The organism is Nostoc mirabile CHAB5784 (assembly GCF_020829645.1).
Classification (GTDB): Bacteria; Cyanobacteriota; Cyanobacteriia; order Cyanobacteriales; family Nostocaceae; genus Nostoc; species Nostoc mirabile.
The window spans coordinates 1-48468 of record NZ_JAIVFS010000062.1; the positions used below are offsets into that span (position 1 = coordinate 1).

Genomic DNA, 48468 nt, shown 5'->3' on the forward strand with positions numbered 1-48468 from the left:
TGTGACTTTAGACACTATTAAAATGTACATTCAAAATCAGAACGAAACTTGAAAGGCGAATAAATTCGCCTGCGGCTTACCCCCATAAATAAATTTAGGGGCTTGCACGCCCCGACTTATTTGGTCACGACCTTCATTTAACCCCTCTAATGCATCGGCAAGCCCAAAACGTATTGCGTAACTACGTGCTGCCATTATGTAATACTTGACTCCAAAATACATCATCAAACGGCTGAAGTTTATCGTTTCTAAACCTATCTTCTCTAATAAGTTTTGGTCACCAAGAGACACAAACACGAAATAGTTAAGCAAATGTTCACAATGAAATAATCCTCTGGTCAAACGGGAAAACTATGATTACCCCATTAGGGGGGACTTCTATGTAATTACCGAATAGGAAAATGCTGAAAAAATCTTTGCTTAACTGTTTGATTTTGCCTTTTTCCCTTGCACCCTGGCTGTGCGTGGGAACGCTTTTTGATTCTCAAGCCAATGCTTTACCAGGGCAAAGTACAGAGGAAGTAGGCACTTGGATTAAAGCACATCCCACACTCCGCCCTAGGATTGGGGAGCAATTATTTGTGCAAAAGACTGATACTGCTGCTCAAAGATTCACTTTTCAAGCGTCGGTATTGCCTCCCGGTAGGGTAGAGTTTTCCAAAGACCGTGGAAGAATCCGCAGTGAGCGCATTTCTATGTATGATGCCATTAACGGCATGACATTTACCCGTCTCCAGGAATCTTTGCGGGTGATTTATGGCTTGGAGATTTATCAAGACTACGATCGCGCCCAAGTCGTGTATCAGTATCCTAACGAAAAGGTAGTTAACTCGGCGCGTCTTGCCAAAACTCCAATTCGGGAAGCTTTAAAGGGAGAATTACGAGTAGGCGATCGCTATGTATACTGGGTGGAAATTGCCCAACCCAAGACTGGCAAAGCTTTTACTGGTCAAATGACGATTTTGCTCAAAACTGACCTAGACAAGTTAGAAAGGGAACTGCAAATTCGATAATGGGCATTAGTCATTAGTCATTAGTCATTAGTCATTAGTCATTAGTCATTAGTCATTAGTCATTAGTCATTAATTATTCTTCCCCTGCCTCCCCTGCCTCCCCTGCTCCCCCTGCTCCCCCTGGTCGTTTAAAGATTACTGAATTGGTGTTCTACAACTTTCCCAACCCTATAGGAGCGAGGGTTTGCCATGTACCCGAAAAGATACTTTCAGATGCTAAGGAAATTCGTAGCAAATCTTCTTTGAGTAGTGGCGGCCAATCAACCCCGGCTTTACGCCCTGCGGCAAATAGCTGCTGCGCCTTAATGCTTAACTGATAAAGGGTCAAAGCCAGCTCTCGGTCTAGGCTCTTTGCATCTTTGAGGGCTTCAAACACCACTTTCAATGCCAACAAAATTGAGGTGATCTGACCGGGTACCGGTGGTTTCCCTTGTTTCATACGCGTCAACAGCGCATCTGGGTTTTCCTCGGTTGTGATTGTCTGATCTATGAGGAGTTTCCGAGCTGTTTCGTAATTCATGTAGTCAGTTTAGCGTACATTTTGTTTCAGCAGTAATACCTAATTAAAAAGTCATCAAACTGGCTTTTAGTTATTTATAGCAATCTCTTATGATTTGTGAAAAGATAAACTTGGGGAAAATGAGGGGGGATTTGCGATGCTCTAGGTTAACCAGATAGACTGAATACAATATCTTTGAAAAATACGTCCCGCTTGGAATCAGAAGCAAAATGATATCACCAAATTTACTAGAAATTGAGCGCTCCGTCCGTGCCTTGTCTGTGGAAGAACAACTTTGGCTGCTAGAAACTATTGCTCGGCAAATCCGAGAAAATGAGTATACAAAAGATAAATTGCCTGATGCCAAAAATTCGGAAGAACAACTGGAAGTGATGGTTAATGAGGTAAGGATTCCAACAGAAATTGCTGCTATAACTGATGAGTTTGCGATTTCTGAAATCCTCTGATATGGAAAAGTAAAAATTATGAGTTTGCCAGATTTAAAAAGCCAAATATACAGCTTTTATATATCTCTCTTTCCCCTGCTCTGACTGGAACGCTTGATGGGGGCTGCCGCCTCTTAACTTGCGGTAGAAGCCAGAGGCTGTAAACGAGCTTTTAAAGGAATTTTAGCTGAAGTTGACACCAATAAGCATTGCTGTGTTCCATGCAATTGAAAATAGCTATATTAGCATTTTCGGTACTGTACTTCGTGTTTAAATTCATCTTGGTTAGACTCAACATTTTGAAAAAAAGTCGAGCGTACAAATCCCAGATTATGCAATAAAGCTATAGAACGATGATTTTGGAGATCAACGTAAGCACAAAAATCCAGATTTTGGTATGTCTCAACTAAATAATTAATCATACGCGTCACGGCTTCGCGTGCATAACCTTTTCCCCATGAATTAGGAAAAAACACATACGCAATGATTGCACTCTTATTTACAGTAATTGTTGCTTGAACATATCCAACGTAGCATTTCTCTACAAAAGACCAGACAGCCCAATTCAACCAAATCTCCGTTCCATCTGGTGATTGACAACGCGCCAACACTATGTAGCGATCGCAAAGCGATTCAACGCTTTGTGGCGGCACATCTTCGATAAAGTCGTATATACTGGCATTCTGTAATCCATCAAAAAGCAGTTCGGCATGAGCCGGTTCTAGTGGCTCTAAACAGAGTCGTTGAGAGTAGATTTTCATTTTGTGATCTAACCCGGCACCAACAAGCCACACTAAACACCTTCGACTAACTGATCTTCAACATGAACCTGTGGAGCCGAAAGCTCTATTTATTTCACTATATCAATGTCAAGGCATTATTTGAGTTATCGATTTATTGTCAAATTTTTGACTTTAAAAAACTCCATAAATATAATATTTTTTCACAACTAATTTAGGATTGCTATAGTTGCCAATCAATAGATACCATAGATAATTTCTGTATCTAGTACGCCACGGCTAAAATAGAGCAACCATTTAAAATCCCTAAAGAGCTTATTCCATAATACTTTTGAATGCGTTATTTTTGACTTTTTACTTCCGCCTTGCGGTGCTAGCCTTTTAGATTGACTTTTGTTTCATTTATCTTTACGATTCAACCCCATTATGGTATATCAGTGGGGTAAATACGCTTTTATGATGTTGCTGATTAATAAGTCAATGGGACGATCGCGCAAAACCACTTATCAAGGGTGCTCATTACATTGTTTGAAGTTATGTAGCCTTTTGATTACGGCCTATCAATCACTGCGGTAAACTATGCGTTGATTATGATTCTTTCGCAGAGAAGAACACTCGAAAGGAGCGGTTTTTTCAATGTCTCATTCCGTAAAAATCTACGATACCTGCATTGGCTGCACCCAATGCGTCCGTGCTTGCCCTACTGATGTACTGGAGATGGTTCCTTGGGATGGCTGTAAAGCTGCTCAAATTGCCTCTTCACCCCGTACAGAAGACTGCGTGGGCTGTAAGCGCTGCGAAACCGCTTGTCCCACCGACTTTTTGAGCATCCGGGTTTACCTGGGCGCTGAAACAACTCGCAGTATGGGTCTGGCTTACTAAAAAGCTCAGTGCTAAGTCACCGAACTTCTGATCGTAATGCGGGTCTACTGCCCAACCGTTCTTCCAGAACTGTTGCCTTGTCTTCTTTGGACACAAGGGAGAGGCGCAAGCCTTTGCTTTGCTCAGAGTTCTCGCTGAGTTCTGGGTCTTGAGTCTTGAGGCAAAAGAAGTAAATCAAAAAAACAATTTCTTGATTCTTCACTCAGCACTCAGAACTCAGACCTCAGTGTTCAAAACTTTTAAAGTTTTTTAATAGAAAGCACCTTTAAAAATACCTAGTGGTAGAGGGAGTAATTTACTCCCTTTTTTCTTTGCAAAACGTCGAGTTTGTGGTAAGAACTATACTGGATTTAATCATCCTGAAAAAAAGTGGTGTGAACAATGTGCGGAATCGTTGGATATATAGGCACTCAAGCGGCGACAGACATTTTACTGGCTGGGCTGGAAAAACTAGAGTACAGGGGCTACGATTCGGCTGGAATCGCCACTGTTTGGGAAGGTGAGGTTAATTGTGTGCGGGCAAAGGGCAAACTGCATAACCTGCGTTCTAAACTGGAACAAATAGAAACCCCTGCCCAGATTGGTATTGGTCACACACGCTGGGCAACTCATGGTAAACCAGAAGAGTACAACGCCCATCCTCACATGGATACGGCAAAGCGAGTGGCGGTGGTGCAAAATGGCATTATCGAAAATTACCGCGAGTTACGCGAGGAACTCAAAGGAAAAGGACATCAGTTTGTTTCTGAAACCGATACAGAAGTAATTCCCCATCTTATAGCCGAATTTTTAAAGAATCTTCCCCCTTCATCTTCCTCATCCCCCTTGCTAGAAGCAATTCGCCAAGCAGTTAACCGCTTGCACGGGGCATTTGCACTTGCAGTTATTTCTGCTGACTACCCCGATGAATTGATTGTTGTTCGCCAGCAAGCGCCTTTGGTAATTGGTTTTGGGCAAGGGGAGTTATTTTGTGCATCTGATACGCCTGCGATCGTTTCCTACACCCGGGCAGTGCTACCTTTGGAAAATGGCGAAATTGCCCGCCTCACACCTTTGGGCGTTGAGATTTACAATTTTGCTGGCGACAGGCTGAAAAAACAACCCCGTCTGCTCAACTTTAATCCTGCAATGGTAGAAAAGCAGGGATTCAAACACTTCATGCTCAAAGAAATCCATGAGCAACCAGGGGTAGTAAGAGCTAGTTTAGAAGCTTATTTTAATCCAGCCGAATCTACCGAATCACCAATCAATCTTGGTTTACCTGCGGATTTATACACTGATTTAGAACAAATTCAGATTGTCGCCTGTGGTACAAGTTGGCACGCAGCATTAATTGGAAAATATTTACTCGAACAACTAGCAGGAATTTCAACTCAGGTACATTATGCTTCTGAGTATCGCTATGCAGCATCACCCGTAACGGCTAACACGTTGATCATCGGTGTTACTCAATCAGGTGAAACTGCCGATACCCTAGCAGCTTTGGCGATGGAAAAAGAACGTCGCCAAGGGAAAGAACCTAAATATCAAGCGCGGCTACTAGGCATTACCAATCGCCCCGAAAGTAGCCTTGGTCATCTAGTACCGCATATCATCAGTACCTTAGCGGGAATTGAAATTGGGGTAGCGGCGACGAAAACTTTTACCGCCCAACTGATGGCATTTTATGCTTTGGCACTGGATTTAGCAGCTCGTCGTCAGACAGTTTCAAAAGATATTTTAGAGAAAATTATTAATGGGTTGCGGCAAATTCCTAAAGAAATTGAGGCAACTTTGGAAAGTCAGGAACGTTTAACCGAACAGCTAGCCCACGAATTCGCCGAAACTAAAGATTTCATTTTTGTGGGAAGGGGAATTAACTTTCCTATTGCTTTAGAAGGGGCGTTGAAATTAAAAGAAATCAGCTACATTCACGCCGAAGGGTATCCGGCTGGAGAGATGAAACATGGCCCGATCGCACTTTTAGATGCGAAAGTACCAGTAGTTGCGATCGCAATACCTGGTAGTGTGTATGAAAAAGTTATTTCTAATGCCCAAGAAGCCAAAGCCAGAGACTCTCGGTTAATTGGCGTGACTCCCGTCAAAGATGGCGAAGCTGGGGAAATCTTTAACGATCTTCTTCCCGTCTCTGATGTAGAAGAGTTACTTTCTCCCATCCTCACAGTAGTTCCTTTGCAATTATTGGCTTATCATATTGCCGCCCGTCGCGGTTTGGATGTCGATCAGCCAAGAAATTTGGCCAAGTCTGTAACGGTGGAATAGTCTATTTATAGAGGTAGTAGCGTCTGTGCGCTACTACAAGCCAATGTGTTCATGATTTTTTGAGAACTACCTCAAAAAAACCCTTTATTTAAATGTTGCGCGATGACACAGACAACTACAGAGCATTTATACTCTTTTGAAGAATATCTCGCTTATAAAGTTGTAAGCCAAGCTGCATATTTTCAATATCTTTGGTAATTTGTGGTAAATATTTTTTATTGGCTAGGTCACTAAATTTTTCTAAAAAATCTAACTGATTATTTTGACCTGCTTTTTCTTTAATCAAATCCAAGTTTTTAAGTCTTGAAGCGCCAAGAGAAAAGCGATAATAGTATTGTCAGCCTTTGTATTCATAGGTTTTTATACCAAACTCACTACGACTAGTATAAACATAATTTAAGTGAGATGAGTACAGCAAATATTTGATGTTCAGTTTTGATTTTTTATATCGAGAAAGAATAATTAACTAAATAAAATGTTTTTTTTATACCTTTTATTGCGGAAATTAATATAGTTTATTGCACGTTATTATAGTAATGATTTTCCGTACAAACTAAAGAATGCTGTAGACAGATTTTGCTTACAGTTCAACAAAAAGTTCTAATGGTTAGTCAGGTAATAAAAATGGCCTCGGAATGGGCGGCTCAAGTTATTGGAATTAATTATTACCCAGAGTACACCACTCTAAAGCCGCTAACAGCAGCAGCAGAGGATGCAGAGAAAATTGCCGAACAATTAGAACAATACGGTTATAGACCTTTTCGCGCTCAGTGTTTACCTAGAAGTTTAAACCAAAAGGGAGAAAGTAAAATTGATCGCCAAGGGGCGGTAAGAGTGCAAGAATTGAGAGAAGCGATCGCTAATCTTTTCAATCCTCCTCCTCCAAACCCCACCCCAGAAACAGCGTTATTCTTCTTTTCAGGACATGGGTGGTGCAAAACTGTGGCGGGCAAAGAAGAAGTATTTCTAGCTACCAGTGATGCCCTACCTGAAGAGGAAGTCTATGGTATACCCTTAAGTTGGTTGGGAGAGCAGCTGCAAAGAAGTCAGGCTAAACGAGTTGTTGTTTGGCTAGAGGTTTTTTATGGGCGGAGTGCGCTAACTCAGCAGTTGATTAAACAGGTAAGAGATAAGCATCGCCTAATTGCTGTGTTAGGAGCTTCCGGTAGTGGAAAATCATCTATGTTACGGGCTGGGTGGGTTACTCTACCAGCTGAAGCTAGGACAAGAGATTCCAGGAAGCGATCGCTGGACTTATATTACTCCGTTTACGCCTAAAGAATCTCCTGTTAATAGTTTACAGGAGGCTTTTGCACTCTCCTTGCCAAGCTACGGTGTACACACAAGTCAAATTACCCCCCTTAATCCCCCCTTGGAAAGGGGGGAAACTGGACAATCTAACTCCCTCCCCTTGGCAAGCTATGGTGTAGACACAAGTCAAATTACCCCCCTTAATCCCCCCTTGGAAAGGGGGGAAACTGGAAAATCTAACTCCCTCCCCTTTACAAGGGGAGGGTTGGGGAGGGGTGATTTTGTAAATGTCATCGGCGAGAGGTTAAAAGCATTAAACACACCAGTCATCTTGATTATCGACCAGTTTGAAGAATGCTTTACTATGTGCAATGACAGCCAGCGCCAAGAATTTTTTGACTGTTTGCGGGAATTAATTGACTGTACAGATAACCTCTATATTTTCATTGGGATGCGATCGGATTTTCGGGGGAGATGGCGAGAATATCCCAGACTTGCGGGTAGAATCAATAAACCTTACATCAATGTCGAACACTTAAGCCGTGAGGAAATTGAAGAAGCGATTACTAAACCGGCTGATTGGGTAGGATTAGGTATAGAGGGAAGGTTAAAACAGCAACTAATTAATGATGTTGAAGATTACCCCGGAAGTTTGCCCTTGCTGCAATATACGTTGACAGAATTGTGGCGTGAGTCGAGAAATCAAGGCGATGAGCTTCTCAGCCTCAAAACTTATGAGGATTTAGGCGGGGTTGAGGGAACGCTACAAAAACGCGCCGATGCAGTTTATGAAAGTCTTTCACCAACAGAAAAAACTGTGGCGCGGCGGATTTTTCTGGAATTGACGCAAATGGGAGAAACCACAGATGTCAGGCGGCGCGTGCGTTTACGCGAGTTGGTTAATTCCCATCATTCCTTGGAACTTTTACAACAGGTGAGTGAGAAGTTAGCCGATAAAGATGCACGATTAATTACGAAGAGAGATGAGCAGGATTCCCAGGATGTAATTTTAGATGTTGTCCACGAAGCCTTAATCCGCCACTGGCAAATGTTGCGGGAGTGGAAAGAGGAATATAAGTTGGGAATAGCCATTGAGCGCCAGATTGAAGGGGAAGCCCAAGAATGGGAGAGGAATGAGAAAAAGCCAGGGTTTCTCAGAAAAGATGACAGATTAGCAGTAGCAGAGGGATATTTAGCTAGATTTGGCGATTGGCAAATGCTCAATGGGTTAGCCCAGGTGTACATTCAGGAGAGTCAAGAACTGCGAAATCATCTAGTTCGAGAAGAGAAAGAACGCCAACAAGAAAAGTTGGCAGCAGCACGGCGGCAAAATCGAGTTGTCACCTTGTTTAGTATGGGGTTAGCTGGAGTAGCTATCTTTGCGGTTTATCAATGGTATGATGCCCAAAACAAAGCCAAGGAAGCAGCACAACAAAGTGCGATCGCTCTGGCTCAAATCTCTGAAACTTCCCTAGTTTCTAACAGGCACATTGAGGCTGTGGTTGCAGCTATACAGTCAGGTAGACAAATTTCAAGTAGAGCAATTAAAAATGCCAATTTAGAACAAACGGCTAACCAGCAAGCTGTAGTGGCACTCAAGCGAGCAATTTACAATTTGCAGGAGTGGAACAGCTTGGAAGGGCATAGCGATGCGGTTTGGGGCGTAGCATTTAGCCCCGATGGCAAGACGATCGCTTCTGCTAGTATTGACAAGACCATCAAACTCTGGGCGTACCCAAATAATAACCTAAATGATTTGATCGTCTACAGTTGCGCTAGACTACGTGGTTATTTACAATCAAATCCCAATGTGAGCGATCGCACCCTCTGCGATGGCATTGGTACTAAGAGCAATTAGCTTTGCAGCCAGAAATCAATTACTGCTACTGCGATCGCATAGATCACCAACCATAATTACTAATTTGGCTTTGACTGGGGAGCGATACCTTCGGTAGGCTTTGCCAACGCAATTGATCTTAGAACAAATAGTGCCACTGCAATTAATGGTTTTGCTATGATTATTACCCCCCTTAATCCCCCCTTTGCAAAGGGGGAAACTAGCAATACAGTTCCCTCCCCTTAACAAGGAGAGGGCTCAATACGGTTCGGTTAAGGTGCATAAACCTTAAAGATCCCCCTTAGTCCCCCTTAAAAAGGGGGAAATAGAGCCATTTTTAGCCCCCCTTAAAAAGGGGGAAATAGAGCCATTTTTAGCCCCCCTTAAAAAGGGGGAAATAGAGCCATTTTTAGCCCCCCTTAAAAAGGGGGGTTGGGGGGATCGAGTCTTATCCGAACCGTATTGGGAGAGGGCTAGGGTGGGGTATTTTTAATGCTCTGTTAAATAACCACATATTACTGAGCAAAAATCAAAATATTCTTCCCTGTAGGAACTTCCGCCAAGACGTTTCCGTGTTTCGCGCAGCCTGTAGCAGCTTCCGCCTTCCCTGTAGGAACTTCCGCCAAGACGTTTCCGTGTTTCGCGCAGTCTGTAGCAGCTTCTGCCTTAAGAGTAGCAGCTTCCGCCAAGACGTTTCCGTGTTACGCGCAGTCTGTAGCAGCTTCCGCCAAGACATTTCCGTGTTTCGCGCAGTCTGTAGCAGCTTCCGCCAAGACGTTTGATGTCTTACTAACCCAGATCGTTGAAAATGAACAAGATTTGGCAGACTATTCTGAGAAAATTTTGCGTGGTATTGCTTATAAATATGGCAACAATAGCCATGAGTATCAAATGGCTGGAGGTATTCGTAAAAGCGATGTCTACAACGGGCTACGCCTACGCAAGCGTAGTGTGCGTCAAAGCATGGTTTTGTCGAAGTAATACGATTTTAGATTGAGAATTGCTGTCTGCGTTTAGGTTTGTCAATCCATCTGGGCTTTGTCTGGGGAGCGATGTCTACGACGGGCTGCGCCTACGCATTCTAAATGCAAAGCTGAATCAACAGCTTGAGTTTGCCAGGGATGCGATCGCCATTGAATCTTGTAGTAAATAGTTCCAAACCCTTACAAGGCTAGCTTTTGAGGAATTATACAACTTTTTTATTTATCAATATGACGAATTTTGGGAAAATTGTACAACTTGATTTTTATAAGTTGCGTGAATGCCAACGGTAATATAGGGGTTATAAACTGCAAAATTGTACAACTTTTTTATACTTCTACACCTTGCTTCGTTGTTATCCCGCCTCGGAATAAATTCCAAGGCTAATAGCTAAAGTCCTCTAAAGCGGACTGAGCATATAATTTTAGTCCACTTAAGTGGACTTCGGCTATCAGCCTTGCACTTCAGTGCAAGGCGGGATGTCGGTTAGCACGATACTTTGACTATTACAAAAGTGTAAGTAATCCTACTGAGTTAGGAACGCCGTACATTCAAGCAACACCATTCTTTTCGTTTCCACAGGGTAGCAACGACCCAACCATTTTCTTCTAAAGCGTCAGCAACACCTTTAGATTGTTCTAGTAAAATACCACTGAAGATCGCCCAAGTCTCAGGTTTAGCGATCGCACTCATTTCTGGAACCAATTCAATAATTACATGAGCCAAAATATTGCAAACGATACCATCCACTGGATTTTCAAGCAGTTTTGTCAAAACGTCTACACTTCCCAGTGCAGGTAGTAAACGTTCTGGACTAATATCGTTCAGGGCAGCATTACTGATAGTTGATTGCACCGCTAAAGGGTCATTATCTACTGCATAGACTTTCTCTGCTCCCAGTAGCAGCGCCCCAATGGAAAGGATACCAGAACCACAGCCAATATCCGCAATTACCAGATGTTCATGTTTGCCACTACTACCCACAAACGACTGAGGAACTCCACTTAGACGCATTTCCAGGGATTCCAAACATAGTTGAGTGGTGGCATGGTTGCCCGTACCAAATGCTACACCAGGGTCAAGACGAATCACTAACCGTTCCGTTGTTTCTGGTAATGGTAGCCACGCGGGATTGATTAGGAAGCGATCGCCTATTTCCTGCGGATGCCAATATTGTTTCCAGCTAGTTGCCCAATCTTCCTCATCAATTAACTGCCATTGCAGTGAGGGAGATGAAACTCCTACACAGAGAGCATCTTGACGCAGCCACAGCGATAGCGCTGCCAAATCTAGCAGCTGCGTTTGAATTGTCGATAAGTAAGCCCTGACTAAAGATGAATTTCCTTTGTTTTCACTAGCTGTTCCCCGACAGCCAAAATCTTCCAGTCGCCAAAAGATCGAATCTTCTAGGTCTGGCTCACATAAAATCTGTAGTTCCCACCAGGTGTTTGCCATCTTTTAGTGCTGTTAGCGCTAGCGGGGCGTTGAGCCAGTGCTGAGTTTGAGAGAGTTAGGAGTTAGGGGTTAGGAGTTAAGAGTTTTTTTTGTTTAACTTCTAACTCCCAACTCTTGTACAGACGCGATTAATCGCGTCTCTACTCCTAACTTTTTTCACTCTGCACTCATAGTGTTACTGTATACGCGTCCCGAATACCAGGGACTTTTATAATCTCATTCAAAATGCCCTCTGGTAAAGGGTCATCTATACTCAGAGCCATTACGGCATCACCACGGACGATTTTACGACCTACTTGCATACTGGCAATATTTACATTAAAACTGCCGAGTAGGGAACCGAGTTTGCCGATAATCCCTGGCATATCGCGGTGCAGGGTAAACAGCATATATTTGCTCGGTGGGACGTTAATCGGGAAACCGTCAACATCAGTTAAATGGATTTCCCGCTCACCCAACAAAGCGCCGGTGACAGAATGAGTACCTAAAGTACCGGTGGCTTCTAGATGAAGCGTTCCGGCATAGTCTCGAATGGAAGCATCGCGGGTTTCAATTACCCGAATTCCGCGTTCTTTGGCTTCTATGCTGGCATTTACATAATTTACCCGTTCTCGCAAAGCTTGGAAAAGTAAACCTTTGAGGGCAGCTACTACCAAAGGCTGACTTTTGTTGGTCGCGAGTTCCCCTTGGAGTCGAATATTGAGTACTTCCACCCGTCCGCCAGCTAGCTGTCCTACCAGATTACCTAGAGTTTCTGCTAGTTGCATGTAGGGTTTGAGTTCTTCCAACACATCGGGGCCGAGTCCAGGAATGTTGACGGCTGAACGCGCTGGTAGTCCTAAAAGTACATCCCGAATTTGTTCGGCAACATCAATAGCCACATTCACTTGAGCTTCTGCGGTAGAGGCTCCCAAGTGGGGGGTGAGGATGATTTCTTTACCTAGCGATCGCAATTCCGATTCACCCAGTGGTTCTGACTCGAACACATCCAAGGCTGCACCGCCTATTTTACCCCCTTTCAGAGCTGCTGCTAAAGCTACTTCATCAATGATCCCACCACGAGCGCAGTTGATAATCCGGGCTGTGGGTTTCATCTTTGCCAAGGTTGTGGCATTGATTAAGTGAGTGGTTTCTGGGGTTTTCGGGATGTGTAGGGTGATATAGTCTGCTTGCTGGAAGAGTAAATCTAGCTCAACTAACTGACAACCAAGTTGTTCGGCTCGGTCTGTAGAAATAAAAGGGTCATAAGCTAGGAGTTTCATCCCCATTGTCTTAGCTACAGCCGCAACATGGGAGCCAATTTTACCCAAACCGACAACGCCGAGAGTTTTTTTGTAGACTTCCGCGCCGACAAAGCTATTGCGATCCCACGCACCGCGTTTCACCGAAGCGTTAGCATCGGGGATGTGGCGAGACAAAGCCAAAATCATCGCTAGCGCATGTTCAGCAGCGGCAATTGTGTTTCCCTCTGGAGAATTGACTACTACAATTCCCCGGCGGGTGGCAGCCGGAACATCCACATTATCCACACCCACACCAGCACGACCGATGATTTTTAGCTGAGTGCCAGCTTCAATGATTTCTTGGGTGACGCGCGTACTAGAGCGAATCATCAGCGCGTCATACTCACCAATAATTTCGATCAGTTCTGCTGGTTTTAGACCTAGTTTGACATCAACGGTAGCAACTTGCGAAAGAATGTCAATTCCAGCTTGGTCAATAGAATCTGAGACAAGAACCTTAGACATGATTATTTCATTTAAAGCTACAGGTTTTGCTGCACAAGACTTTTTAGTTTAGTCTTTATCTGTCGCAATTTAGCAAAAATTATTCGTTTTAATATCAACTTAACCTTTACTTACGCTGCGTGCTGATGGTATCGGAGCGTGAGTTGCTCCCGGTAGGTACTGCCTCCTAAGTATTTGAAGATGAGTAGCTGTTTGCACCACCCTGTCGCTAAATATAAAGCATGAATAGCACTTAGTACCTATATATTTATTAATAGTTAAGAGTTACCAAAATTTTATCAGCTTAAGCAACTTCCTTGGTGGGGTAGAAACGCCTGTATTCTTGACTGGGCTGCAACTTTAGCTGAGGGAATGCTCTGCACAACCAACAAACAAGCTAGTAACTTTTATATCTGTCGAATCTTGGCTGTTTCTCAATACCACAAGTGGTATCCCTTAGTCAAAGCAAAACATTGCATCATCAAGATAATCGGATTGTGACAGTTAGAATCTAGGCATCAAATAAATTTTCTTGCTGATGATTCCGGCAGATTTAAGATTGTCTGGTAGTTAAAAGCTGCTAATTAGTGTCAGTAGAGGGCTTAATATACAGTAGTAAACTCGTAATTTGTCAAGCTAATTTTGAGAGTTTGTAGTAAGCACAAAGCGTGCTTAAAAAACCAGGACTAAAGTCCTGACTACAAACTTGTTCACGCCTCGTAACCAATGAGACAGACTACTAGTGACATCGCTAGGGAAGAAATCGCTATAATTCTGGTGAGCCAAATAGAGTGAAATATCCTTTGAGTTTTGGGGAAACCAGCCATGTTAGAGTACAACTTGCCCAGGTACTTGCCCTCAGCCGAAGAACTACCAGACTCTGATGAAACGCCTGTGGATAATGAACTGCAAGAATTGATACCAGGCTTGTTGAAGGCGATCCTGCTGATACTTTGGTCAGAACGCATGGACTGGCTCTTTGCCATAGATATGGGTATTTATTATCACCCCGATAAACCGGCCATTGTGCCAGATGGGTTTTTGAGCTTAGGGGTAGAGCGGTTTTATGATGAGGAACTGCGTCCCAGTTATGTGCTGTGGGATGAAAATGTTGTACCGATTTTCGTCCTAGAAGTAGTTTCCCAAAATTATCGCAAGGAATACACTACTAAATTGGATGAATATGAGGCTTTAGGTGTACTTTATTACGTGATTTATTCCTCTCGTCGTCGCCGCAAACCGCATTTAGAAGTACATAAGTTAGTTAATGGTAGGTATGAATTGCAAGAGGGAAACCCCGTTTGGCTACCAGAAATTGGCTTAGGAATTGGTTGCGAAAGGGGAAATTATAGCGGCGTAACGCGGGAATGGATGTATTGGTATGATGAGCAAGGACAACGCTATCTCACGCCCGCAGAACAAATAAAACAAGAAACACAACGCGCTTTACAAGAAACACAACGCGCTCAACAAGAAACACAACGCGCTCAACAAGAAGCACAACGCGCTCAACAAGAAACACAACGCGCTCAACAAGAAGCACAACGCGCTCAACAAGAAGCACAACGCGCTCAACAAGAAGCACAACGCGCTCAACAAGCAGAACTACGGGTGCAACAATTGACAGAACAATTAAGAGCGCTGGGAATAAATCCAGATAATCTGGATAATCTGGGTTAACTGAAATATTTTTTAATATTTTCAACAAGACTGAAGAATCTAATTTTTCAAATTTATGTATTTGCTATAGGACTCATATTTGATTTTTGAAAAAACTCGCCCTGAACTCAAAAAGGCTAATTCCTTACTCCCCACTCCCCACCTACGCAAATAAATTCAAAAATCAAATCGGATTGCTATATAAATCCGGGTTTGCTACTGGAAGCTGTCAGTAAAAAAACTATTGCTTTTTAGGAATAACGTTCCTGATTCCACTTTTAGAACCAACACTATCACCTTTGTAACGAGGGATGATATGAATACTGGCGTGCATAATATTTTGACCTGCGGCTCGATTGATATTCATTCCTATATTAAAGCCATCAGGTTCAAATTCTGCTTTGAGAACCTCTTGTACTTTGTTCACCATAAACCAACAAGCAGATTGCTCTTTAAATGGTAGTTCAAAATAACTGCTGACATGACGTTTGGGAATAACCAAGACATGTCCTTTGCTTATAGGATAACCATCAAAAATAGCATAAGCAGTCGCCGATTCAGTTAATAGGCTTAGATTTTTTTGAGGATTACAGAATATACAATAATTAGATGAATTTCTCTGATGGTTATAGTGAACATACTCATATAATTCCCGATACTCATCTAAACAAACTGAAGTAAAGGGAAGTTTGACAATACACTGATAGGTAGGCTTTTTGTGGACATAATGTTCTCGAAAACCTTCTTTTTTAATATCCCTTCTTACAGCATAATAAGCTTTGCCTCCTGGTTTTAATAAGTGTGATATTTCCATGAGAACATTAGTTTGTTGTTCAGTAAATAAAACATTTAAAACATAAAAGCAAATTATTGTATCAAATTTATTAGCAGGATATTCTGGAAAATAATAAGGGTCATAGGCTGTAATATCAAAACCTTTTTGGCGCAATATTTTAACATCATTACCAAAGCCACAACCAAAGTCTAGTATTTTCCCTTGGAGAAGGTTTTGATTTAATAAAAACTGTGCCGGAAATGATAGATAACTTCTTTCGATCGCAGTAAGATGGCTAAACTGATTTTTTTGCTGTTTCATAGAATTTTGGTGCTGATGTCCCAAAATTATTATTCCCAGCATCTCTTTAGATTATGCGATGTCTACGATGGTCACTGACTTGTACTGAGCGCAGTCGAAGTAGCTTGTCGTACCACTTCGTGGATCTTGCTACGCGCAGCGTCTCCAAGAGTTGTGCGGGCTACGCCTACGTATCAGGGTCAACACCTAGCTCACGTAACTTAGCTGCTAATATATCAGCACGTTGGCGTTCTTGTTCAGCACGTTGGCTTTCCTGTTCAGCACGTTGACGTTCCTGTTCAGCGCGTTGGCGTTCTTGTTCAGCACGCTGGCGTTCCTGTTCAGCGCGTTGGCGTTCTTGTTGGGCTTGTTCGCTGCTCCACAACAGCAAATTTCCTTCTCTATCCCACCACCGCAGCCAATTCATGGTTTGACATAATCTTTCACCTTGCCAAATTCCGAGAAATAACTCTAACTCAGGAATCCAGTAACGTCCATTAGCGTCTGCTTGCTGCAAAGTATATTGTCCATTTTGCAAGCATCGTAGTTCTATGCTTGGTTCGTAAGGGTCGTAGGTTACGTAAGCTGGAACTTGGAGAATCTTTTCGTAATAATAGAGTTTACCGTAGGGTGGAGTTGAGCGGACTGATAGTTCTCCACCTTCAGTATCTGAGAGAAATTCCATTACTACAGCCACAGCAGCGCCTTCTAAATTTGGGGTATAGCTGCGACGAACTACATTTGTTCCCACAGACTGCACTTGAGGAACGTAAAACCAGTCTGGGGCTTTAACGACAATTTTTTTGTTGACTGTGGCTACAAGTCCAAAATTAGAGCCAATCAGCATCTGGGGTTGGATGCGTCCTGCGGTTCCCAAAGCATCGGTAAGCGCAGCAGCGATCGCAGGTTGTTGAATATTTTCCACTGGATCGTCTGGTAAAATGAAGTCGGCTGGAAGTGCTTCCCAAGTAACAGTTGGTTCTTTTTGGATGGGGTTAACTTGTAGAACCATAAAACTACTCCTAATATCAATGCGTAGTATATTAGTTATTTTTAACAAATCTTCAGTCAGCATAGCTCTTAAGCTAAAAACTCAGAAATCTGGAATTTCAAAGAAGACCCGGACACCCACTCGATTCTGAAAGACCGCGCCACTGCTGATAATCATGAGGACGTGCGAAGTGCAGCCATCGAAGTATTAGCCTGGAATTTCAAAGAAGACCCGGACACCCACTCGATTCTGAAAGACCGCGCCACTGCTGATAATCATGAGGACGTGCGAAGTGCAGCCATCCGAGTATTAGCCAGTAATTTCAAAGAAGACCCGGATACCCACTCGATTCTGAAAGACCGCGCCACTGCTGATGATGATCAGTATGTGCGAGGTACAGCCATCCAAGTATTAGCCAAAAATTTTAAAGAAGACCCAGACATCTGCTCGTTTCTCAAAGACCGCGCCACTGCTGATAATGATTGGTATGTCCGAAGTGCAGCCATCCGAGCATTAGCCAAAAATTTCAAAGAAGACCCGGACACCCGCTTAATTCTCAAAGACTACGCCACTGCTGATAATCATGAGTTTGTGCGAAGTGCAGCCATCGTGGCTCTAAAAATTCTAGTTGTAGGATTTCTCCAGGGTAGATATTTGGCAGACGGTTGTTTTTCATGATTATTTCCAGGCGTCAGTGGTAATCTACTATTTCAACTTTCGAAGCATTGTTCTCATCCGTCCACAGAAAGCAGATTCGCCATTGCTCGTTAATACGAATACTGTACAGTCAAAGTGTCGCGTTGACAGATATCCCGCCCAGAACTTAAGTTCTGGGCTAATAGCTCAAGTCCACTCAAGTGGACTGAAATCTTCCCATTGACAGAGTTTAGCCATCGACATCGCTTAAAATCCAATACGCTTGGGTTTGTGAAAAATTGCTTTGTTGGGTTAAGCAAAGCGCAACCCAACAAAGCCCCGGAAATGTTGGGTTTCGTTCCTCAACCCAACCTACACAGTTTAAGGTTTTTAGCGTTAACTGAACTGTATTGGCTTAAAATCTTACAGCGCTTTGCAAGTAAATTAAGTACACCCCTCCCCAACCCTCCCCTTGCCAAGGGGAGGGTGCGCGACAGCGCGGGTGGGGTATTTTTGTACCTCACAAACTTGAAATCTGGTGTATATTTAGTCCTCTTGAGAGGACTTTAGCTATTAGCCTCGGAATTTATTCCCAGGCGGGTTAGCAACGAAGCGTCAGATTTATTTGATGTTGGTAATGACAAGCTGTTCTAGACTGAGGGCATTTTGGCGTTCGCGTAGCGTGTCCTTTAGGACAAGGTATTGTGTGTGCCGCAGCTACGCCCGTCGTTGACATCGTATTTACTTTGGGAATCATATACTTAGCAAATCTTGCTACTGACTCTCTACTGTCCCCAGGTAATTATACGATGGCCGATCGCAATATTACAGGCACTCTTTCGCCAGAAGATATCCAAGAAATTAAAGCAGCGTTACAAATAATTGAACAAAAGATGCCCTTTCTCATTGCTTTAACTGCACAAGAACGCCGCAAGTTATTCAAAATGGGCGATAAAAGCCTAGCTTTTGTTACCAATAGCGTCAACGCTGCTCAATCTAACCGTGAAATTCTCCCAGCCAGCTTTGATATTGAGCAATTTATCCAAGATTATCAACTAGCCACCACACTCAGCGAACTTTTAATCTCAATCCGGCAACTCACCGAACAAGTAGATGATACTCTGTTGGCAGTCGGTAGCGAAGCGATGCTGGGGAGTTTGACAGTTTATGATTACGTCAAGAGAGCAGCAAAAAAGACTCCGGGTTTAAAAACTGTAGCAGAACTGTTGAGCGATCGCTTTAAGGCTATTAGTAAAGGCAGAGCTGCAAAAACTTCCGGCTCTTGATAAATTAATACTTGTTAATGAGTATTGGAACTGGATTCATCCACCTTTTATACTCATTAATGAGTCTTTGAGCTAGATTCATCCACCTTTGATACTCATTAATGAGTCTTTGAGCTAGATTCATCCACCTTTGATACTCATTAACGAGTCTTTGAGCTAGATTCATCCACCTTTGATACTCATTAACGAGTCTTTTAACTCCATTCATCTACTTTAGTAAGGTGGAATGTCACTTACTTAACCTGGATTTATACCATTTCACTTTGAATAATGATACAAATACGCTGGTAAGGGCACAGCATTGCTCATTGGTGTCAACTTAAGCTAGAAATAGCTTAACTGTTGGCTTCCTCACCCGCCTCGAACTAAAGTTCAAGGCTAAAAGCTAAAGTCTACTGAAGTAGACTAAAGATTTTTGGCTATATTTAGTCATCAAAAGAAGACTTTCGCTATTAGCAAGGAACTTCAGTTCCTTGCGGGACATGACTTTTACGTTAAGTTGACACCAATGAGCATTGCTGTGCCCCTACGATAGATGTGGTTGAAATCAAGGAAAACTGCTCTAAGAGGTTGTTTGAAAAGTCCTATTGTGGGTATAAAAAGTTTTAGATCCCTCTAAATCCCCCGATAAATTGGGGGACTTTGACTCCGGTTCCCCCCTTTTTAAGGGGAGCCAGCGCGGTCTTGGGGTCTCCCCAAGTGGAGCGACTGGCGTGGGTTAGGGGGGATCTAAAAGTGCCTAAAATCACAGCAAAACACTTTTAAAACAACCTCTAAAGTTTTGATTACTCCTGGGCGGGCTAGATGCCCACCCTTAATTGTTATTGCAATGCCTCAGCAGTCTTCTTCTTATCCAACTTGAGAATTAACACACCCAAAGGTGGCAAACACAAATCCAGCGAATAAGGACGACTGTGCAAAGACCAATCATCCGTCCACTTACCGCCTAAGTTGCCCATATTGCTGCCGCCATACTGACGCGCATCGCTATTGAACAACTCAGTATAAAATCCCTTTTGCGGTACACCGATGCGATAGTGAGAATGGGGTTGCGGTGTAAAATTGCAAACCACGATCGCAAAATCATCAGAATCCTTGTCACGACGCATGAATGAAACTACACTATGGCGATTATCGCTACAGTCAATCCACTCAAACCCAGGTTCAGCAAAATCCTGAGTGTACAAAACTGGTTCAGAACGATACAGATGGTTCAATTCCTGGAAAAACGTTTTTAACTTTTGGTGGGCTTCATGCTGCAATAAATGCCACTCCAAATCTGCCCAAGCATTCCACTCACTCCACTGCCCAAACTCCATGCTCATAAACATGGTTTTCTTGCCTGGGTGAGCAAACATATAGGTAAATAAACAACGCACATTAGCTAACTTCTGCCATGTATCTCCTGGCATTTTGCCGATGATATTGCTCTTGCCATGCACCACTTCATCGTGGGACAGAGCCAGCATGAAGTTCTCACTGTGGTTGTACCACATACTAAAGGTGATATTGTTTTGGTGGAACTGGCGGAACCAAGGGTCCATGCTGAAATAATCCAGCATATCGTGCATCCAGCCCATATCCCACTTCAAGTTAAAGCCAAGTCCGCCTGTGTAGGTGGGCCAAGATACCATTGGCCAGGAAGTAGATTCTTCAGCAATTGAGAGAATACCGGGGAAATAGCTAAAGATGGTGTGATTTACCTGACGCAGAAAATCTGCTGCTTCTAAGTTTTCTCTGCCGCCGTACTGGTTGGGCAGCCATTCTCCTGGTTTGCGGCAATAGTCGTTATAGAGCATTGAGGCAACAGCATCAACACGAATCCCGTCAATGTGGTATTTGTCAAACCAGAAGAGGGCATTTGCTGCTAGAAAATTACTAACTTCATGGCGACCGTAGTTGAACACCAAAGTACCCCATTCTTTGTGTTCGCCTTTGCGGGGGTCAGCGTGTTCGTATAGGTGGCTACCATCAAAGAAAGCTAAACCATGTCCATCTTTGGGGAAGTGACCAGGAACCCAATCCACAATTACCCCTATATCATTGTGGTGACATTTGTCAACAAAATACATGAAATCTTCGGGGCTGCCAAAACGGGAGGTGGGGGCATAGTACCCAGTGACTTGATAACCCCAAGAGCCATCAAAGGGATGCTCTGCAATGGGCAGCAATTCTAGATGGGTGTATCCTAATTCTTTGACGTATGGAATGAGTCGGTCAGCTAGTTCCCGGTAGGTAAGGAAGCGTGCGCCGGGCTTCAGTTCGGAAACGACAACTACAGGTTCAGTTTCACCATTGGGGAGTTTAGCAGGTTCCGCACTCGAAGCGTGTAACCAAGAGCCTAAATGCACTTCGTAGACTGAGACAGGCTCTTTGAGGGGGTCAGTGTGACGCCGCTTTTCCATCCAGCCTTCGTCATCCCAACTGTAAGCATCTAAATCAGTGACAATGGATGCGGTTTTCGGGCGGGGTTCTTGCTGGAAACCGTAGGGATCAGATTTTTCGTAAATGTGTCCTTCAAAATTTTTGATTTCATATTTGTAATGCTCTCCCACACCGATTTCAGGAATAAACAATTCCCAAATTCCAGTGCGGCCTTTACGCATCTGGTGTTTGCGCCCATCCCAGAGGTTGAAGTCTCCCAACAATGAAACGTTGCGAGCGTTAGGTGCCCAAACTGCAAAATAAACGCCTTTAACGCCGCCTATTTCCGTGGGGTGCGCTCCCAGTTTTTCGTATATCCGGTGATGATTGCCTTCACTAAACAAATGCAAGTCAAAGTCTGTCAAGTTGGGAGAACGGAAGGCGTAAGGGTCATAAGTGACTCGCTCATGTTCCCCTTCTTTAATCCGTAACTGGTAGTTTGCCAGTTCTGGAGTGTCAATCGTGCATTCAAAAAAGTGGGGATGATGCACTGTTTGCATTGAGTATTCCTTGCGTTGTTCAGGAAGAACCACCCATGCTGCACTTGCATTTGGTAGGTAGGCCCGCACAGCCCAGACAGTTTTGCCGTCTTGTTCTATGGGATGAGAACCTAATATTTCAAAGGGATCGTTATGCTGATTCCAAACGATGCTGTTAACCTGTTCAGGGGCGATCGTGGTCATGGACATGAAGCTACCTAGTGATATAACGTGATTGACTAAATCTACTTTTTTAATATCTATATATATTCTTTACATTTATTTGCAATTTTGTCGCCACCGTTATCCTACATCAGAATGGGGAATCGGGAATCGGGAATCGGGAATCGGGAATCGGGAATCGGGAATCGGGCATTAGGCAGAGGATGAATGACTAATGACTAATGACTAATGACTAATGACTAATGACTAATGACTAATGACTAATGACTAATGACTAATGACTAATGACTAATGACTAATGACTAATGACGAATTTATCAAAAATTTAAAAATGGGAAAAACTGGAGTAACGTTTTACGTATACGAAGTAAGAAAATCTGTTCCCGAATTTTGGGGTCTAGTTTTGGGGGCGGGGCAAGTTGGAGCTGCGCTTGTAATTGAATATATTCGGCAGCTGTTAGGGATTTTCCATCAATAGGCGATCGCGCTTCTATGATAATCTTAGTGCGTAATATTTCTTCTGGTGTATCCTCTGGTGGTGGTAATGCTATTACTGCTGAACGCCAAGAGCTACTCAACACAAAAAAGGTTCCACTAATCAAAATTAAGCTCAATAATTTTATTGTCTTTATTGCTTTAACTCTCCCCATCTCCTGAACTGCGTTCACAACGCAGGATGAAAATCTGTTTTTTCCATTCTCCATTCCCCATTCCCTAGTCCCCAGTCCCCAGTCCCCATTCCCCATTCCCAAAGTTAAAAATTTTCCCAATAAAAATCTGGCAATATCAAGGGGCATCACCAGGTCTCTTCTGATACGGAATAGACTACAGGGAATGCCCAAGAGCAATTGCCAGTGATCGCGATGAATTGTTTTGCCCTCTGAAAACTCAGGAGTCTAAGCCATTGCAAACACCAAACCAGGGAAGTACTTTGCCCACAAGATGGCTTAGATTTACAGAACTCAACTCCCTTGGACTTGGAATAAAGTTCGGTCAGGCGAGGATTTTAGGCGGACACATGGTTGAGGAGGTAATCCTCATCACCAGTGTCCTATACTTGCTGCCCTACTTAGCTGATATTCGAGCAAACTCTAGGCTCTGATACACCAAGAGAAAAATACAGGTTTTTACGTGAACCTAATGTAATTCAAGCTATCTGGTGACGAGCGTTGTTACTAAGCTGTTTTGGGCATGATTTAAACTAAAGCTGATTGATGCCTTATCAAGGAGTAGCAGTGGGACTAGCAGTGGGAGTAATAGCGGGAGTAACTGCGGGAGTAGCAGCAGGTGCATCAGTTGGTTCACCTGTAGCAGCCGGGGTACTAGTACCGCCACCACCAGCATCACCACCGCCTTCACAGGCTCCGAGAATTGTAGCCAAACTTAAGATTACAGCCAAACCAAAGATTTTTGTTTTCATAACTCCTCTTTCACCAATTGTGGCTAGAACAATTTTTCGCCTGTTGAATACGATACCGTATTTATTGCTTTTTTTTTAATGCTACGAGATTACATACTAAAAAAAACAATCCTTTGGGGTATTGTTTTTCGGATTAGGTATCATACAGCCATCTGATTAGTTTCTCTTAACTCAGGAGCAAAACGGAAATTAGCAAATTTTCTAACAAACCGAGCTATTATAGCAAAAAATTTATTTTTTCCGGAGTATTGCACCTTCCTGCCCAGCGTTGCCATACTTTAGGTGCGATATCTAAAGGCAAGCTGTCCAGTTGCTAATCGCTGATTGCAAAATTGCAATATCTATAGGACTTACGCAAAAGTACACGCGCTCAGGGGCAATTCATGAATTGCCCCTACGTGAAATAAGGGTCTCGGCTCGGCTATTGTTTGCGTAAGTCCTGATCTAGACGAGAGAGCATCCCAAATGTGTAAGTTATATCAAAACCACGTTATGAATTGTCATTGCGTTCGCCCAAGGCGTACCCTGCGCGAACACTACGCTACCGCTTCATACCCTTCTCTTCTTAGGCCGCGCCAACGGGAACGCCAGGGGCGAACGCAATGACAAACACCTTCGTGCAAAATTGGGATGCTCCCTCTAGACGATGCAATTGGTATAGCTATCTATCAGAACAGTTAAAAGGGTGTAGTCTGTTATGTGTGCTTGTTGCACAGAAGGCGATTTTAACTAAGCAAAAACAGACAATTAAGACAATCAATCTAAAGTACAGTATTTCCCATCTAAAAAAAATTATGGTAGTTGCTCGTAAATCTGCTGTTTCTACAAGAGGTACTTGGTTCCGGCGAGATTCTATCCTTTCTTTAGGGAGGCGACGTTCTGCACGGATAGAATCAGCAGCACAAAGCCCTTCAACACCCCCTGCCCAAGCTGCACCAGTATCCTCTCAAAGACGACAGCGTTCCTCGAAAAATCTAGCGGTTTCTCCCACAAATAAAGCAGTTACGCCCAAATCGGTGAAAGAGGTGGGTAGACAACAAGTGCTAAATCTCAATGAGCAGTCGAGTGCAAACCAGAAAACTCCGGGGGTAGATTTTCTTCGTTTTCCCACAATGCCTAATTCTGGAGCAGCACCTTTGTGGTTGCTACGCTTGTACACCTTTCACCGTTATTCGTCAGTTTTGGCGTTCTTGTTAGTAGCATCGACACTTGCTGTTTATGGGTGGACGGTATATTCGCAAGAGCTTTGGAGTAAGTCATATCGCAGACTGCAAAACCTCCAACGTCATGAGCGGCTACTAACGACAACCAACGCGACGCTGACAAATAAATTTGCCCAGGAAGCAGAACAACCAACAGCAGGGCTGGTATCGCCGACTCCTCAAGGGATGATTTTCTTGCCTCCAGCATCTCATAGTCCTAAGCCAGCATCATCTAACACAACGCCAAATTCTGAAACGCAACAGCAAACACTCTCGCCACTGGGGTATTAAGGTTAAGAGTCATTGGTCATTGGTTACTTGTACTGAGCGTAGTCGTTGGCGCAGCCTAAGAAGAGAAGTATTGGTCATTAGTTTCAGACAAAACTTAGAGGTCTGAGTGTCGGTTTTAGGTGATGATGCCAACTCCAAGGAGGAACAGAACTTAAAAGACCAAGGACGAGAGACGAAGGACAAATGACTAATGACAAATGACAAAGGACAAACCCAATGCAAAAATCACCAAGCAGAACAAAATTCACAAAGTTTCGCAATCCAGCATTTAAAAGGCGACAGAAGGGTTCTAAAGCAGGGTTGTTGGGGACATTTGCCTCTAATATCCAAGACCAAACATCCAGCACCAAGTCTCGAATGTTCATAGTATGGGGCATATTAATGGCAGCAGGATTGGGGTTGGGTGTCAAATTGTATAATCTACAAATTGTCAAGGGGCCAAAGTTAACAGAGCAGGCGCGAAACCAGCAAATGGTGAATTTGCGACCTTTTATGCCCCGTCGTCCGGTGGTAGATCGCAATAGTAATCTGTTGGCGATTGACCGTCCTGTATATACTTTGTACGCTCATCCCAAGCTGTTTGATAAGTCTAATGAAGAGATGGCAGGGCGACTTACCCTAATATTGGCAAAAGATACTGCTGAATTGGTAAAAACTTTTCAAAGCAAAAGAAGCGGAATTATACTTGCCCCAGCCCTCCCGGAAGAAATTATCGATCGCGTCATCTCTTTGCGCTTAAATGGCTTAGAGTGGGCTGAAAAATATTCCCGATATTATCCGCCAGACGATTTGGTTTCTGACGTGGTGGGCTACGTGAATGTTGACCGCCGTGGTCAAGCAGGTGTGGAATACTCTCAAGAAAAGTTGCTAGAACGTCCTGTGCAAACGGTGCGGCTCAGTCGGTCGGGTGATGGGGCCTTGATGCCTGATCATGCCCCTGAAGGTTTTTTGCATTTTGATGATTTGCGACTGCAACTCACTATTGATAGCCGTCTGCAACGAATTGCCCGCGTTGCGCTTAAACAACAGATGGAAAAGTTTGACGCCAAACGTGGGGCAGTAATTGTGATGGATGCATTAGATGGTTCCTTACTCGCCCTTGTTTCTCAGCCTACTTATAACCCTAATGAATACTCTAAAGCTAATATCTCGCTATTTAAAAACTGGACGGTGGCGGATCTTTATGAACCGGGATCGACTTTTAAACCTTTGAATGTAGCGATCGCTCTGGAAAATGGCGTCATCAAAGCAGATGATATGTTTAATGACTCCGGTTCTATTAGAGTAGCTAATTACACCATCAAAAATGCGATGAATAATGGGTATGGGCGAATCAGCATCGCTCAGATTTTGCAATATTCCAGCAACATTGGCATGGTGCAAATTATCCAACGCTTAAAGCCTTCAATCTACTACAACTGGCTAGAACGCTTGGGGCTAGGACAAAAAGTTGATACAGATTTACCTTTTGAAGTTGGTGGTCGGCTCAAAAGTCAAGAAGAATTTATTGCTTCGCCAATTGAACCAGCTACTACTTCCTTTGGGCAAGGCTTTTCTATGACACCGTTACAGCTAGTGCAAATGCACGGTGCTTTAGCCAATGGCGGTAAGTTAGTTACACCCCATGTAGTTCGAGGGCTAATTGATAGCAAAGGGCAAACGCATGATTCACCTACTCGCACCATCCCCCGCCAAATTTTCTCAGCCGCAACAACCAAAAAGGTTGTGGAAATGATGGAAACTGTTGTTAATGAAGGCAGTGGGAAGGCGTCACAAATTCCGGGATATCGCATTGCTGGTAAAACTGGTACAGCCCAAAAAGCTAGTCCTAATGGTGGATATATCAAGGGTGCTAGAATGACCAGCTTCGTGGCTATTTTGCCAGTAGAATCTCCTCGGTATGTAGTGTTCGCACTGGTGGATGAACCAAAAGGAGAAAGTGCTTATGGTTCTACTGTCGCCGCCCCAATTGTGAAGTCGGTAATCGAAGCACTCATTCCTCTTGAGGAGATTCCGCCAAGTAAGGCGATTGAGCAGCAGAAGGAAGCGCCGTAGGCAGGGGGCAGGGGGCACAGAAGAGTCGAGTTAAAAGACTCATTAACGGAGTTAAAAGACTCGTTGGCGAGTACTAAAGACTCATTCACGAGTATCAAAGACTCGTTGGCGAGTATTAAAGACTCGTTGGCGAGTAAGTGGTTACGCAAAGTTATTTATGTCATTGCGAACGAAGTGAAGCAATCCAAAGCCCTTGCGATTGCTTCGTTTCGCTTCGCTCCACTCGCAATGACAAATGTATATTTAATTTTGCACAACTACTTATTAAAGACTCATTCACGAGTATCAAAGACTTGTTGGCGAGTATTAAAGACTCATTCACGAGTATCAAAGACTCGTTGGCGAGTATCAAAGACTCGTTCCCAAATTTTAATTTCTACCAAATTACAGTTATACCGTTTCTCTGTGAAGCTGTACCCATATTTACCCCCCGCCTTCGGCTTCCCCCCAAAGCATCGGGGGGACTACAGGGGGGTCGAATTAAGCGCATCTTTATATAGAATTGGTATTAGAAATCATTCCTCTCTGCTCCCCCTGCTCCCTGCCCCCTGCCCCCTGCCCCTTTTCCTGTGTTCCCCTAGACTTAATTTTTCTTTATAACCAGGGAAAGAGGTACAGAAAGCTACTCGTGTGGGAAGTTAAGTATTAGAGGTGAAAGTAATTTCTCACTTTTCCAATGCTACCGAAGATTCCATGCAAAGCAATTTAGTTATATTTCCTAACGCTGGGGCTGCGAAAAAGAGTACGCAAACAGAAGAAAGAACAATTACCAAGTACGATCGTGCTGAGGAGCAATTTATAGAACTGCTAGCAATGGAGGATTTGGATCATCATCTAGATGTAAAACCTGCAATAGCTAGTGAGTTTGAACAGGCGCTCTCAAAGGCAATTCGCGCTGCCTATAAAAACGATCGCTCTGATGAACAGGCTCACCGTTTTCTGCAACGCATACTTTATCGAATTAATCGGCTAAAGCTGTTTTGGTACGACGATTTGCGACACTATACTAATGAGCGATCGCTTTACTTGTGCTCATGTCGTGACCAAATTGAAGCTGCTTGGCAAAAGTGGGAACTGGCACAAATCGATGTGGCTGCACTGCAACAATTAGATGTAAAACAAGCGCTAATTGAGCGCACATCTACCGATTTAAATCCGCCTTTGTCGGAGAGTAGCCGCTACATTCGTGAGGAAATGACTGAATCTGGCTATCGTCACCTGCTAGCGATCGGCTCTTTTGATGGCTTGGTTGAAGCTAGTCATCTTTCCCGCATTTTGGGTGGTGTTGCTAATGAAGTGCAGTGTACACTGATGCGAGTACTAATAGAAGAATACGGCAATGGTCGTTTATCTCGCAAGCACTCTACATTTTTTGCCCAAATGCTTGCTGAGTTTGGAATGAACACTGAACCAGAGGCATATTTAGATTTAGTACCTTGGGAAGTATTAGCTTCTACTAATCATAACTTTCTGGTGACTGAGCGCAAACGCTATTTTCTGCGTTATAGCGGCGGTTTAACCTATTTTGAAGTGGCTGGCCCTGCGGTTTACAAAAATTATATGGTGGTGGCACAACGACTCGGACTCTCAGAAGTAGCGGTGGGTTATTGGGAACTACACATCAGGGAAGATGAACGCCACGGCCGTTGGATGTTAGATGATGTAGCTTTGCCATTAGCAGAACGATATCCCAATGATGCATGGGAATTAGTACTTGGGTACGACCAACAGAAACTCATGAGCGATCGCGCCGGTGCTGCTGTTGTGCGGTCAATACGTGAAGCAAAACAATCCGCCTGACTCATCTAAGAAATCTAAAAAATTAGAAATTAAAAAATGGCAGATTTTTTCTGACGTTTATAATTTCACATTTCTAAATTATTGTATCGCTAATCTACCTACAATCCAATTTCTTTAGTGAGGACTTCTTTACTAAAAGAAGGGTTATTTATTTCCTTGATATTAAGGTATTAAATAACCCAATACGGTTGGGTTAAGCATTTTCTTCTCTCTGTTTACTCTGCGCCTCTGCGGTTCGTAAAACAAATGGACGTTGATAATGAGTTTTAACCTTAACCCAAGCGTATTGTTAAATAACCTCCTTTTACATTGATTATACCTTACACATTGAAGTGCAGTCAAATGAAAGATATCTTTTTTTGTCCTGAAGAATCTAATTTTTACTCAAACTGTTTAGAAAATTTTGTTTTCAGAAATTGTAAAAATTACGAATCTATTGTGGAGTTTGGCTCAGGAGATGGCAGCCCTGTAATTAATTCCTTATTAAGAAATAACTTTGATGGCGTAATCCAAGGATTTGAATTAAATACCTCTGCATGGAAAGTTGCAAATTCAACTATCGATGAATATAATCTCACTAATAAATACATAATCCATAATTCATCTTTGTTTAATTCTTCTCAACCCGATGCCGAGTATCTTGTAGCCAATCCGCCCTATCTTCCTGCACCAGATAATGATATTTATATGCCACTCTTATTTGGGGGCGTAGATGGAGCCACAGTTACCAACGATCTTTTATCGTTAGGTTATGAAAATGTGTTGGTTTTAATATCTAGTTTTTCTAATCCAACAAGTACGCTGAACCTAGCCAAAGAAAATGGATATTGTGTTCAAAATTTCATGGTGTTACCTTTACAGTTCGGCTACTATAGCTCTGATCCCAAGGTAAAAAACCACATAGAAGAACTCCGAAAAAACAACATGGCATTTTATTCTGGCGATTATTATTTTTTAGCTGGCGTTTTATTTAACAAATGCCAGGATTCTGTAGTTGATTTATCTAATCAATTGGCTCAGGTTATGACTAGTTTGTGAAAATCGAGAACAACTTACCAATGCTGTCTCTAGGAACTAGCAAATTTTTATAAATTTCAACCGCCTATGTATATAGCGGTTCCCATTCAGATGCAGTACAACATTACATCACCAGGTGTAGGGGCAATTCATGAATTGCCCCTACATACAGCGTTCAATTTGGCGTAAGTCCTAATAATTCTAAATTAGTAAATACAGATTAAATAAATCCGTATTCTCAAGTAATCGCTTTGTTTACCTGAAGTTTTTGTTGTATGACTGCATTGCTAGAGTGAGGTTGGCGCTTGAGTGCTGCAAATAAAGTTACAACAGCACCGAACGACAAAATAGGAAAGCCTGAAATTGGTTCAGGTACAGAGACAGATGAGGTTGGCGTCAAGAGGAAGGCGCGTAATTCACCATTAACTGCACCACGACCGACAATTTGTCCCTTATTATTAATGGCAGATGCTGCTGTCAAGGTAAAACCAGCGTCTAAACCAGGAGCAATCAGGTCATTTAAGTCGTACAGAGTGTTATCACTATAAAGAAAAGCCCGCAAACCATTGCCATCTGCTGCAAAAAAGTTACCATTAGCGCCAGAAAACCCGACTGCTTGACCTAAATTATTGATTCCCGCACCAACACTGAACAAATCTGTAGGACGTAACCTACCGAGGTCTTGGATTCCCGTGCTGGAACTGTACAGAAAAGCACGACCATCATCTACTCCAGTGAATCCAGAACTACCTACCACTTGTCCTAAGTCATTAATATCATTTGCTACGCTGTACTGGTCAACTGGCAAAGCTCCCAAATTAGTAGTTTGGCCGTTTTGGTACAGAAAACCTGTGTTTGAACCGAGAAAGCCTACTACTTGTCCCAAGTTATTTAAACCGTAGGCAACATTATCAGGAGTTCCTATGCTGGTTACTATACCATCACTGTATAAAAAAGGGCCAAGTCCGCTTCCTCCCCCTACTATTTGGGTGCGATCGTTAATGGCATAAGGAATAGCGTTTCGGATAGAGAGGGGTTGGGTGATGCCATTGCTGTATAGGAAAGGGTTATTTCCAGTAAAGTTATTACTACTAACCGAATTACCAACTACTTGCCCCAAGTTATTGATACCAGTTACTGAAAGTTGATTATCGCCAGGCAACGGACTAATTTTTTTAAGTGAACCATTGCTGTAAAAAAAAGAACTCGCAAAAGAATTAATCGCTACCTCACCTGAGTCATTGATGTCTGTAGCGTAACTGAATGCTTCTCCTGTAAGATTGCCTAAGTCAGTAACTGAGTATAGAGATGCCGCCAATGCCGACTTGGATGCAGTAAGACTGATTGCAGTCAAGGTTATTGCTGTTATACAAAATTTCCACTTAAGTAAAAGCATGTGACTTTTCCGTAATTTTTTATTACCCTACTAAATTACCACTGAACAGTAAAGTGAAAACCTGCCGTATCTAAGTAGTCGCTAAATACGCCATCAACACCTAAGCTAAAAAATAGTTCATATTCGCCTTGGGGATTTCCTTGAAAGTCCAGTGGCAAAAAACAGTCTTCATTACGGAAAGTCCAGACATGAACCAGCAAACCAGCCGCATGAGCATCGATGACTAAAGATTAGGACTTACGCAAAAACCCTCTCAAACTCTCATTTCTCCGTGACGCGCCAGTTGCTGTCATAGCGGGAACGCGCTTGAGCGAACAAGTCTCTTAACCGCAAGGGCGCACTGGCTTCTCTGCACCGCGCCAGTTGCTTCAAGTCTCTTAACCGCAAGGGCGCACTGGCTTCTCTGTGGTTCGTTTTCCGTTACCCGTGCGTAAGTCCTAAAGATGTTGGCGATCGCAATTTACCACTGCTGTCTCTAGGAACCAGCAAATTTTTATGAATACCAACCGCTTGTGCATATTTAGCAATTTCTTCTAAACCTGATGCAGTTGCTAAATCTGCATAAGTGCGTTCATTGCGACTAAGTATAAAATCATCAGGTTTACCACTGTTATTCAGCAATTGCATCAAAGGGAAATCTGTTTTTGTAGAATAATAATGTTGCCAAGGTATTAAAGTTTCGCGGAACACCAACACACAAGATTAAGCAAAGGGTAGATACTGCACTTACAACTTTTGGCTGTGAACACCTGGCAAATCAGTCAGCTGGTTCTCTGTCCGGTGGTGAAGCCAAACGGGTTTGTATTGCCTGCGGTTTAGTTGCTGATTCCGAATTGCTGCTTTTGATGGAGAATTGTTTGTGACGCGGCTGAATTTAACGACGAAGCCAAGGTAGGATTTTGGTTAGAATAATCCAGAAAACAAGGCTGGCGATCGCACCTGTGCCAATACTGTACCAAAAAGCTTGTGTTTGGTAGAAAGGAATATCTTTAGGTGGGGTTTGTTGAGCGACAATGACAGAGGATGCAATCTGGCTTGTTGCTAGTCCAATACCTACAATAGCAATAGTAGTGTTGAGGTTGCGATCGCGCTGTGCTTGCTGTTCCTCCACTTCTGCTTGGTGTATCTCCACCATGCCGCGAATTGTAGCGGTCAAGTTTTCTAATATTGCTAATCCCGGATTTAGACTAAGATAGTCTTTTTCTAATTGTACCTGGTATTTGTCTTTGACTATCTTGCTGAATTCTTCTAAAAATTTATCGGTTGGAAAAATTTCCTTACAGTATTTTTCGTAGTTACGCTCATTAACTTCAACTGTGTGCTGTTGAGTTTGCAGGAGGTTTATATCTTGCACGTAATTAAATATAGTATTAATGTTTTTTTGCAATTCGCTTTTTAGCTCTTGCAATCCTTTGGTTGATAAACTTTCTAAATTCTTTTGGTTTATTAAACTATGCTTATATTTCTCCAACAGCCTTAATTTTAGTTCCCGTCCCTGTTCATAAGCCCAAAGGATTTTATGTCTACAGTAAAACAAGTATCTCCATGCGTTATAATAACCACTAGCCTTTTGAAATGTAAGTTCATCAGGATAGAAAACAATTATTACATGACTGTCTTTTTCAATTTTTTCCCAACGCCCTTCACCACGCCACATTTCATAGACTTTAGCGCCTAAAAATTCTCCTAAGTTTTGATGTTGGTGTCCTTGTGGAATTAAGGCTTTGTAAGCTTGATGAGCGTTTTCTTCAGAAATTGGGTTATTAGCTGGGGCTGTCCAGCCTGATATCATCCAAGTTTGTCCTAAATAGCCATTTTCTGAAAGTCTTCCAGGTGCTAAATGTCCAATTTTTGGTAAAAGGGCTAAATCTTTGATTTGAGTTAACGTCTGCTCAATATTAGATAATTCAACTTGCTGATCTACAGAGCAACTATAGCGTAGGCAGTTAGTATCATCAAAATTTGCTTGACTATAAGAACCATCAACAGCAGTTGAAATTGTGTTCCAAAAATCAAGGCGTTGTCGATCTTCGTCGTTGGTTTTAGTTGAGAATCCCTTTTGTTTAAGTTGTTCTGCAAGCTTTGACCAATAATCTTGCGTATTACTTGAACCATCTGCAAGATTATAAATGAATAAGTCTAGGGTGGGATACTCTATTTTACACATTAAGAATTTTTTGGGATAATTTCTGATTTGTGCTTCTTAGCTTCAACGCTAGAATCAGAAGCTTTCAAAATTGCGATCGCAATATTAATAAGAGTATCTGAGGGTATTGCGATCGCAATATTGGTAATAGAATTTGCGTGTATTCTATCTTGAATCTGCTGATCGGGTTGCTCAAATCTGTTGAGTTCTTGATGTCTATATAGCTTCTGAATATCTCTTCGCGCCTTATGGTAAAACGCCTTAAGACAGTCGTTTTCTGCCAATTCTTTCAATCGCTTAAGAACATCATCATTTTGTGCGTTTGCAAGCATTTCACCAACTTTATTGATTTCGTGCTGTAAATCTGTTGGTAAAGGAGAATCTAATTCTACCAAAGCTATTAAAAAGGCGCGAAGGGTGATTCTTTGTAGTGCGTCAAGCATAGAGGGGGAGTGGGAAAACAAGGGGGAATAAGGTTTAACTGATTTTGTCTGAGTAATTATAGCTACTTATATCTTGGGAAAAAACAAAATGTTGTAGGCGCGAACGGCGTTCGCCCCAGAGTTGGGTGTGCTTTTACCCTGTTGTACTTGGTTTACCAGTTAAAATAAAGCTAGCCCAATAATAAGGATGAGCATAAGGAAGTTCGGGAGGTTCGGTAGATTCCTTCTTCTTTGTGTCATATTCTTCCATGTTTTCCGCTTCCGTGTTCAGAAACTGTCCCGATTCGGATTCATTTAATTCCATCGCCAAGTCTCTATACCACTTAGCTAAATCTTTATAGGTTGACTGACGTAGCCAATCTTTTGCTTGTCTCAGTGCTATGGTAGGGGTTTGTCTTTGCTTGAGTAACTGGTAAAATCTAATTATGAGTAAAGCAGTGGAACGTTCATCGACTCTCCACAGACTACTAACAACGTGGTTTGCTCCCTTGGCAAGAAACCCACTTACTAAACCAACATATTCATCGATTATCCTCTCTTTGCTAAATTCCTGGCTAGTGACCCCAGTTTCGCAAGCAGAAAGACAAATTAGTTGATACTTTCGTAAGTCTAATTCTAGACACTCAAAAATGTTACCCAAAGTCAATTTCTCTTTGTCTGTTAACTCCAAAGCTGATTCTGTCGGGTTTTCAAAACTGTGATAGCCATGTCCTGTGAAGTGAAAGTAACCTTCATACTTTTTTAAAGCTTCGAGCAAGTTAGTTTTTGTTTCAGGCGGGTCTGGCAATTTACCATACCATCGATATAGGTGGTAAAGAGCAGCAGATTGAATTTGTGTAAAGGGAAAGTCCTTTAAAGGCGTTTCTATATTCAGAAGTTTTTGGCTATCAGTATTTTCGCTGTTTGATGTCCATTCCAACAACTGCAAGCCAATCTGAAAACTTGGTAAGTAAGTAATGATAAAATCTTTCTCGTTAAATAAGTAATCTAGGGGTAATAGGTGTAATTCCCGGTGGGGAATGAGAATCAAGTTATCAACATCTTGGAGATTTTCTTGAACAATGCGCTTAATTTGTAGAATTTCACCAAGAGTTTTCAACCTAGATTTCATATTTTTCCGCCAAGGAGTCGTTTCTTTATCTGTGTCAGAAACATTACAGTAATCCTGATAAGACTTTTTCCATTGCTGCATCCAGCGTTCAAAACGCTGAAGCTGATAAAGATGAGAGCGAGATCCCTGTTGTGATTCTCTTGGTAATTGTGGTGACAGGATTTTTAGGGGTTCATTATGTTCATTATCTTTGATAATAAAAGTAGTAATAGCAATAGGGCTGAGATGCCAGTAAATTGCCGCAGTTTTGGGATTAAGTAGTTTTTTCGTCTGTTCAAAGCCAAACTTGGTAGGCGGTTGATAAATTGAACCTTTCTTCAGCCAAGCAAGGCAAGTATTTTTACGTGTCTCTGCTATTTCTAAAGCTTCTATGTGTTTCTCTAGAACATTTGACTGTGCAAGGTTATCTACCCGCATTTGATTAAAAGCCGCAAATTTGCTGTCTAGCTCTATTCTCTTTTGCTCTAATTTGGGTTCTCTCAGCAATTTTTCTAACAACTGAGTCCCTTCCTCCAACTTTCTCTGGAATTCTTCAGAGTTATCCAATGAATATACTTTCAGCAATTCTTGCAAGACTTGCAAGTGTTCCTCCGGAAACTTATCAAATGTCAGGAACTTAAAGGCTTCTTCATAGCTTTTTTTTGCTTGAGATAAATCTGAGAAAAGACTTGGTAGTTGCATTATGTAATCTTGCAACTGTTTCAATTTTTCAGGATACAATTTGCTGCTACTTCCTCGAGCGCCAGGTGTTAGTTTATGCACCGAAGTTTTTACAGCAGCTTGCTTATTTAGAGCAGATATGCTTGCTAAACCCTGATTATCATTCCAAGCTTCCCACCACTGAGGATCTATACAGTTAAGAGCGCGATTATAAAATTCAATGGCTTCTGTATCTCGCTTTAACTTAACGAGTACATTTCCTTTGTTAACCAAAGCTTCATGCTTATCTGGTTTTAATTCAATGGCTTTGTCGTAGGATGCAATAGCTTCTTCGTCGCGTCCCCAATTCCCCAGCACAATCCCCCGGTAGTACCAAGCGTTATTGTCGTCTGGTTTAAATTTCAGTCCTTGGTCATAAGATGCAACAGCTGCTTCGTAGCGTCCCAAATTCGAGAGCGCATACCCCTTGTTGTACCAAGCCCAATCGAAGTCTGGTTTTAATTTAATGGCTTGCTCAAAAGATGCAACAGCTTCTTCGTAGCGTTCCAAATTCCCCAGCACAATCCCTCGGTAGAAGAACCAAATCCAATCTAAGTCTGGTTTAGTTTTCAGTGCTTGGTCGGAAAATGCGAGCGCTTCTTCGTAGCGTTCCAAATTTCCCAGCATCATCCCCCGGACGAGCCAAGCCCAATCGTCGTCTGGTTTAAATTTCAGTGCTTGATCGAAAGATGCAACAGCTTCTTCGTAGCGTCGCAAAGACACCAGCACAATCCCTCGGTTGTACCAAGCCTCATCAAAGTCTGGTTTAAATTCAATGGCTTTGTCGTAAGATTCTATTGCTTCTTCGTAGCGTCCCAAATACCCCAGCATAATCCCTCGGTTGTACCAAGCCTCATCAAAGTCTGGTTTAAATTTCAGTGCTTGGTCAAAAGATGCAATCGCTTCTTCGTACAAAGCAAACGCACCTAATTTTTGAAACCCTTGCTGTACAAGGATATTGACGAAAAAACAGGCTAACTTTAAAAACGCCAAAACCCCTGCTATTAAAGGATTCTTATACTTTAGATGCGTTTGCCCTGCTTTTTTGTAGCGTCCCAAATTCGAGAGCGCAACCCCCCGGTTGTGCCAAGCCCAATCGAAGTCTGGTTTAAATTCAATGGCTTTGTCGTAAGATTCTATTGCTTCTTCGTTGCGTCCCAAATTCGAGAGCGCAACCCCCCGGTTGTACCAAGCCCAATCGAAGTCTGGTTTAAATTCAATGGCTTTGTCGTAAGATTCTATTGCTTCTTCGTAGCGTCCCAAATTCCAGAGCGCACTCCCCCGGTTGTACCAAGCCCAATCGAAGTCTGGTTTAAATTCAATGGCTTTGTCGTAAGATTCTATTGCTTCTTCGTTGCGTCCCAAATTCGAGAGCGCAATCCCCCGGTTGTTCCAAGCCCAATCGAAGTCTGGTTTAAATTTAATGGCTTTGTCGTAAGATTCTATTGCTTCTTCATAGCGTTGTAATTCATTTAATGCAATTCCTCTACCTTGCCAGTCTTCAGAATCTTGGGGGGTAAGTGCGATCGCTCGATCCAAATCTGCTTGTGCTTGCTGCGCTTGGTCAATTTTTTGGTAAGCCAATCCTCGCCATACTAGCGCCAAAATGTAGTTTGGCTTAATTCTCAAAGCTTGGTTCAGATATTCAATGGACTCGTGGTATTGTTCCAGATGATAACAAGTCAGACCCAACCCATAACTTACTTGGGGGTTTTGCGGTTCCAGTACAGCAGCTTGCTGAAAAATCTGTAAAGCTGCTTGGTACTCTCCCCGATCAAGTTGGTTGTGTCCTTGCTCTAGTAAACTTGCTACGCTAGGATTTGGCATTATTACCCAAAGTCCAATCAGTTTGATTGATATTATAACTTCTTGGCTGAGTCAGAGACTGTTTATAGCAGGACTTACACAGTATCACCGCATAAGTCCTGTTTATTAAGCAATAGCCTCTTGCTTAGGCTTTCGCATCGGACGCTTGCGATCGCTTCGACGAACACCCCCCGCCATTTTGTACTCATCGCTATTTTTGCCATACTTTGCAGCTACACTGAGTAACATGTGTTCTGTTAGTTGCATCAGCGACTTTTCGGTAACTTCTAAGGCTTCCTGAGTCATATCCACGGTGGAAAGGCTTGAGTTATAAGCTTCCAATTTATCTTGTGTTGTTTTGATAAGGGTTGCAAAGGCGTCAATTGTTACCCCATTCCCTAAGTCTAAGCTGGGACTGATCGATTTCAAAGCCGCAATCCGACGCTGCGCTCTATCAATTACTTTAGACCCGCGTTTTAGACGTGACATAAATCACCTTTCTGTTATTAATAATGCGCCAGGATAAAAACTGACTTCTACCCTAGACTGTACAGCACTAGGATAAACAGAATTAGGGTTACTTGACACCCGCATAATTCAGTATAAATTGACTTATTTACTACAAATATTTAAAATGCTTTTGCGTAAATTCTTGTAGGCTGCCCGAATTCAATAAACGGCTGCCCGAATTCAATAAACGACTACCCGAATTCAATAAACGGCTGCCCGAATTCAATAAACGACTACCCGAATTCAATAAACGACTACCCGAATTCAATAAACGACTACCCGAATTCAATAAACGACTACCCGAATTTAATAAACGACTACCCGAATTCAATAAACGACTACCCGAATTCAATATAGGAACTTATAGCAATCTTATTTGAGTTGTGAAAATTTTTGTTATGGTCGTCCTTGGTCAGTTGTAATTACAAAGGACAAATGACTAATGACATCTTCACGCCTAATTCTATGTAAAAATACTTAAATAACTATTGAAAGGTATAAAAATATACTATATATTCAAATAAGAAAGGCGATCGCAGACTCTTGGCCGAGGGCGATCGCCTTTCATTTAACCCCTACAATTGGAGTCAACTATGATCATGACACAATCAAAAAAGTTCGCCAAATCACAACAAAAGCAGTATTTACCTACCCAAGGCAACAACGCACCCCCTCTGAATTTATCTGACCAAAAGCCATCGCCAAAAAGAGAACCGATTAAACATTTATTGATTGGTTCACCAAAAGCCGTTACCAGCACAATTCACTTGTTGCAAGTTCTCGGCTATGCCAACGTTGGTGATTGGAGTGTCCTACTACCAACAGGTAATCCACATGAAGTCATGAGTATTTTAAGCCGTCAGATTTTGATGCAATAACTCAGTCAAATACTATCTAGTCCCCTCCCCTTATAAAGGGGAGGGTTAGGGTGCAATACAGTTCAGTTAAGCTTTTTTCTCTTAAAAAATATTAATTTAGGTAAGCGGATGACTAGTAATAACATTGAGATTAAGTATGTATCCTTTTGGTATCTCCCTGTTTACTGGTTGTCGCGTATTAGAAGCGTTGGCTCTTAAAAAGACTGATATCAAATCCAGTAATAACAAACTTGGACATTTTTTGTTATTCTCGGTAAGATTATTGCTATGAGTCTATCAAGAGGTAGCAGATGAACGTTTCTTTGACCCCAGAACTGGAAAAGTGGGTGCAATCCAAAGTTGAAAGCGGTATGTATACTTCGGCTTCGGAAGTTATCCGTGAAGGTCTACGGCTGCTCAAGGATCAGGATGCGCTCAAAGCAATACGCCTTGCCGATTTGCGTCGGGAGATACAGCAAGGGATTGATAGCGGAGAATCAACACCTCTAAACATGGATGAAATTATCGAATTGGCAAAACAACAACGGCAACAGAGAGAATCCGCATAATGGCGATAATTCTCAAAAAACCGTTAGCACAAGCTGATTTATTGGATATTTGGAATTTTATTGCTAATGACAGCTTTGAAAAAGCAGATCGGCTTCTACAAAAAATTGACAACCAACTCAAAATGCTGGCATCAAAGCCAGGTATGGGAAGAAAGCGTGATTCCTTAGCGCCAAATCTGCGGAGTTTTCCGGTAGGTAATTATCTAATTTTCTACCGTCCTATAAACCAAGGGATTGAAGTCATTCGTGTTCTACATGGGGCAAGAGACATCCAAAGCCTTTTTGATGATGATGAGTAAGTCGTCAAAAGGGAGTTGTACAGTATTTTGATATGACCAAATAATTACTAATTCGTAATTCGTAATTCGTAATTAAAGGTACAGAGCAACTAACTAACATTTTATGGAGACAAATAAATTTATTCCTCAATTAGGCCCCCGACTTCAGTCGTGGGGTAATAATTACGAATTACGAATTATAAATTACGAATTATTTTGACGGGAATTAGTAGTAATACTGATTTAGTTAAGTGGGGATGAAACAAGAATCTCCCGCTACATCATAATTAGCGGTGAGAGTGTCAATCGCTAGGTATTTTGTAATAAGTCTAATGATCCAGATTAAGCCGGAAGTAAAACGTACAGAAGAACTTCGCCAGTTATTGCAACAAGCAAGCTATGCTTATTACGTTTTAGATGCTCCAATTATGGAGGATGCAGTCTATGACCAACTATATCGAGAATTGCAACAACTGGAAATTCAATATCCAGAATTGGCGACTCCTGATAGTCCGACTGTGCGCGTGGGTGAGAGGCCAGCAACGCAGTTTACCTCGGTGCGGCATAATATCCCCCTCTATAGTTTGGAGAATGCATTTAATATCGATGAATTGCAAGCCTGGGATCAGCGTTGGCGGCGACAAGTACCGAAAATAGACTCGGTGGAATATGTCAGTGAACTGAAAATTGATGGTTCTGCTTTGGCTCTTACCTATCAAAATGGCATTCTAGTTAGGGGTGCAACTAGGGGTGATGGGGTGACGGGTGAAGATATCACCCAAAATGTACGGACAATTCGCTCAATTCCCTTGCGTTTGAATTTTGAAGGGTTAGAAATTCTAGAAAGGGTGGAAGTACGCGGCGAGGCGTTTTTACCGTTGGAAGTATTTAAACAAATTAACCAGGAAAGACAAAAAGCAGGTGAGCAATTATTTGCCAATCCCCGTAATGCCGCAGCTGGTACACTCAGGCAACTAGACTCGCGCATTGTCGCTAAACGGTGGTTAGATTTCTTTGGCTACACCTTGCACATTCCTGGTAGAGATGACGCCAGTATTGCCAATACCCAATGGGAAGCATTGGAGTTATTAGAAAAGATGGGTTTTCGAGTCAACCCCAACCATAAACTGTGTGCCTCGATCGCAGAAGTGGCAAAATATTATGAATACTGGGATACGGAACGGCTGAATTTACCCTACATGACTGATGGGGTAGTAGTAAAGCTGAGTTCTTTTAAACTTCAAGAACAGCTAGGGTTTACGCAAAAATTCCCTCGCTGGGCGATCGCTTTGAAATACCCAGCCGAAGAAGCACCCACTCGTGTAGAAAATATTGCTGTAAATGTCGGACGAACGGGGGCGTTAACGCCGTTAGCAGAAATGCGCCCGGTGCAACTGGCGGGAACAACAGTTTCTCGCGCTACTTTACACAACAGCGATCGCATTACTCAATTAGACATTCGCATTGGCGATACTGTGATCGTCCGCAAAGCTGGGGAAATCATCCCAGAGGTGCTGAGGGTACTAAAAGAACTCCGTCCCCCTGACACTGAACCTTTCGTTATGCCCACCCATTGCCCAGTCTGTGGTCAACCAGTGGTGCGAGAATTAGGTGAGGCGGTGACTCGCTGCGTCAATGCTTCCTGTGCAGCGATTCTTAAAGGTTCCATTGAACATTGGGTAAGTCGTGATGCTTTGGATATTAAAGGCTTGGGGGAAAAGCTCGTGCATCAACTCGTTGATAAAGGTTTGGTGCATTCTGTTGCCGATTTGTATGAGTTGACAGAAAGCAAATTGTGTGCATTAGAAAGGATGGGGAAAAAGTCGGCTGAGAAATTGGTAGATGCGATCGCTCAATCGAAAAACCAACCTTGGTCAAGGGTATTGTATGGTTTAGGCATCCGTCACGTTGGCAGTGTGAATGCCCAATTGTTGACTCAGAAATATTTCACTGTAGAGCAGTTAGCTACAGCAAAGCAATCAGATATTGAAGGAATTTACGGTATCGGTGCTGAAATTGCCCAATCTGTGTACCAGTGGTTTCGGATTGATGCCAACCAAAAGTTAATAGAACGCTTACAAGCAGAAGGATTGCAATTAGCTGCCGCAGAGGAAACAAAAATAGTTGGTGATGGTAATCAAAAGTTCGCAGGTAAAACTTTTGTAATTACGGGAACATTGCCAACCTTAAAGCGAGATGAAGCGAAGGCTTTGATTCAAAAAGCTGGTGGGAAAGTGACTGAATCAGTGAGTAAAAAAACAGATTATTTGGTAGTAGGAGAAGATGCAGGTTCTAAATTAGAAAAAGCGCTTTCCTTGGGAATTACGCAATTAAGCGAGCCGCAGTTGTTGGAGATGTTTGAGGATTGATGCATATCTGGTCAACCCGTCAGACTTATTAATTGTTAACGTTTATTAAGCTTGGCTTCAGCCTTGATCCTCCCTAACCCTCTTTTTAAGGCTACCGTGTATACACAAGTCTTGTCGCAGCCATATCTTTATTAATAAATTAATAAATCTCGCACTGCGTTACTATCCCGCCTCGGAATAAATTCCGAGTCTCATAGCTGAACTTTAGTTCTGGGCGGGAGTCGGTGAGTATGACAGTTTAACTCTGACAAAAATGTGGGTAAAAGAGTTGAAACGTATGTGGACAGCACTTGTGTATACACCGTAGCTTTTTAAGGAGGGAATTAGAGCAAGCCTAAAAAAGGGAGTCAATCTGTTGTCCAGAGTTTTTTGTAGGAAGATCCCGTAGTGTGCAGAGGTTTCGGCAGTCTAAAATATGATATTTTATACTACTGCAAATCTATCGACTTAAGGTATAATAGTTTTCAGCTGCGATCGCTTCCTTTGGTATGTAGTCATTAACTGCAAGCAACATACCAAAAGAAACGGACGAGTGCGAAGAGTGCCCTATAGATCAAACTATGGAGAATTCACATGAGCAACAAACACATTGAAGTCAAACAGGTAGCCGGTTTCATCGGTGCCGAAATCAGTGGCGTAGACCTTTCACGTCCCTTGCACGATGATGCAGTCAAAGAAATTCGTCAAGCACTATTGAAGTGGAAAGTCGTGTTCTTTCGCGGTCAGAACATCGATCATGCTGCACAGGTTGCTTTCACGGCTCGTTTTGGCGAAGTTACCTACGCGCATCCCCACGAAGATGAGCCAATTGAAGGCTTCTCAGAAATACTGCCGATTGACCGCAGCCGTTACGAACGGCGCAACGGTCTGCGGCGTTCCAGCTACGAGAGCCGTTGGCACACCGATGTGACAGCAGTTGTCAACCCGCCTGCCGCGTCGATTTTGCGTGCGGTTAACGTTCCCAGCTTCGGTGGTGACACACAGTGGACTAACTTAGTCGCAGCCTACGAGGGTCTATCAGCACCTCTGCGATCGCTAGCAGATGGATTGAAAGCCGAACATCGCTTCAATGCGCGTTTGAATCTACCCAGCAATAGCAAGATCGCCCAGCGCATTGCAGCCAATCCCCTAGTTTCAATACATCCAGTCGTCAGGGTTCATCCTGAGACAGGCGAACGAGCATTGTACGTGAATCCTGGCTTCACCTCGCATATTCTTGACGTGTCACGACAAGAGAGCGACCTGCTGCTTGAGTTGTTTTTCAACCAGATCACCAAGCCTGCCTACACCACCCGCTTCCGATGGAACAACGGTGACATTGCCTTCTGGGACAATCGCGCCACCTCGCATTTAGCCCCGCAGGATCTGGATCATCTGGAAGTCGAGCGCGTCCTCTATCGCACCACCATCACGGGTGATGTTCCAGTCGGGCCCGATGGTTTCCGATCGCAAGTAGTTGAAGGTGAAGCATTCAACAGCCAATTACCAACCATCTTGAAGAACAAAGCCGAGAACCTGGAAGCGGAACCAGTGCTTTCGTAAGCTACAGAGTGGTAAGCAAGCGCTGCGGAATATGTCCTACTCTTATAGCAGCAGTTCTCAATTGCATGGAATACAGACCACTCGTAGGGGCACAGCATTGCTGTGTCCTTATCATGTGTTGCATCCATAGACGCATAGCGACTCAATACGGTTCGGATAAAGTTTTTTGATGACACGCCGCTAATCGCAAAGACGCGATAAATCGCCGTCTTTACAATAATCAGTCCTTTGTCTTGACGGCGATTTATCGCGTCTCTTGCCTTAACCGAACCGTATTGCATAGCGACTGCTCTACGAGTTCTCCAACGGAGTACCCGCAGAGTACGAGAACTCCTATTCATAAAGTCTCTAGTAAGGCTATTTCATTCAATAAGGGAGGTTAGCAAGAGTATGAGCGATAAATTTCCTTAAATCAGCGCTTTTTTGCTCTCCATTAACAGTAGGTGGACGATAACCAGAATTAATCTGGATTGCATTGTTATATTTCTCACGAATTTTACCAATACCTTGATAATATTGATAGCGGTGCCTGCGGCTGGCAAAGCCAACGCCTTCGACTCTGGAACCCTAGTAGATCATTTACCCTAAAAATTGTTAAAGGAAAATTTGGAGCTTTATTAAATAAAATCAATGTCTGAACAAAAGCCCGTAAGCCCGTGGAACTACAAACCTTGGTGGTGTCAGCCCTGGTCTATAGTTCTCACAGGTGTAACACTGATTAGTGGTAGCTGGTTACTATTTAAAACTATCTGGCTAACAGTTCTCGTCTCCATCCCTGTAGTAACGTGGATGGGATTTTTTGTGTTGTTTTGGCCACAACTAATAATTCGCAGTGGGATTTCGGAGTCGTATAAGGACTAATTCGATTGACACTCTCCGGGCTGAAGCCACGGAGATTCTTGGATCTATGACAGAACTTAGCTATTTCAGGGTTTCCCCAGACTGAGTAGAGGTTTGTTGTTTGGAACGCGGTGCGACTACACCGCGCCCTCAATCCCTCTCCGATATATTGGAGAGGGAAGCTAGATAATTGATGAAGTTTTGTATTTTATTTAATTCACGTTCCTAAGCAGATCACTAGAATCCATAAAGAGCTAGATCGAGAGTACCTGCTGAAGTTGGAGAATAAGCGATATCTAGAGAAACACTAGCTTCTATCGTCTGAGTACCACCAAGTATAGGAGTTGTACTACCTGCTGCAAAAGCTTTATCTGCTGCTAGATTAAACACCAAAGGAGATGGGCTAGGATTGCTAGCTGAGTCAATATCAATGTCAATAATCTTTCCGGGGGTTAACTGCAAGGTACTAAAAACAGCCCCAGCCTGAGCTTGGGCGTCTTTAACAGCTTCGCTAAGAACCTGGAGGCGTGCCTGCTGCAATGCTTCGTCTGAGGCAGTGAAGCTTATATCCTGTATTAGATTCGCACCTGCTTGGATAGCTGTGTCAATTGCTGCCCCAGCTTGAACCGTTGGTAACTCAAACTGAAGTGTGTTAAGTCCTTCAAAGCCAGTTAGAGTTTGAGTATTATCTTCAAAGCTATAGACGGGATTTAGTTGAATAGATATAGTTTGAAGTTCTTGCGCCCCAAGCTTTTGCAGCACATCAACTACCGCTGCTGAACGTTGAGCAACTTCTTCTTGAACTTCGGTTGCGGTTTCTCCCTGTACTTGAATCCCCAATTGCACCTCAGTTAAAGTAGTGGGAACGGTGACTTTTCCTTGACCAGTAACTTCCAATATCTGAGGAGTGTTTGGATTAGTGCTACCAGTCAGGGGATCGATGATCGCAAGAGCTTGCTTAATCGCACCTGTGAGATTATCAGTAGCCGAAGCGAGAGTACCTGCTGAATTTGGAGAATAAGCGATATCTAGAGAAACACTAGCTTCTATCGTCTGAGGACTACCAATTATAGGAGTTGTACTACCTGCTGCAAAAGACGTCCTATTTAATGCTTCAAATACCAAAGGAGATGGGCTAGGATTGCTAGCTGAGTTAATATCAATGTCAATAATCTTTCCGGGGGTTAACTGCAAGGTACTAAAAACAGCCCCAGCCTGAGCTTGGGCGTCTTTAACAGCTTCGCTAAGAACCTGGAGGCGTGCCTGCTGCAATGCTTCGTCTGAGGCAGTGAAGCTTATATCCTGTATTAGATTCGCACCTGCTTGGATAGCTGTGTCAATTGCTGCCCCAGCTTGAACCGTTGGTAACTCAAACTGAAGTGTGTTAAGTCCTCTAAAGCCGATTAGGGTTTGAGTATTATCTTCAAAGCTATAGACGGGATTTAGTTGAATAGATGTAGTTTGAAGTTCTTGCGCCCCAAGCTTTTGCAGCACATCAACTACCGCTGCTGAACGTTGAGCAACTTCTTCTTGAACTTCGGTTGAGGTTTTTCCCTGTACTTGAATCCCCAATTGCACCTCAGTTAAAGTAGTGGGAACGGTGACCTCTCCTTGACCAGTAACTTCCAATATCTGAACAGGAGCAGTGTTTGGATTAGTGCTACCAGTCAGAGGAGCGATAATCACAAGAGTTTGATTATCTGTGTTAGCCATCTTATTCTCCTTGCTTAAATAATGATGTTTGAAATCTGTTGATGTTTTAATCTTAGAGGATGTTTGAAAAGTAAGAAAGCCCACTTAACAGTATCCTCTCAGTAGATAAAAATACTTAAGTATGACAGCGTTACCAGAGCCATGAATCCATCATACCCAAGTAACTTGACTTAATAGCAGTGGGAATTGTTAATCGAGACTAATTCTAGCAGCTAAAAAAGGCGGTAAAAAACGCAGTGTTGACATGTCAGCAGTAGTGAATGCAATCTTTTAAGGTCATCTGTGACTTAATATTGCATAACAAATTTGTCGAACTTAAGAGGGTCACAATTGTAGCAATTAAGTCACTATTTCTATCTGGTACGCCAAAACCAAGTGAGTTATTTTGGGGAGCATTCCAAATGTGTAAAAACATATTTTGTCATTGCGTTCGCCCAAGGCGTTCCCGCAGGGTACGTAATGAAATGAAGCGTTCGCAATGACCAAATAATTCGTAATTCGTAATTCGTAATTCGTAATTCATGGTTTCAGAGCCAATAACTTCAGTTATGGAAAATATAGAAATGCTCCGCATCCTCAGTTCAGAGCCAACACATTTATGTATGGGGTATCAATTACGAACTTGTACGCTCGCGTAGCCGAAGTATTACTTTCTTAGTAATTACAAATTGGAGCGAAGCGACTTGACTACCTGCTAACTTGGTAAATTTGCTTGCATTGGGATGCTCCCGTTATTTTGGATAGATAATATATTTATCAGATAGTGGGTGAGTCTTCTTCAGGCAAGATTTCATCTATGCTGAGTACCCACGGTATACCTTTGTCAGCTGGAGGGCTAACAGTAATTCGACCTCTGTTAGTAAATCTTTTTAACATGTCGGTGAATTGGGGAATAGTTATCATGATGTTCTGATAACTTTCTATATCAGGGCAAATCATAATTAACATCAGAATCCCACTATTAATTTTGAAATACCAATGGCAACTTGACAACAAAATGCGTGTGATGCGATCGCTCGCTAAGAAAAAATTTTTTTTCGTTGCTTCTTCGAGTTGTCTGAACAGGATTTCACTCAATTGAATTGTCAGATTGGAAGGCAAATCATCTGGAGATAGGTAGGGCTGAATCATAAGATTTTTGTACCTTTTAAGAAATTAACAAGCTGAGAATTTAGCAGGATTAATATTAGACAAAATCCCAATTTTCATAATTCTTGCTTTTGCGTAACAATCCATTGCAAATCTAACCACAATTTAGGATAAATCTTCTTAATCTGCGATTTGGGATCGTGTAACAAATTTGTAGCATTCACGCAAACAACTTCAACTAGACCCAAATATTCTGCCACTTCTATCAGTAGATTTTTTTCTGCTACTATAGCAGCAATCAGTCTGTCAGGACAGTAAATCCTTATATATTTGGCATGAGGTATACATGCTCCTTTTGATTTAGAATTTAGCACTTTTATATAGCAGTACTGTAGTAATTTCCATGCTCTTGGGTGAGCTTGCTCAATAATCAGAGTAAATTGTTGGGCTAAGTCTTCTTCGGTAATCATTACTCTCTCCATTGTTATTGTGCTAAAAACTATAATTTCATCTCATTTCTGCACAGTAAAGGGGACGCAGCATTGCTAATGCTGTATGCATTTTTCTTTGAGTAAAATTAACAATTTTTAGTTGGGGTAAAATTTACCCATGCGGCAGAATTTGTTGGTAAGTTTTCTACGGCTTTTGTTACTTTCCTATCAAGCATCAAAGCTGAAACCCATTACTAAAACTGTATCAATCGCTGCTTTCAACCAAATTAATTGGTATAAAGCGAAGTTACTAAAAAAAGAATTAAAGCCAGAATAACTCTTGTGCAAGTGGCAGATGAATCAGAGCAAAAATTTTTGCCTGTCGCAATAAAATTGGCGATAGTTATGATATTCTGGTTTTAGAGGGAATCAAGAGTGCGATCGCCACCGGAAAGGGCGGGTACGCCATCGCACAAAATATCTTTGAGGAAAAATGCTATACATTCAAAGATGTGCTTTTGCCTTGGTAGATGCGAGTTAAATCCGCTACGGCTTTTTGAAACTGAGAGATTAAAGCCAATGAAGCAGGATAGTAATCTTCGTAATAACTTGAAGTCAATTAGAACCGGTCTAGGCATGAGCCAGCAAGACTTGGCGAACATCGCTAGTCTTACCCGTCAGACTATTAGTGGTGTAGAGTCAGGGCAATATGCGCCCTCAGTTGCGATTACACTCCGCCTAGCAAAAGCGCTTGGCTGTCAAGTTGAGGATCTATTCTGGCTAGAGCAGGATTTACCTGAAATTGAGGCAGTTCTTATCAAATCTGTTCCTTGTAATCAGCAACTACGAGTGAGTCTAGCTAGGGTTGGGGGACAACCGTGAACCAGGTTCCGGTAGTCGTTTACTTTTGGAACAAACACTTCAACAGGAGCTGACTTTTCCCGTTAAGTCTTGAAAGGCTTACTGATAAAGGATTTAACAAACAGCACAGCATATACGGTAGAGTAATTGAAATCGGGTGCTAAAGGTAACAAGCAATGCTGGACTGGTGGGAGAAG

Annotated in this window: 42 protein-coding genes and 3 pseudogenes; 23 read left to right on the forward strand and 22 right to left on the reverse strand. The window is 42.6% G+C overall.

Features of this window, described 5'->3' with window-relative positions:
- Positions 1–401 precede the first annotated feature (401 nt).
- Complete coding sequence (locus tag LC653_RS29090) at positions 402–1013, forward strand: hypothetical protein (RefSeq protein ID WP_229498125.1); 612 nt, start codon at positions 402–404, stop codon at positions 1011–1013.
- A gap of 151 nt (positions 1014–1164) precedes the next feature.
- On the opposite strand, the gene LC653_RS29095 is transcribed toward LC653_RS29090, so the two are convergent.
- On the reverse strand, positions 1165–1533 hold the full coding sequence (locus LC653_RS29095) for a Dethiobiotin synthetase (RefSeq protein ID WP_118162639.1): 369 nt from the start codon (positions 1531–1533) through the stop codon (positions 1165–1167).
- Between the two features lie 209 nt (positions 1534–1742).
- Here LC653_RS29095 and LC653_RS29100 point away from each other — a divergent pair, with 209 nt between their 5' ends.
- Positions 1743–1979, forward strand: a complete 237-nt coding sequence (locus LC653_RS29100) for a hypothetical protein (RefSeq protein WP_229498126.1) — start codon at positions 1743–1745, stop codon at positions 1977–1979.
- A 221-nt stretch (positions 1980–2200) separates the two neighbouring features.
- Here LC653_RS29100 and LC653_RS29105 read toward each other — a convergent pair whose 3' ends face one another.
- Positions 2201–2719: a GNAT family N-acetyltransferase gene (locus tag LC653_RS29105; RefSeq protein WP_229498127.1), complete on the reverse strand. Its 519-nt coding sequence runs from the start codon at positions 2717–2719 to the stop codon at positions 2201–2203.
- Positions 2720–3334: 615 nt separating this feature from the next.
- Between LC653_RS29105 and psaC the strand changes: the two genes are divergently transcribed.
- Together psaC and glmS are read left to right on the forward strand one after the other, a co-directional pair.
- Positions 3335–3580 (forward strand): photosystem I iron-sulfur center protein PsaC, encoded by a 246-nt coding sequence (psaC, locus tag LC653_RS29110; protein WP_015175986.1) that lies wholly within the window; start codon positions 3335–3337, stop codon positions 3578–3580.
- 381 nt (positions 3581–3961) lie between these two features.
- A complete protein-coding gene (glmS, locus tag LC653_RS29115) occupies positions 3962–5842 on the forward strand; it encodes a glutamine--fructose-6-phosphate transaminase (isomerizing) (RefSeq protein ID WP_229498128.1) in 1881 nt (626 codons plus the stop codon).
- A 115-nt stretch (positions 5843–5957) separates the two neighbouring features.
- Here glmS and LC653_RS29120 read toward each other — a convergent pair whose 3' ends face one another.
- Positions 5958–6128, reverse strand: a complete 171-nt coding sequence (locus LC653_RS29120; protein WP_229498129.1) for a hypothetical protein — start codon at positions 6126–6128, stop codon at positions 5958–5960.
- Between the two features lie 317 nt (positions 6129–6445).
- On the opposite strand from LC653_RS29120, the gene LC653_RS29125 reads away from it, so the two are divergent.
- Both LC653_RS29125 and LC653_RS47000 read left to right on the forward strand, forming a co-directional pair.
- Positions 6446–7120, forward strand: a complete 675-nt coding sequence (locus tag LC653_RS29125; protein ID WP_229498130.1) for an nSTAND1 domain-containing NTPase — start codon at positions 6446–6448, stop codon at positions 7118–7120.
- Positions 7011–8951, forward strand: a complete 1941-nt coding sequence (locus LC653_RS47000) for a WD40 repeat domain-containing protein (RefSeq protein ID WP_229498131.1) — start codon at positions 7011–7013, stop codon at positions 8949–8951. Before LC653_RS29125 ends, LC653_RS47000 begins: the two co-directional genes overlap by 110 nt.
- Positions 8952–9445: 494 nt before the next feature.
- Here the strand turns inward: LC653_RS47000 and LC653_RS29135 are convergent, their stop codons facing one another.
- The gene (locus LC653_RS29135; protein WP_229498132.1) at positions 9446–9619 is read right to left on the reverse strand and encodes a hypothetical protein; all 174 of its coding nucleotides are present in this window, start codon (positions 9617–9619) and stop codon (positions 9446–9448) included.
- A 130-nt stretch (positions 9620–9749) separates the two neighbouring features.
- Here LC653_RS29135 and LC653_RS29140 point away from each other — a divergent pair, with 130 nt between their 5' ends.
- Positions 9750–9911 (forward strand): hypothetical protein, encoded by a 162-nt coding sequence (locus tag LC653_RS29140; RefSeq protein WP_229498133.1) that lies wholly within the window; start codon positions 9750–9752, stop codon positions 9909–9911.
- A 19-nt stretch (positions 9912–9930) separates the two neighbouring features.
- Positions 9931–10083 carry a hypothetical protein gene (locus tag LC653_RS29145; RefSeq protein ID WP_229498134.1) on the forward strand — a complete coding sequence of 51 codons (153 nt, stop codon included), beginning with the start codon at positions 9931–9933 and terminating at the stop codon, positions 10081–10083.
- Between the two features lie 362 nt (positions 10084–10445).
- Here the strand turns inward: LC653_RS29145 and prmA are convergent, their stop codons facing one another.
- Together prmA and serA are read right to left on the reverse strand one after the other, a co-directional pair.
- Positions 10446–11366: a 50S ribosomal protein L11 methyltransferase gene (gene prmA / locus LC653_RS29150; protein ID WP_229498135.1), complete on the reverse strand. Its 921-nt coding sequence runs from the start codon at positions 11364–11366 to the stop codon at positions 10446–10448.
- Between the two features lie 167 nt (positions 11367–11533).
- The gene (gene serA, locus LC653_RS29155; RefSeq protein ID WP_229498136.1) at positions 11534–13114 is read right to left on the reverse strand and encodes a phosphoglycerate dehydrogenase; all 1581 of its coding nucleotides are present in this window, start codon (positions 13112–13114) and stop codon (positions 11534–11536) included.
- An 804-nt stretch (positions 13115–13918) separates the two neighbouring features.
- Between serA and LC653_RS29160 the strand changes: the two genes are divergently transcribed.
- Positions 13919–14773, forward strand: a complete 855-nt coding sequence (locus LC653_RS29160; protein WP_229498137.1) for a Uma2 family endonuclease — start codon at positions 13919–13921, stop codon at positions 14771–14773.
- A 220-nt stretch (positions 14774–14993) separates the two neighbouring features.
- Here LC653_RS29160 and LC653_RS29165 read toward each other — a convergent pair whose 3' ends face one another.
- On the reverse strand, positions 14994–15848 hold the full coding sequence (locus tag LC653_RS29165) for an HIT family protein (protein ID WP_229498138.1): 855 nt from the start codon (positions 15846–15848) through the stop codon (positions 14994–14996).
- Between the two features lie 166 nt (positions 15849–16014).
- On the reverse strand, positions 16015–16839 hold the full coding sequence (locus LC653_RS29170; protein ID WP_229498139.1) for a Uma2 family endonuclease: 825 nt from the start codon (positions 16837–16839) through the stop codon (positions 16015–16017).
- An 87-nt stretch (positions 16840–16926) separates the two neighbouring features.
- Between LC653_RS29170 and LC653_RS29175 the strand changes: the two genes are divergently transcribed.
- Both LC653_RS29175 and LC653_RS29180 read left to right on the forward strand, forming a co-directional pair.
- Positions 16927–17496: a HEAT repeat domain-containing protein gene (locus LC653_RS29175; protein ID WP_372478240.1), complete on the forward strand. Its 570-nt coding sequence runs from the start codon at positions 16927–16929 to the stop codon at positions 17494–17496.
- Positions 17497–18263: 767 nt separating this feature from the next.
- A complete protein-coding gene (locus LC653_RS29180) occupies positions 18264–18740 on the forward strand; it encodes a hypothetical protein (protein ID WP_229498160.1) in 477 nt (158 codons plus the stop codon).
- Positions 18741–19561: 821 nt separating this feature from the next.
- On the opposite strand, the gene glgB is transcribed toward LC653_RS29180, so the two are convergent.
- The 3 genes from glgB to LC653_RS29195 form a co-directional block, all read right to left on the reverse strand.
- Positions 19562–21853 (reverse strand): 1,4-alpha-glucan branching enzyme, encoded by a 2292-nt coding sequence (gene glgB, locus LC653_RS29185; protein ID WP_229498141.1) that lies wholly within the window; start codon positions 21851–21853, stop codon positions 19562–19564.
- Positions 21854–22143: 290 nt separating this feature from the next.
- The gene (locus LC653_RS29190; RefSeq protein ID WP_229498161.1) at positions 22144–22476 is read right to left on the reverse strand and encodes a hypothetical protein; all 333 of its coding nucleotides are present in this window, start codon (positions 22474–22476) and stop codon (positions 22144–22146) included.
- Between the two features lie 572 nt (positions 22477–23048).
- On the reverse strand, positions 23049–23246 hold the full coding sequence (locus tag LC653_RS29195) for a hypothetical protein (protein ID WP_229498142.1): 198 nt from the start codon (positions 23244–23246) through the stop codon (positions 23049–23051).
- A 602-nt stretch (positions 23247–23848) separates the two neighbouring features.
- Between LC653_RS29195 and LC653_RS29200 the strand changes: the two genes are divergently transcribed.
- The gene (locus tag LC653_RS29200) at positions 23849–24739 is read left to right on the forward strand and encodes a hypothetical protein (protein ID WP_308189157.1); all 891 of its coding nucleotides are present in this window, start codon (positions 23849–23851) and stop codon (positions 24737–24739) included.
- Between the two features lie 83 nt (positions 24740–24822).
- Here LC653_RS29200 and LC653_RS29205 read toward each other — a convergent pair whose 3' ends face one another.
- A complete protein-coding gene (locus tag LC653_RS29205) occupies positions 24823–25104 on the reverse strand; it encodes a hypothetical protein (RefSeq protein ID WP_229498143.1) in 282 nt (93 codons plus the stop codon).
- 16 nt (positions 25105–25120) lie between these two features.
- Here LC653_RS29205 and LC653_RS29210 point away from each other — a divergent pair, with 16 nt between their 5' ends.
- The 3 genes from LC653_RS29210 (at position 25121) to LC653_RS29220 (ending at position 29632) form a co-directional block, all read left to right on the forward strand.
- Positions 25121–26794, forward strand: coding sequence for a peptidoglycan D,D-transpeptidase FtsI family protein (locus LC653_RS29210; protein ID WP_229498144.1), 1674 nt, complete (start codon positions 25121–25123; stop codon positions 26792–26794).
- Between the two features lie 693 nt (positions 26795–27487).
- The gene (locus tag LC653_RS29215; protein WP_229498163.1) at positions 27488–28594 is read left to right on the forward strand and encodes an iron-containing redox enzyme family protein; all 1107 of its coding nucleotides are present in this window, start codon (positions 27488–27490) and stop codon (positions 28592–28594) included.
- 342 nt (positions 28595–28936) lie between these two features.
- Positions 28937–29632, forward strand: a complete 696-nt coding sequence (locus tag LC653_RS29220; protein ID WP_229498145.1) for a class I SAM-dependent methyltransferase — start codon at positions 28937–28939, stop codon at positions 29630–29632.
- A gap of 217 nt (positions 29633–29849) precedes the next feature.
- Here the strand turns inward: LC653_RS29220 and LC653_RS29225 are convergent, their stop codons facing one another.
- From LC653_RS29225 to LC653_RS29235, 3 genes and pseudogenes are all read right to left on the reverse strand, one after another.
- On the reverse strand, positions 29850–30965 hold the full coding sequence (locus tag LC653_RS29225) for a DUF3466 family protein (protein ID WP_229498146.1): 1116 nt from the start codon (positions 30963–30965) through the stop codon (positions 29850–29852).
- Positions 30966–31042: 77 nt separating this feature from the next.
- Positions 31043–31237, reverse strand: a pseudogene (locus LC653_RS29230) (glycerophosphodiester phosphodiesterase family protein); the annotation flags it as partial.
- A 190-nt stretch (positions 31238–31427) separates the two neighbouring features.
- Positions 31428–31634 carry a PI-PLC domain-containing protein gene (locus LC653_RS29235; protein WP_372478239.1) on the reverse strand — a complete coding sequence of 69 codons (207 nt, stop codon included), beginning with the start codon at positions 31632–31634 and terminating at the stop codon, positions 31428–31430.
- A 71-nt stretch (positions 31635–31705) separates the two neighbouring features.
- Between LC653_RS29235 and LC653_RS29240 the strand changes: the two are divergent.
- Positions 31706–31870 (forward strand): annotated as a pseudogene (locus LC653_RS29240) (ATP-binding cassette domain-containing protein); the annotation flags it as partial.
- A gap of 11 nt (positions 31871–31881) precedes the next feature.
- Here the strand turns inward: LC653_RS29240 and LC653_RS29245 are convergent.
- From LC653_RS29245 to LC653_RS29260, 4 genes are all read right to left on the reverse strand, one after another.
- A complete protein-coding gene (locus tag LC653_RS29245; protein WP_229498147.1) occupies positions 31882–33174 on the reverse strand; it encodes a hypothetical protein in 1293 nt (430 codons plus the stop codon).
- Entirely contained in the window at positions 33174–33596 is a 423-nt protein-coding gene (locus LC653_RS29250) for a hypothetical protein (protein ID WP_229498148.1), read from the reverse strand. Before LC653_RS29250 ends, LC653_RS29245 begins: the two co-directional genes overlap by 1 nt.
- A 133-nt stretch (positions 33597–33729) precedes the next feature.
- Positions 33730–37233 carry a CHAT domain-containing protein gene (locus LC653_RS29255; protein ID WP_229498149.1) on the reverse strand — a complete coding sequence of 1168 codons (3504 nt, stop codon included), beginning with the start codon at positions 37231–37233 and terminating at the stop codon, positions 33730–33732.
- Between the two features lie 105 nt (positions 37234–37338).
- Complete coding sequence (locus tag LC653_RS29260) at positions 37339–37701, reverse strand: hypothetical protein (RefSeq protein ID WP_229498150.1); 363 nt, start codon at positions 37699–37701, stop codon at positions 37339–37341.
- Between the two features lie 620 nt (positions 37702–38321).
- Here LC653_RS29260 and LC653_RS29265 point away from each other — a divergent pair.
- The 6 genes from LC653_RS29265 to LC653_RS29290 all read left to right on the forward strand — a co-directional run bounded on the left by LC653_RS29265 (position 38322) and on the right by LC653_RS29290 (position 44198).
- Positions 38322–38600, forward strand: a complete 279-nt coding sequence (locus tag LC653_RS29265; protein WP_229498151.1) for a hypothetical protein — start codon at positions 38322–38324, stop codon at positions 38598–38600.
- A 290-nt stretch (positions 38601–38890) separates the two neighbouring features.
- Positions 38891–39148 (forward strand): type II toxin-antitoxin system ParD family antitoxin, encoded by a 258-nt coding sequence (locus tag LC653_RS29270; protein WP_229498152.1) that lies wholly within the window; start codon positions 38891–38893, stop codon positions 39146–39148.
- A complete protein-coding gene (locus LC653_RS29275; RefSeq protein ID WP_229498153.1) occupies positions 39148–39447 on the forward strand; it encodes a type II toxin-antitoxin system RelE/ParE family toxin in 300 nt (99 codons plus the stop codon). The genes LC653_RS29270 and LC653_RS29275 overlap by 1 nt, the downstream gene beginning before the upstream one ends.
- Before the next feature lie 311 nt (positions 39448–39758).
- A complete protein-coding gene (gene ligA, locus LC653_RS29280) occupies positions 39759–41795 on the forward strand; it encodes an NAD-dependent DNA ligase LigA (protein WP_229498154.1) in 2037 nt (678 codons plus the stop codon).
- Between the two features lie 573 nt (positions 41796–42368).
- Positions 42369–43337, forward strand: coding sequence for a TauD/TfdA dioxygenase family protein (locus tag LC653_RS29285; protein ID WP_229498155.1), 969 nt, complete (start codon positions 42369–42371; stop codon positions 43335–43337).
- Positions 43338–43967: 630 nt separating this feature from the next.
- Positions 43968–44198, forward strand: coding sequence for a DUF6737 family protein (locus LC653_RS29290; RefSeq protein WP_229498156.1), 231 nt, complete (start codon positions 43968–43970; stop codon positions 44196–44198).
- A 216-nt stretch (positions 44199–44414) separates the two neighbouring features.
- On the opposite strand, the gene LC653_RS29295 is transcribed toward LC653_RS29290, so the two are convergent.
- From LC653_RS29295 to LC653_RS29305, 3 genes are all read right to left on the reverse strand, one after another.
- On the reverse strand, positions 44415–45890 hold the full coding sequence (locus LC653_RS29295; RefSeq protein ID WP_229498157.1) for an SIMPL domain-containing protein: 1476 nt from the start codon (positions 45888–45890) through the stop codon (positions 44415–44417).
- 756 nt (positions 45891–46646) lie between these two features.
- Positions 46647–47021, reverse strand: a complete 375-nt coding sequence (locus LC653_RS29300) for a hypothetical protein (RefSeq protein ID WP_229498158.1) — start codon at positions 47019–47021, stop codon at positions 46647–46649.
- Positions 47022–47095: 74 nt separating this feature from the next.
- A complete protein-coding gene (locus LC653_RS29305; RefSeq protein ID WP_229498159.1) occupies positions 47096–47449 on the reverse strand; it encodes a hypothetical protein in 354 nt (117 codons plus the stop codon).
- Between the two features lie 540 nt (positions 47450–47989).
- Between LC653_RS29305 and LC653_RS29310 the strand changes: the two are divergent.
- Positions 47990–48286: pseudogene (locus LC653_RS29310) on the forward strand (helix-turn-helix transcriptional regulator); the annotation flags it as partial.
- Positions 48287–48468 lie beyond the last annotated feature (182 nt).

Bases quoted from the DNA above. Each gene is read 5' to 3' on its own strand.
- LC653_RS29090 (WP_229498125.1), top strand. From the start codon at position 402: ATGCTGAAAAAATCTTTGCTTAACTGTTTGATTTTGCCTTTTTCCCTT.
- LC653_RS29095 (WP_118162639.1), bottom strand. From the start codon at position 1,533: ATGAATTACGAAACAGCTCGGAAACTCCTCATAGATCAGACAATCACA.
- LC653_RS29100 (WP_229498126.1), top strand. From the start codon at position 1,743: ATGATATCACCAAATTTACTAGAAATTGAGCGCTCCGTCCGTGCCTTG.
- LC653_RS29105 (WP_229498127.1), bottom strand. From the start codon at position 2,719: ATGAAAATCTACTCTCAACGACTCTGTTTAGAGCCACTAGAACCGGCT.
- psaC (WP_015175986.1), top strand. From the start codon at position 3,335: ATGTCTCATTCCGTAAAAATCTACGATACCTGCATTGGCTGCACCCAA.
- glmS (WP_229498128.1), top strand. From the start codon at position 3,962: ATGTGCGGAATCGTTGGATATATAGGCACTCAAGCGGCGACAGACATT.
- LC653_RS29125 (WP_229498130.1), top strand. From the start codon at position 6,446: ATGGTTAGTCAGGTAATAAAAATGGCCTCGGAATGGGCGGCTCAAGTT.
- prmA (WP_229498135.1), bottom strand. From the start codon at position 11,366: ATGGCAAACACCTGGTGGGAACTACAGATTTTATGTGAGCCAGACCTA.
- serA (WP_229498136.1), bottom strand. From the start codon at position 13,114: ATGTCTAAGGTTCTTGTCTCAGATTCTATTGACCAAGCTGGAATTGAC.
- LC653_RS29160 (WP_229498137.1), top strand. From the start codon at position 13,919: ATGTTAGAGTACAACTTGCCCAGGTACTTGCCCTCAGCCGAAGAACTA.
- LC653_RS29165 (WP_229498138.1), bottom strand. From the start codon at position 15,848: ATGAAACAGCAAAAAAATCAGTTTAGCCATCTTACTGCGATCGAAAGA.
- LC653_RS29170 (WP_229498139.1), bottom strand. From the start codon at position 16,839: ATGGTTCTACAAGTTAACCCCATCCAAAAAGAACCAACTGTTACTTGG.
- LC653_RS29180 (WP_229498160.1), top strand. From the start codon at position 18,264: ATGGCCGATCGCAATATTACAGGCACTCTTTCGCCAGAAGATATCCAA.
- glgB (WP_229498141.1), bottom strand. From the start codon at position 21,853: ATGTCCATGACCACGATCGCCCCTGAACAGGTTAACAGCATCGTTTGG.
- LC653_RS29190 (WP_229498161.1), bottom strand. From the start codon at position 22,476: ATGGGGAGAGTTAAAGCAATAAAGACAATAAAATTATTGAGCTTAATT.
- LC653_RS29195 (WP_229498142.1), bottom strand. From the start codon at position 23,246: ATGAAAACAAAAATCTTTGGTTTGGCTGTAATCTTAAGTTTGGCTACA.
- LC653_RS29200 (WP_308189157.1), top strand. From the start codon at position 23,849: ATGACAAACACCTTCGTGCAAAATTGGGATGCTCCCTCTAGACGATGC.
- LC653_RS29205 (WP_229498143.1), bottom strand. From the start codon at position 25,104: ATGAACATTCGAGACTTGGTGCTGGATGTTTGGTCTTGGATATTAGAG.
- LC653_RS29210 (WP_229498144.1), top strand. From the start codon at position 25,121: ATGGCAGCAGGATTGGGGTTGGGTGTCAAATTGTATAATCTACAAATT.
- LC653_RS29215 (WP_229498163.1), top strand. From the start codon at position 27,488: ATGCAAAGCAATTTAGTTATATTTCCTAACGCTGGGGCTGCGAAAAAG.
- LC653_RS29220 (WP_229498145.1), top strand. From the start codon at position 28,937: ATGAAAGATATCTTTTTTTGTCCTGAAGAATCTAATTTTTACTCAAAC.
- LC653_RS29235 (WP_372478239.1), bottom strand. From the start codon at position 31,634: ATGCAATTGCTGAATAACAGTGGTAAACCTGATGATTTTATACTTAGT.
- LC653_RS29245 (WP_229498147.1), bottom strand. From the start codon at position 33,174: ATGTGTAAAATAGAGTATCCCACCCTAGACTTATTCATTTATAATCTT.
- LC653_RS29250 (WP_229498148.1), bottom strand. From the start codon at position 33,596: ATGCTTGACGCACTACAAAGAATCACCCTTCGCGCCTTTTTAATAGCT.
- LC653_RS29255 (WP_229498149.1), bottom strand. From the start codon at position 37,233: ATGCCAAATCCTAGCGTAGCAAGTTTACTAGAGCAAGGACACAACCAA.
- LC653_RS29260 (WP_229498150.1), bottom strand. From the start codon at position 37,701: ATGTCACGTCTAAAACGCGGGTCTAAAGTAATTGATAGAGCGCAGCGT.
- LC653_RS29265 (WP_229498151.1), top strand. From the start codon at position 38,322: ATGACACAATCAAAAAAGTTCGCCAAATCACAACAAAAGCAGTATTTA.
- LC653_RS29270 (WP_229498152.1), top strand. From the start codon at position 38,891: ATGAACGTTTCTTTGACCCCAGAACTGGAAAAGTGGGTGCAATCCAAA.
- LC653_RS29275 (WP_229498153.1), top strand. From the start codon at position 39,148: ATGGCGATAATTCTCAAAAAACCGTTAGCACAAGCTGATTTATTGGAT.
- ligA (WP_229498154.1), top strand. From the start codon at position 39,759: ATGATCCAGATTAAGCCGGAAGTAAAACGTACAGAAGAACTTCGCCAG.
- LC653_RS29285 (WP_229498155.1), top strand. From the start codon at position 42,369: ATGAGCAACAAACACATTGAAGTCAAACAGGTAGCCGGTTTCATCGGT.
- LC653_RS29290 (WP_229498156.1), top strand. From the start codon at position 43,968: ATGTCTGAACAAAAGCCCGTAAGCCCGTGGAACTACAAACCTTGGTGG.
- LC653_RS29295 (WP_229498157.1), bottom strand. From the start codon at position 45,890: ATGGCTAACACAGATAATCAAACTCTTGTGATTATCGCTCCTCTGACT.
- LC653_RS29300 (WP_229498158.1), bottom strand. From the start codon at position 47,021: ATGATTCAGCCCTACCTATCTCCAGATGATTTGCCTTCCAATCTGACA.
- LC653_RS29305 (WP_229498159.1), bottom strand. From the start codon at position 47,449: ATGATTACCGAAGAAGACTTAGCCCAACAATTTACTCTGATTATTGAG.